Raw genomic sequence first — 47,564 nt, 5'->3', positions numbered from 1 at the left:
GGTACGTTCCGATATATTACTCACCCGTTCGCCACTCGCCACCAGAGCAAGCTCCGTGCTGCCGTTCGACTTGCATGTGTAAGGCATGCCGCCAGCGTTCAATCTGAGCCAGGATCAAACTCTTCAGTTTAATCTCTGTTACTTTGCCCTTTTACAGGCACCGTCATTGCTGACGGGTCGCTCACTCAAAAAACTGACAGGCCACTACTTTCGTAGCGCCTATTTCATTATTTTTTGTGAACATTTGATATTTTAAGTATTACAGCAATCCGAAGATCGCTGCTGCACTTACATCAAATGCCCACACTTATCGACTGTTAATTGTTAAAGAACTGTATTCGGTGCTACTTTCGCGCTATCGACAAAGCGTTGTGTTTGTCAGCTGCGAAGAAGGAAAAGTATGAAGCGTTTCGGCTAATTCGTCAACCTTCTTTTTTACTACCCTCACCGTTTCCAGTGATCCCGTTGTTTCGCAAACCGCTGCGTCTCATTGGGGAGGCGAACTATAGCCAAATCCGTGCTACTAAGCAAGCTTTATCCCGATAAATCGTCGTGCGCAGCGTAAAATGGCTGTTTTCCCCGATTCGCACCCGTCATGACCATCCTGCTCTCCACCCTGAACGCCCGCTATACCCACGCTTCCCTGGGCTTGCGCTATCTGCTGGCCAATATGGGGCCGCTGCAGGCGCAGACGCGGCTGCAGGAATTTGTCATCGGCACCAAGACCACGGAACTGGTCGAACGCATCCTCATCAACAAGCCGCGCATCGTCGGTTTTGGCGTATACATATGGAACGTCGAGGAAACAACGAAACTGGTGGCCATGCTCAAGCGCGTGGCGCCCGAGGTCATCATCGTGCTGGGCGGGCCGGAAGTGTCGCATGAGGCTGGCGAGCAGGAAATCGTCAGGCTGGCCGACTACCTGATCACGGGCTGGGGCGACGTCACCTTCCCCAAGCTGTGCGGCGAAATCCTCAACGGCCCGAAACCGCTGATGAAGATCCATGCGGGCGTGCAGGCGCCGCTGGCGGAACTGCAGCTGCCCTACTCCTTGTATACAGACGACGATATCCGCCACCGCACGATTTACGTGGAAGCGTCGCGCGGCTGCCCGTTCAAGTGCGAATTCTGCCTGTCGGCGCTGGACAAGACGGCCTGGCCCTTTGCCCTGGAGAACTTCCTGGCCGAGATGGAATCCCTGCATGCGCGCGGTGCCCGCCTGTTCAAATTCGTCGACCGCACCTTCAACCTGAACATCAAGACCAGTTTGAAGATCATGCAGTTCTTTCTCGATAAGATCGAAGCCAATCCCAACGATCCCATCTATGCCCACTTCGAGCTGGTGCCCGACCACCTGCCCGACGCCTTGAAAGAAGGCATCAGCAAGTTCCCGCCCGGCGCGCTGCAATTCGAGATCGGCATCCAGAGTTTCAATCCGGACGTGCAATCGCTGGTCAGCCGCAAGCAGGATAATCAAAAGGCGGCCGATAACATCCGCTGGCTTTGCGAAGAATCAAACGCCCACTTGCACGTGGACTTGATCGCCGGCTTGCCGGGCGAGGATGAGGCGAGCTTTGCGGCCGGGTTCAACAAGCTGGTGGCCCTGAAACCGCATGAAATCCAGTTCGGCATCTTGAAGCGGCTGCGCGGCACGCCCATCATCCGCCACACGGAGAATTTCGGCATGGTGTTCGACCCGCACCCGCCGTACACCATCCTGGCCAATAAGCAGCTCGATTTCATGAGCATGCAGCGCCTCGTGCGCTTCGCCCGCTACTGGGACCTGGTGGCCAACTCGGGTCGCTTCGCCAATACGGTGCAATGGATGCTCGGTGACGCGCCGTTTGAAAACTTCATGGACTTTTCGAACTGGCTGTACGCCCACACGGACGCCACCCACCGCATCGCCATGGAACGCCTGGCCAAGCTGGTGGCGCAATGGCTGCAGACGCGCGGCATGAGCGCGCTCGAGGCCAATGCCCTCGTGGCCAGCGACTACGCGGGCGGCGCGCAGGCGGCCGCGCACGTCAAACCGGCCGAAACAAGCAAGGTGCGCCCGGACGTCGCCCTGCCGCAGCGGCAGGCGCGCCACCTGGCGTCCTGAGCGGACGGCGATTGAACATCGGTGGCGGTCTGCGCCATTCTCCCTTAAACTGGCACGATGCCGACTGTACAATCGCCGAAACTGACCCTCTCCCAGACCAGCTCCCAACAGGGAGCCCTGGTCACTGCCAGCGGCACCTGGCAGGTGCACGCGCTGGCGCATGACAATGCCATCAAGGCCATCGACGCCCAGCTCAAGCCCCTGCAGGGCGACGCCAATGCCCACTGGGATCTGTCGCAGATCGACAGCATGGACCATATCGGCGCCCAGCTGTTCTGGAATGCCTGGGGCAAGCGGCGCCCCGCGCAGCTGACCCTGGCGCCGTCGCTGGAAGAGTTTTTCCGGCGCATCGAAGCAACGGGACCGCTGCAAACGCCGCCCTCGCGCGCCAACCGCCTCACGCCCGTGATGAAGCTGGGCATGGCCATTTTGCTGTTTTTCGAACATTTGAAGGGCTTTATTGCCCTTGTCGGCCAGGTGACGCAGGATATCGGCCGCTTCGCGCGCCATCCCATGCGCGGGCCGTGGCGTGAAATTTCCGCCAATATCTTTCATGCGGGCTTCCAGGCGCTGGGCATCACGGCCCTGGTCGGCTTTCTGATCGGCGTCGTGCTGTCTTATCTGTCGGCGCAGCAGCTGCGCGCCTTTGGCGGCGATATTTATCTGGTCAACCTGCTGGGCATGAGCGTCATCCGCGAACTGGGGCCGCTGTTGGCGGCGATCCTCGTGGCCGGCCGCTCCGGCTCGTCCATCACGGCCCAGCTGGGCGTCATGCGCGTCACGGAAGAGCTCGACGCCATGCTGGTGATGGGCATTTCGCACGGTTTCCGCCTGATCATGCCGAAAGTGCTGGCCCTGGCCATCTCCATGCCCCTGCTCGTCATCTGGACGGATACGGCCGCGCTGATCGGCGGCATGGTGGCGGCCAAGGTGGAATTGAATCTGTCGGCGCGCTACTTCATCCAGAAGCTGCCCGACGCCGTGCCGCTGGCCAACTACATGATCGGCCTGGGCAAGGGCGTGATCTTCGGCATGCTGATCGCCCTCGTCTCCTGCCACTTCGGCCTGCGCATCAAGGCCAATACGGAAAGCCTGGGGCGCGGCACCACCACCGCCGTCGTCACGGCCATCACCGTGGTGATCCTGGCCGACGCCGTGTTCGCCATCGTCTTCAATGGAGTGGGATATTGATGCCCGATAACGATACCGCTTGCAAGGCGAGCGAGGGCAAGGAAGGCCAGTTCAACCTGCACGGCAGCGCGCCCGTGGTGGAAATCACCAACTTGTGGACCAAGTTCGGCCGCACCGTCGTGCACCAGGACTTGAACCTGGAAATCGAACGGGGCGAAATCCTCTCCATCGTGGGCGGCTCCGGCACGGGCAAGACGGTGCTGCTGCGCCAGATGCTGGGCCTGGAACATCCGGCGCGCGGCTGCGTCAAAGTCTTTGGCGAAGATATCAACAAGGCAAGTTCCGACCAGCTGCAGCAATTGCGCAACCACTGGGGCATGCTGTTCCAGCAAGGCGCCCTGTATTCGGCGCTGACCGTGTTCGACAACGTGGCCCAGCCCATGCGCGAATTGCGCGTGCTGCCCGAGGCGCTGATCCACGACGCGGTACTACTGAAAATGAATATGGTGGGCCTGGGCCCGGAACATGCGCTGAAGATGCCGTCGGACTTGTCGGGCGGCATGATCAAGCGCGTGGCCCTGGCGCGCGCCCTGGCGCTGGAACCGAAATTATTATTCCTCGACGAACCGACGGCGGGCCTGGACCCGGACCTGTCGGAAAGTTTTGTATCGCTGATCCAGTCACTGCACCGCGAGCTGGGCTTGACCGTCGTCATGGTCACGCATGACCTCGACACCTTGTTCGCCCTGTCCACGCGCATCGCCGTGCTGGCGGAAAAGCATGTGATCGCCATCGGCCCCACGCGCGAGGTGATCGAAGTGGACCACCCGTTCATCAAGCAATTTTTCCTCGGCGACCGCGGCAAGCGCGCACTGGCCGTCCTGGACGAAAAACAGGCGGCAGCCAAGGCCGCACAGCCAGGCGACGACGCCGGCACTGACAAGAAAGCGGAGAAGTAATGGAAAACAGATCACATGCCCTGATGACGGGATTTTTTACACTCACCCTGCTCGTGGCCGCCATCCTGTTCGGCGTCTGGTTCAACCGCGACCGCGTGGAACGCGTTCCCTACCTGCTCGCCACCACCCTGTCCGTGCCGGGCCTGAACCCGCAGGCGACCGTGCGCTACCGGGGCCTGGAAGTGGGCAAGGTCGACGCCATCGATTTCGACACGCAAAAGGCGGGGCAGATCCTCGTGCACATCAGCGTGGCGCCGGATACCCCCGTCACCAACACCACCTTTGCCACCCTCGGCTACCAGGGCGTGACGGGCATCGCCTACATCCAGCTCGACGACGAGCACGTGGGCTCAAAACTGCTGGGCACCAGCAAGGACAAGCCGTCGCTGATCCCCCTGCGCGCCGGCTTGCTGGACCAGCTGGAAAAACGCGGCAAGCGCATCCTCGACCAGGCCGAGCAGATCACCAACAAGGTGAATAATCTGCTGAGTCCGGAAAACCAGGCCGCCATGCTGGGCGCCTTCACTGAAGTGGGCAAGGCAGCCAAGGCCTTTGGCGCCATACCGCAGCAGCTGGAACCGACCCTGACGCAACTGCCGCAACTGACGGAACAGACGCGGCAAACCTTGACGGCCGTCAGTACGGCCAGCAAGAACGTGTCGGACCTGACGGCCACCTGGAAAAAACTCGGCAACGACATCCAGGCGCCAGGCGGCGTGCTCGAGAAGGTCAATGGCACGGTCGACCGGGTCGGCCATTCCGTGGAAACGGTGGCCAATGGCGTGTCGCTGGAAGTCCTGCCCCAGGTAATCGAGCTGAGCGGCGAGGCGCGTTCCTCGATGCGCGCCCTGAAAACCACCATGAGCACGCTCAATGAACAGCCGCAGAGCATCCTGTTCGGCGCCCCAGACATCCCGCCCGGCCCGGGCGAGCCCGGTTTTTCGGCACCCGGCAAATAAGGAGAACACCGCATGCCTATCCCACGCCATCTCAGCGCACTCATCGTGGCCGGCGCCGTCCTGCTGGGCGGCTGCGCCAGCCGCGGCCCCGTGCCCACTTTCTATGATTTCGGCCCGGCCGCGCCGCAGGCGGCCGCACCGGCGACCGCGCCAGCCGTGCCCGTGCTGGTCATCGCCGACGCCAATGGCCCCTCGTGGCTGGACAGCCAGCGCATGTATTACCGCCTGCTGTACGCCGACGCGCAGCAATCGCGGCCCTACGCCTACAACCGCTGGAACACGCCGCCGCTGCAACTATTGAGCCAGCGCCTGAAGACGCGCGTGGCGCAGAGCGGCGTGAAAGTCCTGTCGACCACGGACGCGGCCGCCGGCATCCCGCTGCTGCGCATCGACGTTGATGATTTTTCGCAAGCTTTTGACACGCAGACGCAAAGCAGCGGCCATGTGTCGCTGCGCGCCTCGCTGTTTCGCGGCCACCGCCTGATCGACCAGAAAACCTTCAGCCGCAGCGGCCCGGCCGGCAGCGCCGACGCGCAAGGCGGCGCGCAGGCGCTGGCGGCGGCCTCGGACGCCATCGCCGCCGACCTGCTCACCTGGCTGGGCACGCTGAATATCCCGAAAGAATGACCGACCCCGCCCCCCCAGCCAGCCCGGCGGCGGCGCTGCCGCCCGTCCGTTCCTCGCCCGTGTCGCGCGCGACCCTGCTCGCCTACGTCTTCCTGATCGTGTATGCCAGCTGGTTTCCGTTCACGGGCTGGCACAGCAATGGCCTGTCGCCGCTGACCTTCCTGGAAAACACGCGCATGCCCCGCTACTGGACGGGCTTTGACGTGGGCGTCAACGTCGTCGGCTACATCCCCCTGGGCGCGCTGATCGTGTACTCGCTGTTTCCAAGGATCACTGGTTTCTTTGCCGTTATCGTCGCCAGCCTATGCGGCATGCTGATTTCCGGCAGCATGGAAGCCGTGCAAACCTATCTGCCCAGCCGCGTCTCGTCGAACCTCGATTTTTATACGAATGCGGCCGGCTGCTGCCTCGGCTCCATCATCGGCGCCTTGACGGCGCGCAAACTGCTCGACCACAGCCATTTGTACCGCCTGCGCCAGCGCTGGTTTGCCCAGCACGCGAGCCAGGGCCTGGTGCTGGTGGCGCTGTGGCCGCTGGCGCAAATCTATCCGCAAGGCTATCTGTTCGGCCTGGGCCAGCTGCTGCCCATCCTGTCGGACTGGGCCTCCACCCTGATGGGCATGGACATCGACCTGGCAGCCTACCTGCGACCTGATCTGGTATTGACGGTCGAGCAATACTGGCTATCGGAAACCATCATCACGGCTTGCGGCATGACGGGCGCCGTACTCACCTTGCTGTGCCTGCTGCGGCGCGCCGCGCCCCGCGCCATCCTGATGCTGACCTTGATCGCCGCCGCCCTGGTCGTGCGCTCGATGGCCAGCGCGCTGCTGTTTTCGCCGCAAAACGCCTTCGTCTGGATCACGCCGGGCGCCCAGGGCGGCTTTTTGATCGGCCTGATCATGCTCGGCGGCCTGGCGTTCGCGCCGCACGTGGCGCAGCGCCGCATCGCGGCCGCCACCTTGCTGCTGAGCCTGGTAATGGTGAATACGACGCCGATCAATCCGTATTTCATGTCAACCTTGCAAGGCTGGGTGCAGGGCAAGTTCCTCAACTTTAACGGCGCGGCGCAATTTCTCGCCTTGCTGTGGCCCTTCATGGCCCTGTGGTTCCTGTGCCTGCCCTCGCACCGCCTGAACCGGCAGGACGATGTGCAGCGCCAGCGTCGCGAAGACCACCCATAAGCGCTATCATGGCGCATTGATGAATCAGCAGGAGATCAGTATGAGCGACGCACCGTATTTTGAACGCCACGTTTTTTTCTGCATGAACAAACGTGAAGACGGCCGCAACAGTTGCGGCGACCATGGCGCGGAAGCGGCGCAAAAGCATTGCAAGCGCCGCATCAAGGAACTCGACATGAATGGCGCGGGCAAGATCCGCATCAACCAGGCCGGCTGCATGGACCGCTGCGAAGAAGGCCCGCTGCTGGTCATCTACCCGGAAGCGACCTGGTACACCTATGTCGACACCAGCGATATCGATGAAATCATCGATACCCACCTGGTGGGCGGAAAAATAGTCGAGCGCCTGAAGATTTAATGCCAATTTAAGAGATAGCCACCAGTATGAGCATCATGAACAGAAACTCGGAAAAATTTACCCTCGCCGGCCATGCGGGCAGCATGGAAGGCTTGCTCGATTTCCCGGCAGACACTCCGCGCGGCATCGCCCTCGTTGCCCATCCGCACCCGCTGTACGGCGGCACGATGGACAACAAGGTCACGCAAACCCTGGCGCGCGCCTTTGTCGCCCTCGGCTACGTGGTGGCGCGCATCAACTTCCGCGGCGTGGGCGCTTCCGAAGGCGTGCATGACCATGGCGCGGGCGAGACGGATGACATGCAACTGTTATACGAACACATGGTCGGCCTGTACCCGGGCTTGCCCGTGGCCCTGTCCGGTTTCTCGTTCGGCACCTTCGTGCAATCGAAACTGCAGGAGCGCCTGGCCGCCGCCGGCACGCCCGCCGAGCGCCTGGCGCTGATCGGCAGCGCGGCAGGCAAATGGGCAATGGCCGACATTCCGGCCGACACCATCTTGATCCACGGCGAACTGGACGACACGATTCCCCTGTCCGCCGTTTTCGACTGGGCCCGTCCACAAGACATCCCCGTGATCGTGATCCCCGGCGCCGACCACTTTTTCCACCGCAAGCTCAATCACATCAAGAACCTCGTGATTGCACTGTGGCATGGTGACAAACCCGCAATAGCAGCAGATGATCATTGAAGTGTGGGCTTACTCCTGTCTCCACGGCTATAATTGATCCGTTTTTTCCACGCGGCCACGTACGCAGCAACTGCGTGGCCCTCAGCCTTCATCTTTTTCGCAGACCAGCCTCCATGAAAAAACTTTTAGCGGCACTGGCCTCCAGTGTACTTTTCCTATCCGCCGCCTTCGCCCAGAGCGTTCCAGCCCCGACCATCGCCGCCAAGTCCTGGCTGCTGCTCGACGCCACCAGTGGCCAGATCATTGCATCGCAAGATCCGGACGCCCGCATCGAGCCGGCATCGTTGACCAAGATCATGACGGCCTACCTGACGTTTGCCGCCATCCGCGAAAAGAAACTGGCGCTGGACCAGAAAGTAAACGTGTCCGTGCGCGCATGGAAAGTCGATTCGAGCAGCTCGAAGATGTTCATCGACCCGGCCACGCCCGTCTCGATCGACGACTTGCTGCACGGCCTGATGATTCAGTCGGGTAACGACGCCGCCGTGGCGCTGGCCGAAGCCGTTGCCGGCGATGAAGGCACGTTCGTCGTACTGATGAACCGCGAAGCCCAGCGCATGGGCCTGAAAAACACGCGTTTTGCCAATCCGCATGGCTTGCCCAGCCCCGATAACTATTCCACCGCGCAAGATCTGTCCGTGCTGGCCCAGCGCGTGATCGCCGATTACCCGGAATTCTACAAAATCGATTCCATCAAGAGTTTCACTTATAACAAGATCACCCAGCCTAACCGCAACCGCCTGCTGTGGCTGGACCCGACCGTCGACGGCATGAAGACGGGCCACACGGAAGCGGCCGGCTATTGCATGATCGCCTCGGCCCGCCGTCCGGGCGGCACCGGCGAGCGCCGTTTGATCTCCGTGGTGCTGGGCACCTCGTCCGACCAGGCGCGCACGCAGGAAAGCCAGAAGCTGCTGAACTGGGGCTTCCAGAACTTCGATACGGTCAAGCTGTACTCGAAGGGCCAGGCCGTGGCCACGCCGGAAGTGTGGAAAGGCTCGAAAGGCACCGTGAAAATCGGTTTCGCCCGCGACGTGCTCGTCACTGTGCCAAAAGGCACGGCTGCCAAGATGAAACCTGTGCTGGAACGCAAGGACCCGCTGGTCGCGCCGCTGGCTGAAAACGCACCTGTCGGCAAGCTGAAAATGATGGTCGACGACAAGGTCCTGCTGGAACTGCCTGTCGTGGCGCTGGAACCGATCAACCAGGCAACCATCTTCGGCCGCGCCTGGGATTCGATGCGTCTGTGGATGAAATAAGCAGTCAGCACTCCCCATAAAAAATGCCCGCAGATGCTGCGGGCATTTTTTTCGTCTTGCGCTATGTCAAATTACTTCTGCGGCGCATCCTTCAGGTGCGGCTGGCGCGCCACGGGCGGGAAGGTGCCGTGGCGGCCAGCGGCAAACGTCGCTTCCGTCTGCGACGCCGTCACCGGCACGGCCACCTTGCGCACCTTGGCCACCTGCGCCGCCGTCACGGGCGTGCCGCGGTTGCCCCAGCTGGTCTGGATGAAGGTCACCACCTGCGCGGTCTGCTCATCATTGAAAATATCCGCATACGGCGCCATCGTCAGCGCCGACGGCGCCGTGCGCGTGGCCGGCACGGCGCCGCCCGACAGCACGATGTTGATCGCCGAGGTGGGATCATTCGTCTGCAGCACGGCGTTGCCGGCCAGCGCAGGGAAGGCCTTGTCGTAGCCCTTGCCGTCGGAGCGGTGGCAGCCGGCGCAGCGGTCCAGGTACAGCTGCGCGCCCTGCGAGTTGACGATGCCGCTGAACAATTGCTTGCCCAGTTTCTCGTCCGCCACGAAGGCCGGCGTGCCGGGCTTCGACGGCGGCAGGGACTTCAGGTATTTCGCCATGGCCGCCAGGTCGCCATCCGTCATGTGCTGCATGGAATGGGCCACCACGTCGTTCATGGCGCCGAACGACGCCGTATGGCCGTTGCGGCCCGTCTTCAGGAATTCGACGATATCGTTCGTGCTCCAGCGCGCCAGACCGCCGCCATGCTCATTGCGCAGGGAGGGTACGGACCAGCCGTCGATCACGCCGCCGCCCGCCAGGAAGGTGGTATTACCCGCATCCGTCAGCGATTTTTCCTGCATGCCCACGCCGCGCGCCGTGTGGCAGGCGCCGCAGTGGCCCAGGCCCTGCACCAGGTAGGCGCCGCGCAGCAATTGCGCGTCGCCCGTGGCCGGCGTTTTATACGGCTGCGGCGTGGGGGCAAACGCCCAGCGCCAGATGGTCAGCGGAAAGCGCATCGACAATGGCCACGGAATGTCGGCCGCCTTGTTCGGCGTCGGGTCCGCCTTCACGCCATGCATGAAATAGGCGTACAGCGCCTGCATGTCCGCCTCGCTCAGGCGCGAATACGAGGGATAGGGCATGGCCGGATACACGGTGTAGCCGTGCTTGGTCACGCCGGTGCGCATCAGCTTGTCGAAATCGGCAAAGCTCCAGTCGCCGATGCCGGCCTTTTTATCGGGCGTGATGTTGGTGGAATACACCTTGCCGATCGGCGTTTCCATGCCCAGGCCGCCCGCGAACGGTTTACCCTGCGTGCCGGCCGTGTGGCAGGCGATGCAGTCGCCGGCGCGGGCCAGGTATTCGCCCTGGCGTATCAGCTGGGCATTCGGAGTGGTGGCGGCCGTGGTGGCAGACAGGACGGTGCCGGAGGCGAGCGCCAGCAGCAGCGCGCCCACGGTATGGGTGAATGTGTTGTTCATCTTCTTGTTCTTTATCAAGCGACCAGGGGACGGGGATCTTGCAGGTATTGCTCGCGGATGGCCTTGGCCGACCAGTAGGTCAGCGCGCAGGCCAGGCCCGTCGGGTTGTAGCCTATGCCGACCGGGAACACGCTGGAACCGACGGCAAACACGTTGTGCACGTCCCAGCTTTGCAGGTAGCGGTTGACGACGCTGGTCCTGCGGTCCGCACCCATGGCCGTGCCGCCCGCCCAGTGCGTGGTCTGGTAGTTGCGCAGATCGAGGTGGTCGCCCACGCTCTTGACGGCAACCTTGATCGATTCCGGATTCATGGCCTCGGCCACCTTCATCATCTTGTCGGTGACGAAACGGCTCATCTTGATGTCGTTTTCCTTCCAGTCGAAGGTAAAGCGCAGCAATTGCTGGCCATACTTGTCCGTGTAGGTCGGGTCGAGGTCGACATAGCAGTCACGGTAAGTCATGTTGGCGCCATGGCAATCGAACGACACCGTGTTCAAATAGCTCTTCTTGACGGCCTTCTTCCAGGCCGCGCCCCAGGCGGGCGTGCCGTCCGGCGTGGCGATGCCGGAGATCGGCTTGGAGCCGGCCGGGTTGCACCAGGCGGGCGAACCGCCGACAAAACCCAGCGGGCCATGGTCGAAATTGTCGCCATTCCAGTCATCGAGCGCGACGCCCGTGCCGCCGGCGCCGATGAACGGGTTCGTGTTTGTGTCTTCCTTGAAGAAAGTCTGGATGGTCGACATCATCTGGTAGGCGATATTGCGCCCCACCACGCCCTCGTTGCTGACCGGGTCATACGGCTGGCCGATGCCCGACAGCAGGAACAGGTGCGCATTGTTGTAGGCAAACGCGCTGGCGATGACCAGCTCGGCAGGTTGCTCGACGGCCTTGCCATCCGCATTGATATACGTCACGCCCGTGGCGCGTTTTTTGCTGCCGTCGAGGTTGATGCGCACCACGTTGCAGTTGGCGCGCAATTCGAAATTGGCCACCATGCGCAAGGCCGGCATGATGTTGACGTTGGGCGAAGCCTTGGAATAGTTGTAGCAGGCGTAGCCGGAGCAGAAACCGCAGAAGTTGCACGGGCCCATCTGGCAGCCATACGGATTCGTGTACGGGCCGGACGCGTTCGACGAGGCGTTGACGAAGGGGTGGTAGCCGACGGCCTTGGCGGCGCGGCGGAACAGTTCTGCCGTGTACGGCACTTTTTGCGGCGCCAGCGCGTAATTGTCGGAGCGGTCGCCCTCGAACACATTGCCGTCGCCGACGACGATGCCGTTGACCTTGTACGCCTGGCCCGAGGTGCCGAAGACTTTTTCGACGAAATCGAAGTGCGGCTCCAGCTCGGCGTAAGTCACGCCAAAGTCCTGGATCGTCATGCCTTCGGGAATGAATTTCTTGCCGTAGCGGCGTTCGTAGTGGCTGCGGATCTGCAGTTCTTCCGGCAGGACGCGCCAGTGCATGCCCGACCAGTGCAAGCCCGCGCCGCCCACGCCCGTGCCGGGCTTGAAGGCGCCGATCTGGCGGTAGGGGACGGCCACGCCCGTGATGCTGTGGCGGAAGGTGAACGTGCTCTTCGACATATCCTGGAACAGCTTGCTGCGCTGAATATAGGTCAGCTCGTCGAGGGTCTTCGGATAGGCGCCGTCGGGATAGGTGTCGCGGTACTCGCCGCGTTCCAGCGCGACCACGTTCAGGCCCGCTTCCGTCAATTCCTTGGCCATGATGGCGCCGGTCCAGCCGAAGCCGACAATCACGGCATCGACAGGCTTCATTGTTACATCGGGTTTGATATCACTCATGATGGTTTTTCTTTTTCTTTGATCTGCTACGAATAACTGAAAAGGTTCAGGGCAAGGCGCATTGCCGCAGGCAGTACGCTAGTACGACCAGGCAGTGCAACGCCGCCATGGACGTTTTCAGGCGATGGATACTGGAGGCAACGGGTATTTCTTGCCATACTGTTCCACCCAGTCCATGTAGTCGGCGCGCGCGCCAGGAAAGCCCACCATCTTCCAGGCCAGCATGTCCTTGTTGCCGCCGTGCACGGGGTCGCAAAAATAGCCTTCGCGCGTGTTTTGCAGCAGCTGGTTGAAAAAGACCTTGGCCGGCACTGCGCCGATGTCCAGGGTGCCCTTTTGCAATTGCGTGATGACGGCGTCGCGCTCGGCCGCGGCCAATTGCACGAAAGGCTTGCCAAACTGCCGGTTGACGGCCGTGTTGACGCCGGCCAGGGCGCTCTGGTACAGCTCGCGCGGCGCCATGTGGAACTGGTAGCCGAACTGTTCGATCGACGGCACGAACGGCCCCTGCATGTACCACAGCGCGCCATACGCGTAAGGCGTGTTCATCTGCGCGTCGATGAATTCATGCGCGCCCGCTTCCAGCGCGCCCGGCCCTTCGGCGTCGGCCGGGATCAGCCGGTCGACCAGCGCCGTCAGGGTGGCCCATTCGGTGGCGTCGAAAAAACGCGGTTTGTAGGCCGGCTGGTCCTTGGAGACGGCCATGGCCAGGCCGCCGCCGGCGCCGGCCAGCAAGGCCACGGCAGGCGCAGCGCCGACGGCCTTGCGCAAGAAGTTACGCCGATGGGGCGAAATCCCGATGATTTTCATAGGTTTTCCTCAGGCGGCGCGAGCCGCCACAGTGATGGATGTGGGAGTCAGAAAGAAAATGCGGGCACGCGCCGCGCAGATGGCAGATTTCACGTAGAGATGACTGGGGTATCGCGGCGCGGCACGACAATCTGTTGGTTAATTGACCAACGTGATTGACAAGCGCTAGCTTTGCATTTACGGTGCGCATCGTACCATAATTAAAAGAAACCTTCAGAGACAGGCTAGACGTGATCAAAAAAGAGGCAGTGGCGCGTGGCCGCCCGCGCAAGGCGGGCGTGGAAGATGCGGTACTGGAAGCGATCGTCATGCTGGTGCGCCAGCATGGGCTGGAAGCGGTGACGATACAGATGGTGGCCGACGTGGCCGGCGTGGGGCGCCAGACGATTTACCGGCGCTGGCCGCGGCGCGAAGACATGCTGCTTGACGCGCTCGTCAAGCGCACGGCGGAAAAGCTGCAGCGCGCGCTCGACATGCCGGACGGCCAGGAAATCGAGGCGATCTGCGCGCGCATCTTCGACAACCTGAACGCCGATGGCCGCTTCACCTGCGATTTACTGGTGCTGATCCACGACGATGCGACGGCGCAGCAGCGCTTTCGCGAACAGATCGTCGCGCCGTGGATCGCCCTCGTGGTGCAGCGCCTGACGCAGATCGGCGTGCGCGCCGACCTCGACCTGCGCCTGTTTGCCTTCATGCTGCAATCGGCGCTCGTCTACCAGATGCAGCTGGGCGGCGTGCTCGACGGCGCCCTGCAGGAGCGTTGCTGCCGCTTCATCCGCAGCATGCTGTAGCGTAGCTGGCTATAATCGTGGCGAGTCCTTCCTCTCCACTACCAGAAAGCCAGCCCATGAGCCATGCATCTCCCGCCAGCCTGCAAGCGCCGCGCAGCCGTTTGAGCAGCAACGGCCCCGACCTGTCGCGCATCGTTGCCGGCATGTGGCGCATCGGCGAGTGGAATATGTCGGCGCAGCAGCGCCTGGCCTTCATCGAGCAATGCCTGGCGCTGGGCGTGTCCAGTTTCGACCATGCCGACATCTATGGCGATTACAGCGCCGAAGGCCTGTTCGGCGAAGCGCTGGCCCTGCAGCCGGGCTTGCGCGAGAAGATGGAGCTGGTCAGCAAGTGCGGCATCAAGCTGCTCTCGCCGCACCGCCCTGGCCACGCCATCCAGCATTACGACACGAGCGCGGCGCACATCACCAGTTCCGTGGAGCACACCCTGCGCCAGCTGCACACGGACCGCCTGGACTTGCTGCTGATCCACCGTCCCGATCCGCTGATGGATTTCGACGAAATCGCCGGCGCCTTCACGCAATTGCGGCGCGACGGCAAGGTGCTGCACTTTGGCGTGTCGAACTTCAGCCGCCACCAGTTCGAGTGCCTGCACCGGCGCTTCCCGCTGGTGACGAACCAGGTGGAATTTTCGCCGCTGCATGTGGCGCCCCTGTTCGACGAAACCTTCGACGGCTTGCAGGACGTGGGGGTGGCGCCGATGATCTGGTCGCCGCTGGCGGGCGGCCGCCTGTTCCAGGGCGGCGACGCGAACGTGGAGAATTTGCGCAATGTCATCAAGCAGATCGCCGACCAGCTGCAGCGCCCGTTTGCCAGCGTGGTGTTCGCCTGGATCATGCAACTGCCTTGCCGGCCCCTGCCGCTGACGGGCACGGGCCGCATCGAAGCGGTGGGCGTGGCCGTGGAAGGCACGCAGTTCACGCTCAGCCGCAGCGACTGGTTCGCCATCCTGCGCGCCGCGCGCGGGCATGAGGTGGCTTAACGTTTAATCAATCTCGTCCGGGTCGTTGAATACTTGAGGTAGCGCAATGCCGCGCCAGCCCAGGTGCCACGCCAGGTTCAGGGCCAGGGTGGCGGCGATGTAGACGGCGAAGAAGAGCGCGAAGAAACTGGTCTTCAGCCAGACCAGCAGGGCGACGGCGGCGATCAGCACCAGCAGCGCGGCCAGGCTTTTCTTTTGCTTGGAGCTGGGGAAGCGCAAGGTCGACACCATCAGGCTGCCCACGCCGACGAGCAGCAGCATGATCAGATAGCTGTGCAAGGTTGAATCGATGGGCGCCGGCCAGGCCACCACCACGGCCGCCACGCAGGCGGCGCCGGCCGTGATCGGCATGCCGACAAAATACATGGGGTCGGTATGCCCCACGTTCACATTGAAGCGCGCCAGGCGCATGGCGCCGCAGGCAACAAAGAAGAAGCTGGCCATGCCGCCAAAGCGCAGCAGCAGCGGATCATGCACGCCCATCTGCACGAAGCCATAGCAATACAACAAGACTGCCGGGGCGCAGCCGAAATTCATCACGTCGGCGATGGAATCGAGCTGCACGCCGAACTGCGAGCTGGTGTTCGTCAGCCGGGCCACGTAGCCGTCGAGGGCGTCAAAGACGCCGGCCAGCACCAGCAGCGCGGCGGCCAGCCGGTAGTCGGCCGGGTCGCCGGTACCGGCGTTATCGACGGAAATGACGATGCTGGCAAAACCGCAGGCTATCGACAGCAAAGTCACCATGCTGGGCAAGGCGTATTTGGCGCGCTGCAGGCGCGACTTGGGCAATGTATTCAAATTTATGGGCAATCAAGGTAGCGGGAATAAAACGGCGCAAGAGCAAACGGTGCATTATGCTCATTCTACCCTGCGCGGCCGCGGCGCCGTCGGCGCACGGGCGCGCGACATATCTTTTCATGGATGCTCTACGGCATATAAAAATGCCTTAGAATCGTTTCACGGGGCGGCATGACGTCCCACTCACCAGACAGGAGTCAGCTTGATAGCCTCGTTATCGCGTTGGAAACACAGCCTCCCCGCCTTCCTGGTCGTAGCACTGCTGAGCGCCTGCGGCGGCGGCAGCGGCGACAATCCGTCGGTGGGCACCTCGACGCCGGCAGGACAGCTGACCCAGGAACCGGGCGCGCCCGTCCTCAGCAATAATATCGCCACCGATGGCTTCAACTGGTTCAATTACCGGCGCGGCCAGACGGGCCTGGCACCGCTGGCGCGCAATAGCCTGATCGACAGCGCCGCCCTCGGCCATTCCAACTATCTTAACCTCAACAATGTTGTGGCGCACGAGCAAGTCCTGGGCAAGCCCGGCTTTACCGGCGTCAAGCTGGGCGACCGCCTGGCCAAGGCGGGCTACGTCGTCACCACGCTGCAGGGCGAAGTCATCGCCGGCGCCGCGAATACCTCGGGCTTTTACCTGGCCGAGGAATTGATCACGGCCATCTATCACCGCTTCGTCATTTTCGAGCCCCTGTTCAAGGAAGGCGGCGCGGGCGCCGCCGTCAACAACAGCGGCTATGCGTATTTCACCACGGACCTGGCCGGCAACAGCAGCTACGGCCCCGGACTGACGGCGGGGCAGATCGTCACCTACCCGTTCAGCGGCCAGCAGAAGGTCGCCGTTAGCTTTTCCAGCGATAACGAATCCCCCGATCCCGTGCCGAACCAGGACGTGGTGGGCTACCCGATCAGCGTGCACGCCAACTATGGCGCCGTCGTCAACGTGGCCACGTTCAGCGTGCGCCAGCGGGGCAGCGCCACGGACCTGCCGGTGCGCCTGCTCAGGAGCGACAGCGATGCGCATACGCCCGTTTCGGCCGCCGCCATCATCCCGCTGGCGCCCCTGAACGGGGCCACCACCTATGACGTGAGTTTCATCGGCAAAGTCAATGGCGCCGACCTCACGCGCACCTGGTCCTTCACGACACGCTAGGCGGCAGGCTGGCGTCAAGCGGGCGCAGTGCCGAGTACGACTGGATGTAAAATAGTGCTTCCTGCTTTATTGCCATTGACAAGTTTTGGGGCTCTCTGCACACCGGGCATGATGAAACCACACGCCACTTGCGATGATGAGGCCGCTGTTGCGGCTTCCGACATGGTCCGCGTTCTCGATGTCGAGAACGGACTGGGCCGTATCATGGGCGACCGCCTGCTGTACCTGAAAATCCTGCGCCGCTTCCTGCATGACCACGGCACCACGCCGTGCCAGATCCGCAGCGAATTCGACGCCGGCAATTACGCCGCCGCGCGCCTGAGGGCGCATACCCTGAAGGGCGCGGCCGGCATGATAGGCGCGCGCCAGGTGCACAGCCTGTCGGCAAGCCTGGAGGCGGCCCTGCGCGCGCAGGCGCCGGACCTGGCGCGGCAAATGCTGCAGCTGGAACTTGCGCAAGATCAATTACTAAGAGCCGTCAGCTCCATGCTGGGCACGCCGGAAGCTAGCCATACGGCGGCGCAGGACGTGGCGCCCAACCCGGCCGCGCCGGCCATCCAGCTGCTGCTGGCGCGCCTGGCCAGCCATCTGCGCGAAGGCGACGGCGCCGCCATCGACATCCTGGAAAACTCGGCCAGCCTGCTGGCAGCCAGTCTCGGCGTCAACGTCTACCAGGAAGTGGCGGCCGCCGCGCACGAGTTCGACTTCGACGGCGCCCTGGCGGCGCTGCTGCGGCGCCGCTAGCGCACAGTTCGCTACCGCTCAGCTGTTGTACAGCGCCTCTTCCGCATACGCCACGCCGCAACTCTTGCAACAGAAACGGCGCACGGCGTCGAGCGGCTTGTCGCAATACCAACACGCACCTTTTGGCGGCAGCGCTGCGATCAATTGCGGCAGGGAGGGCAACGGCGCCGCCACCTCTGCCCTGCTTTCCACGACTTCCGGCTGTTCGCTGTCCATGGCGCTTCCTTTCCTAGCGGCACTTCAGGGCCGCTCAGCAAGATTACGTCAGTGCAGTTTGGAGCCTATGACATTTCTCAACGGCGGCCATGCTTGCCGCATCGGCACCTTGAAATTTCCAAACGACAACGTTGTCTCTTAACACTACAATCGGTGTTCCGCTCACTCGCCGCGCGCCCACCATGAAACACATTCCCCTGCTGCTGTCCTGCCTGCTGCTCAGCGCCTGCGCCACGCGCCCGCCCACCGCCTACACGCTCAATTCGGGCGCCGAACGCACGCCGGAACAGCTGGCGGTGGTGTTCGAACACGCCGACCTGACCCTGCGCATCGACCCGGCCAAACGCAGCATTGCCGGCGACGCCCGCCTGACCTTCCTCGCCACGCGGCCAATCACGCGTTTCGCGCTGGACCTCGACCGCAACCTGCCCGTCGACGCCGTCGAAGTCGACGGCAAGGCGCTGCCGCCGCGGGACTATGCCAACCCGGACGGGCGCCTGAGCATGACCCTGCCGGCCACCATCGCGGCAGGCGCGCGCACCACCATCCGCGTCGTCTACCACGGCGTGCCGCACGTCGCCGTGAAAGCGCCGTGGGATGGCGGCATGGTGTGGTCGAGCACGGCCGATGGCGCGCCGTGGATCGCCAGCGCCGTGCAAGGCGAGGGCTGCGACCTGTTCTGGCCCTGCATCGACCACCCGATGGGCAAGGCGCAGCTGATCGACCAGCACATCCAGGTGCCGGCGCCGCTGGTGGCGGCCGGCAACGGCGTCGCGCTCGGCATGGATGAAGCCGACGGCTGGCGCACCTGGCACTGGCGCGCCAAACATCCGAGCACCTACGGCATTGCCCTCAACGTGGCGCCCTACCGCAGCCTGCAGGGCGACTATGCGAGCCGCTACGGCAACCGCATCCCCCTGCAATTCTGGTATTTGCCGGAAAGCGAAGCCAAAGCGGGCGCCCTGTTCGCGGAATTGCCGCCCATGCTGGACTTTTTTGAAAGCGTCATCGGCCCCTACCCGTTTGGCGATGAAAAAGCCGGCATCGCCGAAACCCCGCACAAGGGCATGGAACACCAGACCATCAATGCCTATGGCAACAAATTCGCCAAGACCAGCTATGGCTACGATGAATTGCTGCAGCATGAGTTTGCCCATGAATGGTTCGGCAACCAGCTCACCAACAGCAACTGGGACGACATGTGGCTGCACGAAGGCTTCGGCACATACATGCAAGCGCTGTACATGCAATATCTGCGGGGCGAGCAGGAATATTTTGCTTCATTGCAGCACATGCGCGCCGGCATCGTCAACAAGGCGCCCATGGTCTCGGGCAAGCCGAAAACAGAGGAGGAAGTCTACGACCTGAAGAAGGGCGGACCGGGCGGCGATATTTATGTGAAAGGGGCGCTGGTGCTGCACACCTTGCGCGGCCTGATCGGCGACGACGCCTTCTTCCGCGCCGTGCGCCTGCTCGTCTACGGCACGGAACAGCCGCGGCCGGGCCAGTTCCAGCCCCGCTACGGCAGCACGAAGGAATTCATGGCCATCGTCAATAAAGTCACGGGCAGCAATTACGACTGGTTTTTCCAGGCTTATCTGTACCAGGCGGCGCTGCCGGAGCTGTCCGCCGTGCGTGACGACGGCACCTTGCGCCTGCTATGGAAGACGCCGGCTGACATCGCCTTCCCGATGCCGGTGGAAGTGCGTATCGGCAAGGAAATCCATACGGTTTCCATGTCGCTGGGCATAGGCGAACTGCCCCTGCCGGCTGGCGCCACGTACACGCTCGACCCGCGCTCGCGCGTGCTGCGCCGCGCCGAGCATATCGAGGCATTCCAGAAATTCAGGGAAGACCAGGCGAAGGGGAGGAAGGGGTGACGCGGCAGTGAATTCATCAAACCCGGCATTTGCTTTGGGGGTCGAAGCTGGCAGCATCACGGATGCCTGCCACCTATTTCCGGAAACTGCGCACCGCGTCATTGGCATTGTCAGCAATGACTTTTTGCAGCTTAGGCTGCTTCGCGTATTTCACGCGCAAGCGCTTCAATTGACGCTGCGCGGCACCGCACGACTGCTCGATGGCTTGCGTGATCTCGCGCTGGCGCGCCTTGTCATTCTCATCCCACTCGCCGGCGAAGTGCTCGCACATCTGCGCATTTTCGACGAACCGCGCCACATCCTGCGGCATTTTTTCCTGCGCGCCAGCCAGCAGGGGCAGGCAGGCGAACATGACAGCTAGCACCAGTTTCATCCGCTTCTCCTTATTTGCCGATGCAGAAACGGCTGAAAATCACGCCCAGCAGATCGTCAGGCGAGAATTCTCCCGTGATGCTCGACAGCTGCACCTGCGCCAGGCGCAGCTCTTCGGCGAACAGGTCCAGCGACTGGTCGTCCTGCGCCGCATGCTCGGCGGCGATATGCAAGTGCTTGCCGGCCGACTTGAGCGCGATCAAATGGCGTTCGCGCGCCAGGTACAGCGATTCGCCCGTCTGCTGCCAGCCGGCGATGCGCAGCAGCTCGGCACGCAGCAGGTCGATGCCGATGTGCTCATGGGCCGACAGGTACACATGGGTGGCGTCCGGCATGCTGTCCACGCCGGGCTTGTGGCCAGAGAGATCGATCTTGTTCCACACGCGCACCACGGGCACGCCTTCGGGGAAGGCGGCAACGATGGTTTCATCGGCCAGCGTGGGGCCGTGGTCGGCGTCAAGCAGGTGCAGGATGACGTCGGCCTTGCCGATTTCGCCCCAGGTGCGCTCGATGCCGATGCGCTCGACGGCGTCGATGGTGTCGCCCGCGCTGCGGATGCCGGCCGTGTCGATGATGTTGAGCGGAATGCCCTCGATCTGGATGGTTTCGCTGACCTTGTCGCGCGTGGTGCCGGCGATCGGCGTCACAATTGCCACGTCGGCGCCCGCCAGCGCGTTCAGCAAGGACGATTTGCCCACGTTGGGCTGGCCGGCCAGCACGACATTCAAGCCTTCGCGCAGCAGCGCGCCCTGCGCCGCCTGGGCAAACACTTTATTTAACGCTGCGATGACGGCCTTTAACTGGCCGCGCGCATTCGATTTTTCCAGGAAATCGATTTCTTCCTCCGGGAAGTCCAGCGTTGCCTCGACCAGCATCCTCAAACCCGTCACCTGCTCCACCAGCGCGTGGATGGTGTTGGAGAACGCGCCCGACAGCGATTGCGAGGCGGACTTGGCGGCCGCTTCCGTGGAAGCGTCGATCAGGTCGGCCACGGCTTCGGCTTGCGCCAGATCAAGCTTGTCATTCAAAAACGCGCGGCGCGTGAATTCGCCCGGTTCGGCCAGGCGCAGGCCGCTGTCCTTGCCCGCTTCCAGCACGCGCGCCAGCAGCAGCTGCAGCACGATGGGGCCGCCATGGCCCTGCAATTCCAGCACGTCTTCGCCCGTGTAGGAATGCGGACCCTTGAAGTGGATGGCGATGCCCTGATCGATGATGGCGCCATCGCTTTCCGTGAACGGCAAATAGGTGGCGTGGCGCGGTTTCAGCGTTTGCGCGCCGAACAGGGCCGTCATCAACGGTGCAAGGTTTTTGCCGGAGGCGCGTACCACGCCGATGCCGCCGCGTCCCGGTGCGGTGGCGATGGCGGCGATAGGGGAAGAATCAAGTTTCATGGCGTAATTGTAGTGTATTCGGGGAAGGCTGCAGGGGCCGCGCTATTGTCAGCGACAAAGCGGGCGCACATGAAAAGGGAGGTCTGTGGAAAACCGGCAAAACCCACCTTTTTTGACATCGGACCCACTGGGTCCGATGTCAAAAAAAAGCCCGCGCGAGGCGGGCTTTCTGTTCGCTGGCCGAAATTACTTGGCGGCAGGCGCGTATTTCTTGGTGATCACCCATTGCTGGCCGATCGACAGGACGTTGTTGACGACCCAGTAGAGCACCAGGCCCGACGGGAAGAAGAAGAACATCACCGAGAATGCCAACGGCATGAACAGCATCATCTTCGCCTGCATCGGATCGGCCGGGGCCGGGTTCAGCTTGGTCGTGATATACATCGAGATCGCGTACAGCACGGGCAGGATGCACCATGGGTCATGCTGGGCCAGGTCGGTGATCCAGCCTATCCATGGCGCGCCGCGGATTTCCACGGACGCGTTCAGCACCCAGTACAGGGCGATAAAGACCGGCATCTGGATCAGGATAGGCAGGCAGCCGCCCAGCGGATTGATCTTTTCCGTCTTGTACAGCTCCATCGTGGCCTGGTTCATCTTTTGCGGGTCGCCCTTGTAGCGCTCGCGGATCGCCTGCATCTTCGGCGTGACCAGTTTCATCTTGGCCATGCTGCGGTAGCCGGCGGCCGACAGGGGGAAGAACGCCAGTTTGATCAGGATCGTGAAGGCGATGATGGTCCAGCCCCAGTTGCCCAGCACGCTATGGATGTGTTCCATGACCCAGAAGATCGGCTTGGCGATGATGGTCAGCCAGCCGTAATCCTTGACCAGTTCCAGGCCAGGCGAAACGTTTTCCAGCAGGTGCGCGATTTGCGGACCCGAGTACAGCTTGCTGTCCATGCTGGCCGAGGCGCCGGGCGCCAGAGTAGGCAATGGCAGCACGTTGCCGATGGCGTACAGGTTGGTGTCGAGTTTTTTCGTGAAGATGTCGCGCTTGACGTTCTCGGGCGGCACGAAGGCCGACACGAAGAAGTGTTGCGAAATCGCAAACCAGCCGCCGTTCGCCGATTGCGGATGCAGGCCCTTCATGGCGTTGTCGTTGCCCTTCTTCTCATCTTCCACGGCTGCTTTTTCGATCTTCTCGAACGTCATCTTCTGGTACTTGTCCTGTGGCGTGTACAGGGTAGGGCCGGTGAAGCTGCTGTTGAAGAAGGAGTCGCCGACCGGCTTGTTGCCGTCATGCGTCAGTTGCAGGTACAGCTGCGGCGTGACGGGCGCGGCGCCCACGTTGGACACGTCGTGGCGCACGTCGATGACGTAGTCGCCGCGCTTGAACGTGAACGTCTTGGTCAGCTTGACGCCGCCTTCGACCGCTTCCATGACCAGCTGGATCTGCTTGCCGTCCGCCAGGGTGCGTACGCCAGGCTGTACGGTAAAGCCCGAGTTATGCGTGGGGAACGGACCGCCGACCAGGCCCGACTGCGCCAGGTAGGTGTGGTTGGCGCCGACGTCGAACAGCACTTCGTTTTGCTTGCCTGCGTCAGGCTGGCACCATTTGAACAGGCCGAAGCAGCCGCCGAACCAGCCCGGATTGCCCGCGCCCTTGAATTTCAGCAATTCCAGACGCTTGACCTGGCCGCCCAGGGTGTCGATATCGACCTTGATGACGTCGGTGGTGATGGTAATCACTTCGCGCTTGAACGCGGCGGGATCGGTCGCTTCGCCAGGCACGGCGGTCGCGCCGGCAGCAGCCAGGGCGGCCGTCTTGGCCGGGGTGACAGGCGCCTTGGCGGTTTGTTCCGTGTTCGCGGAGAACATCGACGGCTTGCCGTTCGAGATCATCCATTCGTTCCAGAGAATTACCAGCGAGACGGAAAACACGATCCACAGGATGGTACGTTTATTGATATCCATTAGGGTATTTGTCAGGAGTGGTTGCAACCGCAAGCGGTCGTTGAAGATTGTTTGCAATCGGCCGGCGGCACCGGGTCGACGCCCCCTTCATTCCAGGGGTGGCAACGGCACAGGCGCTTGGCAGCCAGCAGGCTGCCCTTGGCAGTACCGTGCACGCGCAGCGCTTCCATCGCGTAATGCGAACAGCTCGGATAGAAACGGCAATTCTGTCCCAGCATGGGGCTGATCAGCAACTGATAAGCGCGCAGCAGGAACAGCAGCAGGGTTTTCATGGCGCGGATGGTGGTGGCGCAGCAACAGAACGGGCCTGGGCGGCGATTTGCGCCGCGAACAGGCGGCCCAATTCCTCACGCAGCTCGGCTTTGAGCCTGGTCGTGGTGGCCGGGCCATCCTTGCTGTTGACGGCGCGCGACAGACGCACCACGCAGTCGACCGGCGGCATCGCGCTGTTGCGAAACAGCTCGCGCGTGACGCGCTTGATCGTGTTGCGGGTCGCCGCGCGCGGCGCGAAACGCTTGGCCACAACGACGCCCAGCCGCGCATGCGGCAATTGATTGTGTCGGGTGTACAGCACAAAATGCGCTGTTTTTTGCGAAGGGCGCAAACGAAAAACGGATGAAAATTCATCCGTTTTAACGATACGCCGAAAGCGCGCGAAGTCGTGTGAACCTTCGCGTTGATTGCCGACTGGAGTACAGCTAGCCACGCGATCAGCTGTCAACGACAAGCCTAGACGGCCAGACGTTTGCGGCCTTTTGCGCGACGTGCGTTGAGCACATCACGGCCACCACGGGTAGCCATACGAGCGCGGAAGCCGTGCGTACGCTTGCGGCGAACGACGGAAGGTTGGTAAGTACGTTTCATGTTGGTCTCGCTAAAAACAAAAAAAATGCAAAATCGGGTCTGACGTCCCGTCAGTTTTTGGTGCCAATGACAATCGCGCACTTATGCCAAGGCACAAGCTGGCCAATCTCATCGCCCGCTGGAACGCGCACCAAATCGACTACGCGGAGCGATTTGCGGCCTCCGGTGCTCACTGTGCCTTCGCACAGTTGCGCGCCTCAGCCACAACTCATCACCGCTCGCTACGATTTGGCACTGCGTCGTTAATCCACGCTTAGTCCATATTGTCGTTCCAAATGAATAAACACGGAATACGGGCGGGGAACCCTGAATTATTCAGCATATGCCCCCCTCTTGTCAAGGATTGCCGTGATCGCCAGGAAATTTGCGCGCCGCTCCCCATCTGCCGCCAAGCCCGCACCAGCACTGCCTGAGACGGGATAACCGGGGGATAAGTCTGCTCTTATGCACACGGCGCCCCACCCTGCCGCAGAAAAATAACAGTCGTGCCTGTGGATAACTTTGTCAGTCGGGAGTAGAATAGCGCATTACGTGTGGCGAGCCCTCGCGCGACGCCGGCCTTGCAACACGGTGACCGCAGGGCAGAATCGATACGCCCTCCCACACCTTTTCACATAGACATACATGGATAATTTCTGGCAGGCCTGTTCCGCGCAGTTGGAACTGGAGCTGACACCGCAACAATTCAGTGCGTGGATCAAACCGCTTATCCCTCTCGACTACGAGGAGGGCAAGCTGCGCATTGCTGCGCCCAATCGCTTCAAGCTCGACTGGGTCAAGACCCAGTTCGCCAGCCGCATCACGGCGCTGGCCATACAATACTTCGAAGCGCCGACGGAAGTGCAGTTCGTGCTCGACCCGCGCCTGGCCCTGCCGAAGAAGCCCGTTGCCGCCAGCACCCCGGCCAGCGATCCGAATGGCGGCGCCCCCAGCGCGCGCGCCGCGGAGCCGCAGCCGAGCGTGCCGGAACTGAGCATCGGCGCCGCGCCGCGCCGCGAGCAGAGCCGCATCAACACCGACCTGACCTTCGACAGTTTTGTGACCGGCAAGGCCAACCAGCTGGCGCGCGCCGCCGCCATCCAGGTGGCGAACAATCCGGGCGTGTCGTATAACCCGCTGTTCTTCTACGGCGGCGTCGGCCTGGGTAAAACCCACTTGATCCACGCCATCGGCAACCAGGTGATGGCTGACAATCCGGGCGCGAAAATCCGCTACATCCACGCAGAACAGTACGTTCGCGACGTAGTGACCGCTTACCAGCGCAAGGGTTTCGACGATTTCAAGCATTACTATCACTCGCTCGACATGCTGCTGATCGATGATATTCAATTCTTTGGCGGCAAGAGCCGCACGCAGGAAGAGTTTTTCTATGCGTTCGAGGCATTAATTGCCGCAAAGAAACAGATCATCATCACTTCGGATACCTATCCGAAGGAAATCACGGGCATGGACGACCGTTTGATCTCGCGCTTCGACTCGGGCCTGACGGTGGCCATCGAACCGCCGGAACTGGAAATGCGCGTGGCGATTTTGCTGAAGAAAGCCAAGCAGGAAGGCGTGACCTTCTCCGACGACGTGGCTTTCTTTGTCGCCAAGCACTTGCGCTCGAACGTGCGCGAGCTCGAAGGCGCGCTGCGCAAAATTCTGGCGTACTCGCGTTTTCATGGCAAAGATATAACGATTGATATCGTCAAGGAAGCCCTGAAGGACTTGCTGTCGGTGCAGAACCGCCAGATTTCCGTGGAAAACATCCAGAAAACGGTGGCGGACTTCTTCAATATCAAGGTGGCCGACATGTATTCGAAGCGCCGTCCCGCGAATATCGCCCGGCCGCGGCAGATCGCCATGTACCTGGCCAAGGAATTGACGCAGAAGAGCCTGCCGGAAATCGGCGAGCTGTTCGGCGGCCGCGACCACACCACGGTGCTGCATGCCGTGCGCAAGATCGCGCTGGACCGCACCAAGAACCCGGAATGCAACCATGAACTGCATGTGCTGGAGCAAACATTGAAAGGCTAAGAACGCCTGACCAAACCTGCTGCGCGTCGCGATTCGCGGCCTGCGATGCTCACTGTGCCAAAGCACGGCTCCGCGTCTCGGCCACGACTCACTGCCGCTCGCTACGGTTTGCTCAGGCGTTGCAAGCACGACTTGGCAAGGCTGGCTCAAAACGTGCTTTACCCTTATTATCTGGGAGGGCGCCGCAGCCGGTCTGTCGGGGCTCCCCATGGCAAGAATTGTTAAATTAATACGTTAAACGTCGTACTGTTCAACCTATACATTGAGGATAAATATGCAATTGGTCAAAACCACCCGAGATACCCTTCTCCGGCCACTGCAGATCGTGAGCGGTATTGTCGAGCGTCGGCACACTATGCCGATTCTGGCCAATATCCTCATCCGCAAAGACGGTGAAAATGTCTCCTTCCTGTCGACCGACACCGAAGTGCAGATCACCACGCACGCGGAAATCGGTTCCGGCGCGGACGTCACCGGCACCACCGTGGCCGCGCGCAAGCTGCTGGACATCCTGCGCGCGCTGCCCGAATCGGGCGACGTCACGATGACCCTGCTCAACAAGCGCCTGACCGTGCAAACGGGCAAGTCGCGCTTCGCGCTGCAAACCCTGGCGGCGGAAGAGTTTCCTACTGTGCAACAGGCGGAAAGCTACAACGCCTCCGTCACCCTGCCGCAGAAAACGCTGAAGCACCTGTTCAACATGGTGCATTTCTCGATGGCGCAGCAGGACATCCGCTATTACCTGAACGGCTTGCTGCTGGTTCTGGATGGCAATCATGTCATCGCCGTGGCCACCGACGGGCACCGCCTGGCGTTTTGCCAGGTGGCCACCGAGCAGACGTTCGCGCGCCAGGAAGTCATTATTCCGCGCAAGACCATCATCGAACTGCAGCGCCTGCTGGAAGAGAACGACGAGCCGGTGCAGCTGGACATCGCCGCCAACCAGGTGAAACTGACCTTTGCCGACATCGAACTGATCTCGAAGCTGGTGGAAGGCAAGTTCCCCGACTACACGCGCGTGATTCCTAAAGGCTACAAAAACGACTTCACCATCGGCCGCGATGAGCTGCTGCGCTCGCTGCAACGCGCCGCCATCATGACCAGCGACAAGTTCAAGGGCGTGCGCTGCATCATCACCCCGGGCAGCATGAAGATCAGCTCGACCAATGCGGACCAGGAAGAAGCCGTCGAAGAGCTGGAAATCGACTACGGCGGCGACTCCGTCGACATCGGCTTCAACGTGACCTACCTGCTGGACGTGCTGAACAACCTGAAGTGCGAATACGTCAATATCGCGCTGGGCGACTCGAACTCGTCCGCACTCATCTCCATCCCTGACAATGCGGACTTCAAGTACGTTGTCATGCCGATGCGCATTTAAGCGTAACCCAATGCAAAACTGGGGCCAGGCCTACAAGGCCCGGCCCCGCAATCAGCAATCGTTATTTGAGAAAGCAGTCCATGTCCGAGAATCCACAAGACACCCCGATCCAGGCCAAAACGGAAGAATACGGCGCCGCCTCCATCCAGATCCTGGAAGGCCTGGAAGCCGTACGCAAACGCCCGGGCATGTACATTGGCGACACCTCGGACGGCACCGGCTTGCACCATCTGGTATTCGAAGTGCTGGACAACTCCATCGATGAGTCGCTGGCAGGCCATTGCACGGAAATCCACGTCACCATCCACAGCGACAATTCGATCTCGATCACCGACAATGGCCGCGGCGTGCCGACCGGCCTGAAAATGGACGACAAGCATGATCCGAAGCGTTCGGCGGCGGAAATCGTCATGACCGAGCTGCACGCGGGCGGCAAGTTCGACCAGAACTCGTATAAAGTATCGGGCGGTTTGCACGGCGTGGGTGTGTCCTGCGTCAATGGTTTGTCGAAATTGCTGAAACTGACCATCCGCCGCGACGGCAAGGTCCATTACATGGAATTCGTGCGCGGCGTGCCGCAAGACCGCCAGATCGTCATGGCCAGCGACGTCGCGACGTCGCCGATCAAGGTCATCGGCGAGACGGACAAGCGCGGCACGGAAGTGCACTTCTGGGCCGACGAAGAGATTTTCACGCACGTGGAATTCCACTACGAAATCCTGGCCAAGCGCATCCGTGAACTGTCCTTCCTGAACAACGGCGTCAACATCAAGCTGTCGGACCAGCGCACGGGCAAGGAAGAAGTCTTCGCCTTCGAAGGCGGCACGCGCGGCTTCGTCGAATACATCAACAAGGCCAAGTCGGTCTTGCACCCGACCATTTTCCAGGCCACGGGCGAGCGCCTGTCGGACCAGGGCACCAACATCACGGTCGACGTGTCGATGCAGTGGAACGATGCCTACAATGAACAGGTGCTGTGCTTTACGAATAACATCCCGCAACGCGACGGCGGCACCCACCTGACGGGCTTGCGCGCGGCCATGACGCGCGTGATCAACAAGTACATCGACGAGCAGGAATTCGCCAAGAAGGCGAAAGTGGAAATCAACGGCGACGACATGCGCGAAGGCCTGACCTGCGTGCTGTCGGTGAAAGTGCCGGAACCGAAATTCTCGTCGCAGACGAAGGACAAGCTGGTGTCGTCGGAAGTGCGCGGCCCCGTCGAGGAAATCGTCGCCAAGACCCTGGCCGATTACCTGCAGGAAAAACCAAACGACGCCAAGATCATTTGCGGCAAGATCGTCGAAGCGGCGCGCGCCCGCGAAGCGGCCCGCAAGGCCCGCGACCTGACGCGCCGCAAAGGCATCATGGACGGCCTGGGCCTGTCGGCCAAGCTGGCCGACTGCCAGGAAAAAGACCCCGCCCTGTGCGAACTGTACATCGTCGAGGGTGACTCGGCAGGCGGCTCGGCAAAACAGGGGCGCGACCGCAAGTTCCAGGCCATTTTGCCGCTGCGCGGTAAAGTCCTGAACGTGGAAAAAGCCCGTTTCGAGAAAATGCTGTCGTCCGAGCAGATCACCACCCTGATCGCCACCCTGGGCACCTCGATCGGACCGGACGAATTCAACGTCGAGAAACTGCGCTACCACCGCATCATCATCATGACCGATGCGGACGTCGACGGCGCCCACATCCGCACCCTGCTGCTGACCCTGTTCTACCGCCAGATGCCGCAGCTGGTCGAGCGCGGCCACATCTACATCGCGCAACCGCCGCTGTACAAGGTCAAAGCGGGCCGCGACGAGCGCTATCTGAAAGATGACGCCGAAGAAGCGAGCTACATGATGACGGTGGCGCTGAACACGGCCGTGCTGGTGCCGCGCGAAGGCGCGGAAGGCATTTCCGGCGAGACCCTGGCCGAGCTGGTGCGCAAGTTCAACCTGTCGAACACCATCATGACGCGTTTGACCCGCGTCATCGACCGCGCCGCCCTGACGGCCATCATGACGGGCACGCAGCTGGACCTGTCGACCCTGGAACAGGCGGAAAAATCCGCGCTGGCCCTGCAGACGGCCATCAACGATACCGCCGTGCAAGTACACGTGCGCTCCGATGACTTGTCGGAAAAACACATGCTGCGCATCGAGCGCATGCACCACGGCAACGTCAAGGTCAGCGCCATCGACGCCGACTTCGTGCAAGGTCCGGACTACGCCGTGCTGAGCAACGGCGCCGCCACCTTCGAAGGCTTGATCGGCGAAGGCGCGTTCGTGCGCCGCGGCGAAGGCGAGCGCGTCAAGGAAATCGCCGTCGTCGACTTCCACCAGGCCATGCAATGGCTGCGCGACGAAGCCGAACGCACCGTCTCGAAACAGCGCTACAAAGGTCTGGGCGAAATGAACCCGGATCAATTGTGGGAAACGACGATGGACCCGACCGTGCGCCGCCTGTTGAAAGTGCAGATCGAAGACGCCATTGCGGCGGACCAGATCTTCACGACCTTGATGGGCGACGACGTGGAACCACGCCGCGCCTTCATCGAAAACAATGCGCTGCGCGCGGGGAATATTGACGTGTAAGCCAGCTGTTCCGGTTTGCGTTACAGCCAAGGCGGCCCTTCCGGGGGCCGCTTTTTTATGTCCGCAAAAATCTCAGCCTGCATTGACATACTTGCCAAAAGCAATCAATAATCTGCCATAAGCAAGTAAATGGAGGCTGCACATGCATACGGATCAACTCAGCGAACGCACGGAGATCGTGCGCCGGTTTAACCGTTTCTATACGCGCCAGATTGGCGTGCTGCATGAACACCTGCTGGACAGCGCGTTTTCGCTGACGGAGGTGCGCATCCTGTACGAATTGGCGCATCGGGAGCAATTGACCAGTGCGGACCTGTGCCGCGAACTGGGCTTGAACGCGGGCTACCTGAGCCGTGTCATTGCCGGGTTCGAAAAGCAGGGGCTGATCGCCAAGACGCGTTCGCCCACGGATGCGCGCGCCACGCAATTGCAGCTGACCGAACAGGGACAGCGCACCCTCGCACCCTTGGTCGAGGCGTCGCGGCGCGACGTGGCGGCCATGCTGGAACGCTTGCCGCCGACGGCGCAGCAGGATCTGGTCGCGGCCATGGAGCAAATCCAGGGATTGCTGGGGGAGCCATCGCCCAGCTATATCCTGCGCAATCCGCAGCCGGGCGACATGGGCTGGATCATCCACCGGCAAGCCGTGCTGTATGCGCAGGAATATGGCTGGAACAGCGAGTACGAGGCGCTCGTTGCCGAGATTCTTGCCAAGTTCGTGCGCGAATTCAACCCGGCCCGCGAGCGCTGCTGGATCGCCGAGAGGGACGGCAAGGTAATCGGTTCCGTCTTCATCGTCCGCCAGGACGACACGACGGCCAAGCTGCGCCTGCTGTATGTTGATCCCTGTGCGCGCGGCCTGGGCATCGGCAGCCGCCTGGTCGATGAATGCCTGCGCTTCAGCCGCCAGGTCGGCTATACGAAAATGGTGTTGTGGACCAACAGCATCCTCACCGATGCCCGGCGCATCTACGACAAGGCAGGCTTCCATCTGGTCGAGGAAGAGGCGCATCACAGCTTTGGCAAGGACTTGCTCGGCCAGGTGCTGGCGCGCGACCTGTGCCGCCCCGTGCCGCCGCATGTCACTGTGGCGGCGACAGGACAGTAGCCGCCGTTTTCCTGGCCCATCTCCCCACTGTCCCCAAGAAACCAGTACACTAGTTCCTGAGCGCAACTAATTTTGTACGCGCGCCATGCCGCCTGCCGTTGCCGGGAGACGGCCCTGCCGCAAGGCCTGTTGTCCGCCTGGACGAATGCAATGTTCACTTCGCGCAGCCTGTCGCCTGCCTTCTATTACCTGTTCTTTTCAGGAGAACGGGAGCAGCAGCAGCGCTTTTTCAAGGAACTGCGTTTCATTTCGATAGCCATCCTGACGTTTGGCCTGGCTTGCTGGCTGGTCACGTTCAGCCTGACCTTGCCGCGCGCCTCGCTCGATCATGCGCAGGCGGCGCTGGGCGTGGCGGGCATGCTGGCCGGGCTGCTGCTGACCGTGTATGCAAGGTCGCTGCAGGCGATTATCGCCAGCGGCACGATCAGCGTGCTGTTCATCGCTTTCAGCTTTCGCGTGCTGATGCTGGGCACGGAAGATCCCGCTTTCTGGGTGTTGCCGCTGGGCGTGATGATCACGCTGACGACGGCGCCCATCTTCAGCGGCATCGCGTATTACCTGGGCGTGTCGCTGTGCGTGTGGGCCATCCTGGGGCTGGGGCAGTTTCCCGTGCATGCGGGCCAGGCCGACCAGCATTGGCCCGTGCTGGCCGTCATCATCAGCGTGATCATCGGCCTGGCGCTGAACATCTATTTTCTCGTCTTGCGCATTCACAACTACCGCGCCCAGCGCGAGCTGGCGACGATGGCCTACAAGGATGGCTTGACCGGGCTCAACAATCGCCGCATGTTCACGCAAGGCGCGCGCGCGCTGCAGCGCACGGCGCGCACGCCCGCCTATTTCCTGATGATCGACATCGACGACTTCAAGCAGATCAACGACGTGCATGGCCATGACGTGGGCGATGAAGTGCTGAAAAAGACGGCCGAAGTGATCGCCGGGCTGTCGGGCGAGCACCTGTGCGGCAGGCTGGGCGGCGAGGAATTTGCCGTCATCTACGTGGGCGAAAAGAACGCGGCCTGCGCCTTTGCCGCGCAGCTGGTCGATGCCGTCGAGGCGGCGTTCGTGCCGGAACGCAAGGTGTCCGTCAGCATCGGCGTCGCGGAACTGATCAAGGAAGCGGACCTGTCGCACAGCTACCGGCGCGCCGATGAATCCTTGTACCAGGCCAAGAAAAGCGGCAAGAACCGCTACGTGCTCAACGCCGCCTGAACGCCGCCGTCCGGGTGGGCATCGAGCAGCGCCAGCAAGGCTTGCGGCGCAATCTTCCACGGCTCGCGCTGCTCGGGGTCCACCTCACTCCAGCTGTCCTGCGCGCCGATCTTGAGAATGGTCAAGGGAATGTCCTTGCTCTCAAAGAAGGCCAGCATGCGGCGGATCAAACGGCTCACCTTGGCGTGGTCTTCCTGGTACAAAGAACAGGTATAGAAGCAGCCCTTCTCTCCCATGCGCAATTTCCTGGCCGCGCCGTCACGCGACTGGAACACGTACTTGTGCAGGAACTCGGTCACGACCTCATCGTCAACAGGAATACGGCAGGAAATGGTGATCTTGGCCATGGCAAGGGGGACAGTGATTCAATAGACTAGCTTAGCAGAAAGCGTTTCATTCCTGAAATGTTAAGATCGCCCCGCGCGCATGCCGGCGCCCGGACCGGCATGGCGTCTCGACCAGGATTGCCATTGAACCTACGCCTCATCTATCCCCTGCTGTCGCTGTGCGCGGCCCTGGGCACGTCACCGTTTGTGCTGGCGCAAACGCCAGCGACTGAAGACGCCGCCTTCGTGGCCGCCACCGTGCCCGTCAGCGTGCCGTCGCCGCCGCTCAGCCTGAACGAGCATCCGCAAATCCGCGCCAGCGTTTTCAAGCTGCTCGGTTATGCGCGTGGCGACTATACGCAGGGCGATACCCTGATTGCGCTGCAGGTACTCGACAGCATGCGTTCGCTGGAACACATCCAGCGCACCATGCTGCCCGACGGGCGTTCCGTGCTGGCGTCCATCAACCCCGGCACGCACGGCGCGCAGCGCGCCGCCATGCTGTTCGATCCGCAACGCAAGCTGTTGGCGCTGGCCCTCGTCAACGGCCATTGCCAACACGACATTGGCGACGCCGTGCCCGCCTGCCTGCCGTCCACGCACGCCGTGCTGACGGTGTTTTTACCGCCGGACGCGGACGACGAGATGGCCGCGCCGCTGCTCGTGTGGGCGCGGCAGCTGCCGCCCATGCTGGCGCAGGCGGCGCCGGTACAACGGCAAAGCATTGCTGCGGTGGAATACATCACCACGCGCCCCGGCCAGCCCGGCTGGGAGCCGCGCGACGTGCCGCCCGGCTTTCCTGCCAGTCTGATGCATTTGCTGCTGCCGGCCGCCGAGTTGACGGGCCGCGCCAGCGGCGGCAGGGTCATCGCAGCGGCCGGCCCGGCCGGCACGCCCGCGGAAGCGGCCGAGGCCGGCGACGCGCCCCTGCCCGACACCAGCATCACCCTGCGCAGCTATGCCGATTTCCACTGGGTGCTCAATACCTATGCCAGGCTGGCCAAGGGCGCGCAAGTGAAGGGACATGACGACAAGGTCGTCTTCACCGGCAACGACGCGAGCGGCCGCTACACGGTGACCCTGCGCGAGCCGGGCACGAAAGATAGCGTACTCATCACCGTAGCCAGCTGGCGCACAAAATAAGGAAGGCGAACAGGGAAAGCATTGCCATTACGCATAAGAACATGGCATTTTGGCATTTTGCGGTATGATTTCCGGCCGTGCGGCGTGGCCTCATCCCTGCCTCGCCCACCCAGCCCTTCAAGCCAGCCACGCTTGCGTAGCATCCTGTCCTAAGGAGTCATATGTTCGGTTTTAACCTGCGCGTCGCCAAGATGGTGTGGACGGCTTTTCTCGTCGCTTTTTTGTTATTTCTCACCTACAAGGTCTCGTCGACCCTGATCGTCGTGGTGTTTGCCGTGTTCTTCAGCTACCTCGTGTATCCGCTGATCGGGTTGCTGGAACGCCATGGCCCGAAGCGCTTGCCGCGCACGGCCAATATCGGCATCGTCTTCCTCGTGGTGATCTTGCTGGTGGCGGTGCTGGGCTCCATCTTCGGGGCGCGCATCGAGGAAGAGGCGATCAAGCTCAGTGATCAGTTGCCGACCCTGCTCAAGGGCAATAACTTTGCCGAACGCATCCCTTTGCCGGAATTCATGGAACCGTTGCGCGCGCGCCTGCTGTCCTTCATGCAGACGCAACTGAGCAGCGGTACGGGACAAGCCATGCCGCTGGCGAAGGAACTGGGCTTGACCGTCATGCATGCGGCCAGCAACCTGATCTATCTGGTGCTGGTGCCCGTGCTGAGCTTTTTGCTGATCAAGGAAGGCCCGGACATGCGCGACGGCTTGCTGTCCCTGCTGAACCGCCCGAACAAGAAACTCTGGGGCGCCATCATCGATGACCTCGACATCCTGCTGTCGCGCTATGTGCGCGCCCTGCTGCTGTTGTCGATCGCCACGTTTGTCTCCTACAGCATCGCGTTTTCCCTGATGGGCGTACCGTACAGCCTGCTGCTGGCCGGTGCCGCCGCCTTGCTGGAATTCATCCCGTTTGCCGGCCCGCTGGCGGCCGCCGTCATCGCCGTGGTCGTGGCCGGTTTCAGCGGCTTCGAGCACGTATTCTGGCTGATCGGCTTTATCGCCGCCTACCGTCTGTTCCAGGATTACGTGGTCAACCCATATCTGATGAGCGAAGGCGTGGAAGTGAGCCCGCTGATGGTGATCGTCGGCTTGCTGGCAGGGGATCAGCTCGGGGGCGTGGTGGGCATCTTCCTGTCCGTGCCCGTGATGGCGGCCATCAAGATCGTCTTCGTCCGTGCCCGGGCGGCCTTGCAGGCGCGCCACGATGCACTGGAGAAAGCCGAACAGGCGGCGGAAGAAGCGCGCGCCCAGGCCCTGGCCGAGGCGGCGCGATTGCAGGAACAGGGCAGCAAGGTGGCCCTGGAACCTCGCTAGCTTAGAACTCTTCCCATTCGCCGCTGTTGTCCGCGGCGGGCTTGGCAGCACGCGGCTGGGCCGGAGCGCCTGCCGAGGCGCTGCGGCCAGGCGCCAGGCGCAGGGCCGGGCGTTTCAAGGCCGTGCCGGCGGCAGCCACGACAGGCTTGCGCAAGGCGGGCTTGGCCGCTGCCGGGCCGCTGTGGGCGGCGTCGAGCTTGAAGATGCTGACCATCTCGGCCAGCGCCGCCGCCTGTTCCTGCATCGATTCCGACGCGGCCGCCGCTTCTTCCACCAGCGCCGCATTTTGTTGCGTCACGGTATCCATTTCCGCCACGGCCTGGTTGATCTGGCCGATGCCCAATTCCTGCTCGCGGCCGGCGGCGCTGATTTCACCCATGATGTCCGTCACGCGGCGGATGCTGGAAACGATCTCATCCATCGTCGTGCCCGTCTGGCTGACCAGCGCGCTGCCGGCGCCCACGTTCTGCACCGATGCTTCGATCAGCATTTTGATGTCCTTGGCGGCGGAAGCCGAGCGGTGCGCCAGGTTGCGCACTTCCGTGGCGACGACGGCAAAGCCGCGTCCCTGCTCGCCCGCGCGGGCCGCTTCCACGGCCGCATTCAGGGCCAAAATATTCGTCTGGAAGGCGATGCCGTCGATCACGCCGATGATGTCGGCAATCTTTTTCGACGATTCGCTGATGGTGCCCATGGTATCGACCACTTGCGCCACCAGCGCGCCGCCTTTCACCGCCACGTCCGAGGCGGAGACGGCCAGCTGGTTGGCCTGGCGCGCATTGTCGGAGTTCTGCTTGACGGTCGAGGTCAGCTCTTCCAGCGACGAGGCCGTTTCTTCCAGGCTCGACGCCTGCTGCTCCGTGCGGCTCGACAGATCCAGGTTGCCCGACGCGATTTCATTGCTGGCCGTGGCGATGGCGCCGCTGCCGTCGCGCACGCCGCGCACGGTGGTCGACAGGCGCTCCTGCATCTGTTTCAGGCCGCCCAGCAGGGCGCCCATTTCGTCGTTGCGCGTGATGACGATGTCGTTGGCCAGGTTGCCGTCGGAAATGGCGCCAAAATGGCGCAAGGCCTGGTCCAGCGGGCCGAAGATGGCGCGCAGCAGCAGGAAGCTGGAAATAATCGTCAGCAAGGCGCCCACCACCATGCCGGCGATGGCCATGGCCACCTGGCTGTGGTAGCTGGACTGGCTGTCCGCATACATCCTGGCGGCCGAGGTAACCTGGTATTGCGTCAAGGTTTCAGCGGCCTGGTCCAGGGTGCGGTACAGCGGTGACAGACCCGTCATCATCAGCTTGTCCGCCTGCTCGATATTGTTTTCGCGCAAAGCCTTGCCCATGGCCAGCACGCCATTATTGATATAGTCGCTGCGCTTCTTGTCCATGTCGTCGGACAGGCGCTTTTCGTCCGTGCTTTGCGGCAAGGCCAGGTACACCTTCCAGGACTTGTTCGACGCTTCCAGGAATTGTTCCGAGCGCGCCAGGGTATCCTTGGCATCAGGCGCATCGGGGTGCACCATCACGCGATCCATCGTAAACCGGGCGCGGCCCAGGGCGATTTGCGATTCGCCGATGGCCTGCGTCGACGCCAGCTGATTGCTGTAGACCTCGTTGAGGCTGTTGTTGGCCGATTTCAGGCTGATGATACTCATCACGCCCAGCAAGGCGATCAGCACGCCCAGCACGCTCATGGTAGCGATCAGGCGCATTTTTATTGTTATATTCGACAGCATGCAGTTTTCCTTGGTAAGGGCGCGACCGTGCCACCGCCTGCCAAGTAGGGTAGCGGCAAACGCCAGACGGGCGGGTCACGTGAATTGTTCAGGACAGGTCGATACGGCGTGTGCGGCGGCAGGGGGGAAGGCGGCCCGCGCATATCGTCAGGAGTGCAAGACAGGGCAACGAGGTCGAGGTTTCCTGTACTTTTAATTTCCTGACTGCAAGATACAGGGAAAGATTACTAGTAGCAATATCCGTCTGGAATTTTCACGCTTTGTAACAAGCGGATGATGTTTTTTGCGCAGAACTGGCACTCCGCTGACGTGCGCGGTCGCGTGGGAATGCCATTTATGCTAGTCAACCAGTTAATACTCGGTTTCTTCGATCAGCTGGCCATCGTCGCGGAAATACTGAAACCGGCCCGTTTTCTTGCCCATGTCATAACTGCCAATCTGCTTCGGTTTTCCGTTCTGGAAATTCTCGATGTTGACGCCATGCAGCACGCCCTTGTTCCAGTTGCGGTGAAACTGCGGCAGTTCGCCGTCCGGATAAAACAGGGTTTCCGCGCCATCGCGCTTGCCGTCGGCAAAGCTGCCCTGGTAACGCCGCTTGCCATCCGGATAAAAACTGTCCATCGTGCCATTGAGCACGCCCAGGCGGTAGTGCTCGACCAGTTCCAGCCGGCCATCGGCCGCATACTGCTCCAGCTTGCCGTCAGGCTTGCCATCGACCATCGTCAACGCTTGCCTGCCGCCGTCGGGCGTCGCCCTCTTCCATGGCCCTTGCTTGATGTCATCGACATAGTTGCCGCCACCGCCAGGTTCCACCCACTGGCCCTGCCTCTTGCCATTTTTGTAATTTCCCTGCCATTGCACCACGCCACCGGCGCGGCGCTCGCTGGGACCGTCCAGGCGGTCTTTCACAAAATGGTCGTAACCGGTGAAACTGTGCATGTCCGCTGCGCGCCATTCGGCCACGCCCGGACTCACTTCCCAGCGGCCCGTGCGCTGGCCACGCTGCATCTGGCCCGTCGTCGTTTCGTCGCCGCTTGCATACGTCCATGGTCCCTCGGCCTTGTCGTCGACAAAGGCGCCGGACGAGCGGATGGTGTTCGGCTCTTCGTAATGCCATACTCCGGTACGCTTGCCCTGCGCATACAGGCCGCGGGCAAACACGTTGCCCACGCAGCAATTGACGTCATACTCGATGAATAGCCCGTCCTGGCTGGCGGCAAAGCGCTGCGGCTGCGTTTCCCAGGTGATCCACTTGACGTGGTAGCTGGGCGCGCGGCCGCCTTCCCAGCCCTTGCCCAGCAGATAGGTCACCGTGAGGAAGTGGCCATCCTTTTCCTGGAACGTTTTTTTATAGGCAAACGCCGGGGCATCGGGCGGCTTGCCTGGCAGTAACTCACCGTCGATATTGAAATAGCCGGCCAGGGTGCCGTGCGCATGCTCGATGGCGTCGAACTCGGCCACGCCCGTGGGCGCATAAGCGATGCTGTAGTCGATCAGTTGCAAGGAGGCCAGCGCCGCGCGCACCCGCGCCTCGTCCATGGCCCTGGCGCCGCGCACGATGGCGTCCAGCGCAGGCTGCCAGGCCGCCACCTTGACCATCTTGCCGCCGCTGCGCTCGTAGCGGTAGGCATGCAGGCCGTAGGCTGCGCCACTGTCGGCACTGCGGCTGAGCACGAACGTGGTTTCGCCTTCGCTGTCGAGATCCAGCTGGAACACGGCCTCGATGCTGGCCTGGCCGTACCTGTCCAGGTTCATGCGTTTGTCGCTATCCCCATTGCACTGGCAGTAGTAGCCGTTGACTTCGCCGTTTTCCCGCAGGAAAGCCAGCACCACGCCGCCGTCGCGGCGCTCGACGGCGCTGGCGTAAGCCATGGACGCGCCCGCATAAAAACGCGGCGCGGCCTGTGCCGGCGCCAGGGTGCCCCAGGCCAGCGCCATGGCCATCGTGCTCATCCAAAATGTTTGCCGCATGTCAACCCCACTGCCGAAAAACCGCCATTATGCATGGCCGTTCAGGCAAGACCCGACACCCCAGGACGCTGGCGCCACAGCGGCCGCTGCACCGTCTGCGCCAGCAGCACGCCCAGCAGCGAGATGCCGCCGCCGACCAGGTGATACCCATGCATGCTTTCGTGCAGCCAGACGATGGCCAGCAAAGCCGTCAGCAGGGGCAGCAGGTTGACGTAGATGCTGCAGCGGTTCGGCCCCAGCAGTTTGACGCCCTCGATCCACAGGTAGGACAGCACGATGGACGAGCCGATGCCCGCATAGCCGATCAGCGGCAAGGTAGTGGCGTCGAGCCTGGCGCTGCCGGGCGGCAGCAGCAGGAACAGCGGCAGCATGCAGGCCAGGGCCGCCAGCGCCTGGCAATAAATGGCTTGCCAGGCGGGAATCGTCAAACGCCAGCGGCGCAGCAGCACGCCGTACAAAGCGAAGATCAGGCAGGCCAGCAGCATCAGCGCATCGCCCGCATGCACGCCCTGCCGCAGCAAGGCCAGCACGTCGCCGCGCCCCACCAGGTACAGCAGGCCGCCGAACGACAGCACGCCGCCGGCCGCCATGCCCACCGTCAGGCGCTCGCCCAGCAGCAGCACGCTGAGCAGGGCCGTCATCAAGGGTGCCAGCGCCGTGACGATGGCCATGTTCGTCGCCGTGGTGCTTTCCGCGGCGCGGTAGGACAGGCTCTGGAACAGCGCCATTGACATCAGGCCGCACAGGGCCAGCTGCCACCACTGGCGGCGCAGCGCATGGCGGTTGCGCCACAGGGGGCGGGCGATAAACGGCGTCATCACCAGCAAGACCAGCACCAGGCGATAAAAGGTGATGGCCGTCGGCGCGATGCTGGACGCGGCCAGCTTCGAGACGACGACGTTGCCGGCCCACAGCAGCATGGCCAGAAACGGATACAGATAGGCGCGCACAGGCATGTATAGCTCCAGGAATAGTTGCGGGGAACCATCATGCCGCAGGTGCGCCGCGCCTTCTCGCGCTAAGATGTCCCTACCTGTCGCAAAACTGACCATATTGATGGATTGTACCTCCCCCGCCTTTCAGGAATTGCTGCCCGTCACGGCGCGCGCCATGGCGCTGGCCGTCGACTATGCGCATGGCCACGTGATTTCCGTGCACCGCCACACGCATGCGCAATTGCTGTACGCCATCGAGGGCGTGATGACCATCGAGGCGCAGGGCGGGCGCTGGGTGGTGCCGCCCACGCGCGGCGTGTGGCTGCAGCCCGGCATCGCGCACCAGGTGCGCATGAGCGGCGCCGTGAAAATGCGCACGGTCTTCATCGATTGCGCCAGCTCGCCATTGCTGCCGCGCCACAGCTGCGTGCTCGACATCAGCCCCCTGCTGCGGCAATTGATCGTCGCCGCCGTCGACATCGCGCCCGATTTCGCGGAAGGCGGCCGCGACTGGCATCTGCTGCAATTGCTGTTGCACGAACTGGGCAGCCTGCCCGTGCTGCCCCTGTATCTGCCCTTGCCCGTGGATGCGCGGCTGCGCGGCATCTGCGCGCGGCTGATGGCGCAGCCGGGCGAGCAGCTGACGGTGGCGCACTGGGCGCGGGAACTGGCGATCACCGAGCGCAGCCTGCACCGCTTGTTCCAGAAGCAGACGGGCATGCGCTTCGGCCAGTGGCGCCAGCAGGCGCGGCTGCTGCGGGCGCTGGAACAACTGGCGCGCGGCGGCAAGGTCATCGACGTGGCCATGGACAACGGCTACATGAGCCAGAGCGCGTTTACGGCCATGTTCAAAAAGCATTTCGGCACTACGCCGACGGCGTTTTACCAGGCAAAAGTCATCGCCGCGTAAAAAAAATGCTGCTATGCATCAATAATCATGGGCGATAAGCGCCGCTCTTGTTATCATCGCAAGCCTTATCGCACCGCGCCCATCCTGGCAGCGGGGTTGACCTCAATCACACCACCATGACACAGAATTTCTTCCAGACATTTATCCTGCTCTTGCTCGTCACCGATCCGTTCGGCAACGTTTCCCTGTTCGTCAATGCCCTGAAACGGGTACCGATCGAGCGGCGCTGGAAAGTCGTGGTGCGCGAATGCCTGATCGCCTTCGGCATCTTGCTGCTGTTTATGTTCTTCGGCCGCCATTTCCTGAACGCCTTGCAATTGTCGGAAGTGGCGCTGCGCATCGGCGGCGGCGTGATTCTGTTCCTGATCGCCATGCGCATGGTGTTTCCGCAACCAAATGCGGGCAATAGCGACCACGAAATGGGCGGCGAGCCGTTCATCGTGCCGCTGGCCATCCCCGCACTGGCCGGCCCGTCGGCCCTGGCCACCGTGCTGCTGTTTTCCTCGCATGAAGTCAATGAAGTGATCGCCCACGTGGCGGGCTTGACGGCCGTGGCCGTCGTCTGGCTGGCCGTCTTCCTGTGCGCCGAACGCCTGCAGCGGGCGCTCGGTCCAAGGGTCATGACGGCGTTCGAACGCCTGATGGGCTTGATCCTCACGGCGATGGCCATTGAAATGCTGCTGGCCGGCATACGCGCGTTCCTGAAGTCCGTTTAATATTGTCATTCATCCACTGAAGGAGTCCAGCATGAGCCGTTGCGCCCACATATGCCTGATGGCCGATTACAACCAGTGGATGAATGCCAAGGTCTACGCGGCGGCGGCCAGCCTGCCGCCCGGCGAGCTGCAGCGCGAACGGGGCGCCTTTTTCGGCTCCCTGCTGGCCACCCTGAACCACGTGATGGTGGGCGACACCTTGTGGCTGCAACGCTACGCGCAACATCCGGCCGGCTTTCCCCTGCTCGCCCCCATCCGCGCCATCACGCCGCCCGTGTCGCTCACGCAGCCGCTGTTCGCGGCCGACGATTTTGCCGCCATGCATGCGCACCGGCAATGGCTGGACCAGATCATCGTCGACTGGGCCGCTTCCCTCCGCGAAGAAGACCTCGACCATTTGCTCGACTACCGCAACAGCAAGGGGCCGAACCGGCGCGAGTTCTTCAGCCTGCTCATGCATTTCTTCAATCACCAGACGCACCACCGGGGCCAGGCCAGCACCCTGCTGTCGCAGGCGGGCGTAAATATCGGCGACACGGATTTACTGTTTCGCATCCCCAACCATATCGAGGACTGAGGGCAGGCGGTAGCGCCACGCCTTGATCCCGATCAAGGCCAGCGCCAGCGCCCCCAGCAGCGCGCCGCAAGCCAGCGCGCCCTGCATGCCGTAGGACTCGATGGCCATGCCGCCGGCCAGCGCGCCCAGCGTCACGCCCAGGTTGATGGCGGCGATATACACGCCGATGGCGAACGCGGGCGCCTCGCGCGCTTCGCTGCTGAGCCACACTTGCGTGACGATCAGCCCGCTCGTATGCGCCGCGCCCCAGAACAGCAGCAAGACGGCCAGCGCCGCCCAGCCGATGCCGCCGCCCGCATATTCATACAGCAGCCAGTACGCCAGCCCCAGCAGCAGGGGCTGCAGCAAGACCGTGCGCAGCACGTGCGTGCCCAGCTGGCGCCCCGCGAACAGATTGCCCGCCACGCCGCCCACGCCAAACACCACCAGCGCCAGCCCCGTCTGGCGCGCCGACAAGCCCGCCTCCTGCTGCAGATAGGCGGCCGCATACGCATACACGGCAAACATGGCGGCAAACACCAGCACGGCGGCGGCGATCGTGAGCCACAGGGCCGGTTTGCGCAGCACGGCCAATTGACGGCCATACGCCAGCGGCGCCTCCTGCGGCGCGTCGGGCAGGAACACATATAAGCCCAGCGCGGCCAGCGCATTGACGAGGGCGCAGGCGAGGAACGACGCCTCGTAGCCATACTGGGCGGCGATCCACGTGGTCATCGGGATGCCCAGCACCATGCCCATGCTGGTGCCCGTGAACGCATGCGCGCCGGCCCGCGCCGCCTGCTGCGGCGGATACAGGGCGGCGGCCGCCACCATGGCCAGCGAGAAATACACGGGGTGGAACAGGGCCGGCACCACGCGCAGCGCCAGCAGCAGGCCGAAGCGCGGTGCATACGCCGAGGCCACGCTGGCCAGCGCAAACACCAGCAGGGAGACGATCAGCACGCGCTTGCGGCGCCAGCGCGTGGCCAGCAGCACGAGCAAGGGACCGCCCACGGCGATCACCAGGGCGAACAGGCTCACCAATGAACCCGCCTGCGCCGCCGTCACGCCATGGCGCTGCATGATCATCGGCAAGATGCCCACCACGCCAAACTCGATGCAATACACGCCGAACAGGCCCAGCGCGAGGAAGACGATGGGATGCGGACGCGTCATGACATGTCCTTGGCGCCATACACTGCCTGGCACAGTTGCGTCACGAACGGCCCCGCCATGCCCTCCAGCGCCGTATTCGTGAACGCCACCACGGAGAGTTCTTGCGCAGGATCAACAAACCACGAGTGGCCATACGTGCCGCCCATGCGCCAGCTGCCCGCCGCTTCCGGCGTGGCGGCGGCAAGCGGGTCCGTCAATACCGTAAACCCCAGGCCGAAGCCCCGTCCCGGCCAGAATGGCAGCGCGAAGCCGCCCGTCTGGCTTTCAGCCATCTGGCGCGCCAGCGCCGGCGGCAGCAGCGGCGCGCCGCCCAGGCGCAAGGTTTCCAGCAGGCGCATGAAGTCGGGCGCGGAGCCGAGCATGCCGGCGCCGCCGGACGGGTACGCCTGCGCGTCGAGCGCGCGCGCCGGAGATAACACAAACCCTGCCATGCCGTCGAGAAACGGCAGATGGTCGTCCCCCGCATCCAGCAAACGGCGCGGCCGGGCTTCTCCTGCTGCGCGGTCCGCATAGGCGACGGCCAGGCGCGCCGCGTCCGTGCTGATAAAACCCGTGTCGCGCATGGCCAGCGGCGCCGTCACCAGCTGTGCCACGGCCTGCGCCAGCGGCAGACCCATCACCGCTTCGATCACGGCGCCCAGCACGTCGGTGGCGATCGAATACGCCCAACGTTCGCCCGGCGCAGACGCGAGCGGCACCGTGGCCAGGCGGCGCAGGTTGTCTTCCAGGGAAATACGGGACGCATCCATGCCGTCGGACACCCCCGCCCGCGCATACGCGCCGCCCGGCGGCTGGAAAAAACCGTAGTCGAGTCCCGCCGTATGCGTGAGCAAGTGGCGCACGGTCATCGCCGCCACGGCGCCGTCCGGCTGGCGCGGCGCGAAATACGGCAGCCAGCGCGCCACCAGGTCGTCCAGGCCCAGGCGCTGCTGCCCCACCAGCGCGAGCGCGGCCGTCGAAACGATGGGTTTGCTGACGGATGCCAGGCGAAAGACGGCGTCTTCCACCATGGGCGTGCCCGCTTCGCGGTCCAGGTGGCCGGCGGCGCGGCGGTACACGTCCTGGCCGCGCCGGCGCACCAGCACCACGGCGCCCGCCAGGCGCTGCTGCTGCAGCACGGCGTCGAGCAGGGGATCGATACGGGCGGACACGGCCGCGGGAGAGAAGTTGTACATCATGGCGTAGCCTTTCAAATGATCAGGCTGCCAAGGTAAGCCAGGCGCAATCAAAGAAAAACAGGCTATAGTTTCAGTCTGTGCGGACGTTGACATCCGCAATCAAAAGGAAAACCATGGACAACCTGGCGGGATTCACGGCCTTCGTGCAGGCGGCGGAGCTGCGCAGTTTCGTCGCGGCGGGCCGGGTGCTGGGCATTTCCGCCTCGGCCGTGGGCAAGAGCATCGCGCGGCTGGAAGAGCGGCTCGGCGTGCGCCTGTTTCACCGCAGCACGCGCAGCATCGCGCTCACCAGCGAGGGCACGGTGTTTCTCGAACGCTGCCGGCGCATCCTGGGCGAGATCGAGGCGGCCGAACTGGAGTTATCCAGCAGCAAGAGTGCGCCCCAGGGCCGGCTGCGCGTCAGCCTGCCGCAGGTGGGCAGCCTGCTCAACCCCGTGCTGGCCGCGTTCGCGCGCGCCTATCCGCAAGTGGAGCTCGACCTCGATTTCAGCGACCGCCGGGTCGACGTCATCGAAGAAGGCTATGACGCCGTCGTGCGCGCGGGCGAAAGCGCCGACAGCCGTTTGATGAGCCGCCAGCTGGGCCAGTTCCAGCTGCAACTGGTGGCCGCGCCCGCCTACCTGGCGCGGCACGGCACGCCCGTGCTGCCCGCCGACCTGGCCCGTCACACTTGTCTGCTGTACAAATTTCCCAGCAGCGGCAAGGTGGAAGCGTGGCCCCTGCCCGATTGGAACTCCCTGCACGCGGCGGGCTTGCCGACTGTGCTCAACTGCAACAATGTCGAGACCCTGCTGCATTTTGCCGAAAGCGGCCTGGGCATCGCCGCCCTGCCCGACTTCGCCGCGCGCGCCGCACTGGCGGCGGGCCGCTTGCAGCCGGTGCTGGACGCGCACCGCCGGCACGACGGCGCCTTGCGCATCCTGTGGCCCAGCAGCCGCCACCTAACGCCGAAACTGCGCGCCTTCATCGACTTCCTGGCCGCGCACGTGTTTCCGCAAAACTAAGCCCGCATCCGGCGCCGCGCTCGTTGTTTCCACACGACAACTTATTTAATTTGCTACCATTTTTTAAACTTTTCGCGGACTTGATACAAGTTTTTGTATTGCAGTGCGGAATTTTGAGGAACAATTACAGGCTGGTCGCCCTTACGTATAAACCCGTAGCCCCGGCCTGTCGACGTTTCCTCACCACACCGCAATACGAAAGCAATCATGTCACTCACACAATACAAAATCGGCACCCGGCTCGGGATCGGGTTTGCTGTCGTCCTCGGCCTGCTGGTGGCCGTCTTGCTCGTCGGCCTGTACTCGATGGGGCAGCTGAGCGCGCGCACGCACGACATCGTGGCCGACAAGAACGTCAAGATGGCGGCGGCCAATACCATGAGCGACAACGTGCGCAACATTACCCTGGCGATCACCAGCATTGTGGTGGCGCCGACGGAAGCGCTGGTGCAGGCGGAACTGGCAAAGATCGGCGAAGCGCGCAAGAAATACGGCGCCGCCAAGGAAACCCTGCAAAAGAAGATCTCGACGGACAAGGAAACGGCCTTGATGGCCGAACTGGACGCGGCCCTGAAATCGGGCGCGCCGCTGAACAACAAGGTCATCGAGCTGCGCAACGCGGGCCAGACGGAAGAAGCGATCGCCTTTTTGACGCAGCAGGCGGCGCCGAGCCTGAAGATCGTGCTCGGCGCGCTCGACAGCCTGGTCGCGTATGAAGCGCAGCAGGCGGCGCAGGCGGCGACGGACGCCGAGACCCTGAGCACGAGCGCGCGCGCCTACATGATCATCCTGGGCAGCGTGGCCGTGCTGCTGGGCGCCTTCGTGGCCTGGATCATCACGCGCTCGATCACCCGCCCCATCAATGCTGCCGTGGGCGTGGCCGAAACCGTGGCCTCGGGCGATTTGTCCTCGCACATCGTCGTCGATTCCAGCGATGAAACGGGGCGCCTGCTGGGCGCCCTGAAAGCCATGAACACCAGCCTGCTGGGCGTGGTGGCGCAAGTGCGCCACGGCACGGATGCCATCTCCACGGCATCGAGCGAAATTGCCGCCGGCAACCTCGACCTGTCATCCCGCACGGAAGAGCAGGCCAGTTCGCTGGAAGAAACGGCCTCGGCCATGGAAGAACTGACCTCGACCGTGAAACAGAACGCGGACAATGCGCGCCAGGCGAACCAGCTGGCGAAAAGCGCGTCCGAAGTGGCCGTGCGCGGCGGCAGCATCGTCTCGCAAGTGGTCGACACCATGGGCACCATCAACGAGTCGTCGAAGAAAATCGTCGACATCATCGGCGTCATCGACGGCATCGCCTTCCAGACCAACATTTTGGCCCTGAACGCGGCCGTGGAAGCGGCCCGCGCGGGCGAACAGGGACGCGGCTTCGCCGTCGTCGCCACCGAGGTACGCAACCTGGCGCACCGCTCGGCCTCGGCCGCCAAGGAAATCAAGGAACTGATTGCCGCCTCCGTCGCCAACGTGGACACGGGTTCGCGCCTCGTCAATGAAGCGGGCCAGACCATGGGTGACATCGTCGACAGCATCGTGCGCGTGACCGACATCATGGGCGAAATCACTTCCGCCACGCACGAGCAGACCATCGGCATCGAACAGATCAACATGGCCATCGCCCAGATGGATGAAGTGACGCAGCAAAACGCGGCCCTGGTGGAAGAAGCGGCAGCGGCCTCGCAAAGCATGCAGGAGCAGGCGGGCGAGCTGGCGCACGTGGTGGGATTCTTTAAAACCGGCAACCATGTCGCCAGCGCCCCCAAGCCGGGCCCGGTGCGCGCAGCAGCGGCAGCGCCAGCCATCGCGCGTCCCGCCGCCCGGCCCGCCCCCGCGCGCAAGGCC

43 protein-coding genes and 1 rRNA gene are annotated in these 47,564 nt (G+C 62.8%); 26 read left to right on the top strand and 18 right to left on the bottom strand.

Annotated features, from left to right (window positions below; all coding sequences use genetic code 11):
* Positions 1-130 (bottom strand): 16S ribosomal RNA (locus CBW50_RS20940); the annotation flags it as partial.
* 465 nt (positions 131-595) lie between these two features.
* Between CBW50_RS20940 and CBW50_RS20935 the strand changes: the two genes are divergently transcribed.
* From CBW50_RS20935 to CBW50_RS20895, 9 genes are all read left to right on the top strand, one after another.
* Entirely contained in the window at positions 596-2,104 is a 1,509-nt protein-coding gene (locus CBW50_RS20935; protein ID WP_086147335.1) for a B12-binding domain-containing radical SAM protein, read from the top strand.
* Positions 2,105-2,161: 57 nt separating this feature from the next.
* Positions 2,162-3,295, top strand: coding sequence for an ABC transporter permease (locus CBW50_RS20930; RefSeq protein WP_086147334.1), 1,134 nt, complete (start codon positions 2,162-2,164; stop codon positions 3,293-3,295).
* Positions 3,295-4,194: an ABC transporter ATP-binding protein gene (locus CBW50_RS20925; protein WP_099375517.1), complete on the top strand. Its 900-nt coding sequence runs from the start codon at positions 3,295-3,297 to the stop codon at positions 4,192-4,194. Before CBW50_RS20930 ends, CBW50_RS20925 begins: the two co-directional genes overlap by 1 nt.
* Positions 4,194-5,153 (top strand): MlaD family protein, encoded by a 960-nt coding sequence (locus CBW50_RS20920; protein ID WP_086147333.1) that lies wholly within the window; start codon positions 4,194-4,196, stop codon positions 5,151-5,153. The genes CBW50_RS20925 and CBW50_RS20920 overlap by 1 nt, the downstream gene beginning before the upstream one ends.
* Before the next feature lie 12 nt (positions 5,154-5,165).
* Positions 5,166-5,780, top strand: coding sequence for an ABC-type transport auxiliary lipoprotein family protein (locus CBW50_RS20915; RefSeq protein WP_086147332.1), 615 nt, complete (start codon positions 5,166-5,168; stop codon positions 5,778-5,780).
* A complete protein-coding gene (locus CBW50_RS20910; protein ID WP_086147331.1) occupies positions 5,777-6,964 on the top strand; it encodes a VanZ family protein in 1,188 nt (395 codons plus the stop codon). The genes CBW50_RS20915 and CBW50_RS20910 overlap by 4 nt, the downstream gene beginning before the upstream one ends.
* A gap of 40 nt (positions 6,965-7,004) precedes the next feature.
* Positions 7,005-7,322, top strand: coding sequence for a ferredoxin (locus CBW50_RS20905; protein ID WP_034781335.1), 318 nt, complete (start codon positions 7,005-7,007; stop codon positions 7,320-7,322).
* 35 nt (positions 7,323-7,357) lie between these two features.
* Positions 7,358-8,011, top strand: coding sequence for an alpha/beta hydrolase (locus tag CBW50_RS20900; RefSeq protein WP_070291993.1), 654 nt, complete (start codon positions 7,358-7,360; stop codon positions 8,009-8,011).
* Between the two features lie 113 nt (positions 8,012-8,124).
* Positions 8,125-9,270, top strand: coding sequence for a D-alanyl-D-alanine carboxypeptidase family protein (locus CBW50_RS20895; RefSeq protein WP_086147330.1), 1,146 nt, complete (start codon positions 8,125-8,127; stop codon positions 9,268-9,270).
* A 71-nt stretch (positions 9,271-9,341) separates the two neighbouring features.
* Here CBW50_RS20895 and CBW50_RS20890 read toward each other — a convergent pair whose 3' ends face one another.
* The 3 genes from CBW50_RS20890 to CBW50_RS20880 form a co-directional block, all read right to left on the bottom strand.
* Complete coding sequence (locus CBW50_RS20890; protein WP_086147329.1) at positions 9,342-10,736, bottom strand: cytochrome c; 1,395 nt, start codon at positions 10,734-10,736, stop codon at positions 9,342-9,344.
* Between the two features lie 14 nt (positions 10,737-10,750).
* A complete protein-coding gene (locus tag CBW50_RS20885; protein ID WP_086147328.1) occupies positions 10,751-12,511 on the bottom strand; it encodes a GMC family oxidoreductase in 1,761 nt (586 codons plus the stop codon).
* A gap of 144 nt (positions 12,512-12,655) precedes the next feature.
* Positions 12,656-13,348 carry a gluconate 2-dehydrogenase subunit 3 family protein gene (locus CBW50_RS20880; protein WP_086147327.1) on the bottom strand — a complete coding sequence of 231 codons (693 nt, stop codon included), beginning with the start codon at positions 13,346-13,348 and terminating at the stop codon, positions 12,656-12,658.
* A gap of 230 nt (positions 13,349-13,578) precedes the next feature.
* Here CBW50_RS20880 and CBW50_RS20875 point away from each other — a divergent pair, with 230 nt between their 5' ends.
* On the top strand, positions 13,579-14,142 hold the full coding sequence (locus CBW50_RS20875) for a TetR/AcrR family transcriptional regulator (RefSeq protein ID WP_099375512.1): 564 nt from the start codon (positions 13,579-13,581) through the stop codon (positions 14,140-14,142).
* Positions 14,143-14,198: 56 nt separating this feature from the next.
* Positions 14,199-15,125 carry an aldo/keto reductase family oxidoreductase gene (locus CBW50_RS20870; protein WP_099375511.1) on the top strand — a complete coding sequence of 309 codons (927 nt, stop codon included), beginning with the start codon at positions 14,199-14,201 and terminating at the stop codon, positions 15,123-15,125.
* Positions 15,126-15,128: 3 nt separating this feature from the next.
* Here CBW50_RS20870 and pssA read toward each other — a convergent pair whose 3' ends face one another.
* Positions 15,129-15,869, bottom strand: coding sequence for a CDP-diacylglycerol--serine O-phosphatidyltransferase (gene pssA, locus CBW50_RS20865; protein WP_226936388.1), 741 nt, complete (start codon positions 15,867-15,869; stop codon positions 15,129-15,131).
* A 256-nt stretch (positions 15,870-16,125) separates the two neighbouring features.
* Between pssA and CBW50_RS20860 the strand changes: the two genes are divergently transcribed.
* Both CBW50_RS20860 and CBW50_RS20855 read left to right on the top strand, forming a co-directional pair.
* A complete protein-coding gene (locus CBW50_RS20860; RefSeq protein WP_226936370.1) occupies positions 16,126-17,073 on the top strand; it encodes a CAP domain-containing protein in 948 nt (315 codons plus the stop codon).
* Between the two features lie 162 nt (positions 17,074-17,235).
* On the top strand, positions 17,236-17,817 hold the full coding sequence (locus tag CBW50_RS20855; RefSeq protein WP_226936368.1) for an Hpt domain-containing protein: 582 nt from the start codon (positions 17,236-17,238) through the stop codon (positions 17,815-17,817).
* Between the two features lie 18 nt (positions 17,818-17,835).
* On the opposite strand, the gene CBW50_RS20850 is transcribed toward CBW50_RS20855, so the two are convergent.
* Positions 17,836-18,033, bottom strand: a complete 198-nt coding sequence (locus tag CBW50_RS20850) for a hypothetical protein (RefSeq protein ID WP_086147324.1) — start codon at positions 18,031-18,033, stop codon at positions 17,836-17,838.
* Positions 18,034-18,215: 182 nt separating this feature from the next.
* On the opposite strand from CBW50_RS20850, the gene CBW50_RS20845 reads away from it, so the two are divergent.
* On the top strand, positions 18,216-19,913 hold the full coding sequence (locus tag CBW50_RS20845; protein WP_086147323.1) for a M1 family metallopeptidase: 1,698 nt from the start codon (positions 18,216-18,218) through the stop codon (positions 19,911-19,913).
* 73 nt (positions 19,914-19,986) lie between these two features.
* Here CBW50_RS20845 and CBW50_RS20840 read toward each other — a convergent pair whose 3' ends face one another.
* The 6 genes from CBW50_RS20840 to rpmH form a co-directional block, all read right to left on the bottom strand.
* Positions 19,987-20,286 (bottom strand): hypothetical protein, encoded by a 300-nt coding sequence (locus CBW50_RS20840; RefSeq protein ID WP_139842587.1) that lies wholly within the window; start codon positions 20,284-20,286, stop codon positions 19,987-19,989.
* A 10-nt stretch (positions 20,287-20,296) separates the two neighbouring features.
* Complete coding sequence (gene mnmE, locus CBW50_RS20835) at positions 20,297-21,676, bottom strand: tRNA uridine-5-carboxymethylaminomethyl(34) synthesis GTPase MnmE (protein WP_086147321.1); 1,380 nt, start codon at positions 21,674-21,676, stop codon at positions 20,297-20,299.
* Positions 21,677-21,862: 186 nt separating this feature from the next.
* Entirely contained in the window at positions 21,863-23,590 is a 1,728-nt protein-coding gene (yidC, locus tag CBW50_RS20830) for a membrane protein insertase YidC (RefSeq protein ID WP_086147320.1), read from the bottom strand.
* An 11-nt stretch (positions 23,591-23,601) separates the two neighbouring features.
* A complete protein-coding gene (gene yidD / locus CBW50_RS20825; RefSeq protein WP_010401993.1) occupies positions 23,602-23,862 on the bottom strand; it encodes a membrane protein insertion efficiency factor YidD in 261 nt (86 codons plus the stop codon).
* On the bottom strand, positions 23,859-24,296 hold the full coding sequence (gene rnpA, locus CBW50_RS20820) for a ribonuclease P protein component (protein ID WP_086147319.1): 438 nt from the start codon (positions 24,294-24,296) through the stop codon (positions 23,859-23,861). Before rnpA ends, yidD begins: the two co-directional genes overlap by 4 nt.
* A 23-nt stretch (positions 24,297-24,319) precedes the next feature.
* Positions 24,320-24,454: a 50S ribosomal protein L34 gene (rpmH, locus tag CBW50_RS20815; protein ID WP_010401996.1), complete on the bottom strand. Its 135-nt coding sequence runs from the start codon at positions 24,452-24,454 to the stop codon at positions 24,320-24,322.
* A gap of 624 nt (positions 24,455-25,078) precedes the next feature.
* Between rpmH and dnaA the strand changes: the two genes are divergently transcribed.
* From dnaA to CBW50_RS20790, 5 genes are all read left to right on the top strand, one after another.
* Complete coding sequence (dnaA, locus tag CBW50_RS20810; RefSeq protein ID WP_034754339.1) at positions 25,079-26,473, top strand: chromosomal replication initiator protein DnaA; 1,395 nt, start codon at positions 25,079-25,081, stop codon at positions 26,471-26,473.
* Positions 26,474-26,747: 274 nt separating this feature from the next.
* A complete protein-coding gene (gene dnaN / locus CBW50_RS20805) occupies positions 26,748-27,854 on the top strand; it encodes a DNA polymerase III subunit beta (RefSeq protein WP_086147318.1) in 1,107 nt (368 codons plus the stop codon).
* A gap of 80 nt (positions 27,855-27,934) precedes the next feature.
* Complete coding sequence (gene gyrB / locus CBW50_RS20800; RefSeq protein WP_086147317.1) at positions 27,935-30,433, top strand: DNA topoisomerase (ATP-hydrolyzing) subunit B; 2,499 nt, start codon at positions 27,935-27,937, stop codon at positions 30,431-30,433.
* 142 nt (positions 30,434-30,575) lie between these two features.
* Positions 30,576-31,541: a bifunctional helix-turn-helix transcriptional regulator/GNAT family N-acetyltransferase gene (locus CBW50_RS20795; RefSeq protein WP_086147316.1), complete on the top strand. Its 966-nt coding sequence runs from the start codon at positions 30,576-30,578 to the stop codon at positions 31,539-31,541.
* Between the two features lie 150 nt (positions 31,542-31,691).
* Positions 31,692-32,753 (top strand): GGDEF domain-containing protein, encoded by a 1,062-nt coding sequence (locus CBW50_RS20790; RefSeq protein ID WP_099375506.1) that lies wholly within the window; start codon positions 31,692-31,694, stop codon positions 32,751-32,753.
* On the opposite strand, the gene CBW50_RS20785 is transcribed toward CBW50_RS20790, so the two are convergent.
* A complete protein-coding gene (locus CBW50_RS20785) occupies positions 32,732-33,100 on the bottom strand; it encodes a hypothetical protein (protein WP_086147314.1) in 369 nt (122 codons plus the stop codon). The two genes, CBW50_RS20790 and CBW50_RS20785, sit on opposite strands and share 22 nt — an antisense overlap.
* Before the next feature lie 123 nt (positions 33,101-33,223).
* Here CBW50_RS20785 and CBW50_RS20780 point away from each other — a divergent pair, with 123 nt between their 5' ends.
* Positions 33,224-34,222 carry a hypothetical protein gene (locus CBW50_RS20780; protein ID WP_086147313.1) on the top strand — a complete coding sequence of 333 codons (999 nt, stop codon included), beginning with the start codon at positions 33,224-33,226 and terminating at the stop codon, positions 34,220-34,222.
* Positions 34,223-34,383: 161 nt separating this feature from the next.
* Positions 34,384-35,535, top strand: coding sequence for an AI-2E family transporter (locus tag CBW50_RS20775; RefSeq protein WP_086147312.1), 1,152 nt, complete (start codon positions 34,384-34,386; stop codon positions 35,533-35,535).
* A gap of 1 nt (position 35,536) precedes the next feature.
* On the opposite strand, the gene CBW50_RS20770 is transcribed toward CBW50_RS20775, so the two are convergent.
* The 3 genes from CBW50_RS20770 to CBW50_RS20760 all read right to left on the bottom strand — a co-directional run bounded on the left by CBW50_RS20770 (position 35,537) and on the right by CBW50_RS20760 (position 40,194).
* Positions 35,537-37,267, bottom strand: a complete 1,731-nt coding sequence (locus CBW50_RS20770) for a methyl-accepting chemotaxis protein (RefSeq protein ID WP_086147311.1) — start codon at positions 37,265-37,267, stop codon at positions 35,537-35,539.
* A gap of 351 nt (positions 37,268-37,618) precedes the next feature.
* Complete coding sequence (locus tag CBW50_RS20765) at positions 37,619-39,238, bottom strand: toxin-antitoxin system YwqK family antitoxin (protein ID WP_139842586.1); 1,620 nt, start codon at positions 39,236-39,238, stop codon at positions 37,619-37,621.
* Between the two features lie 41 nt (positions 39,239-39,279).
* Positions 39,280-40,194 carry a DMT family transporter gene (locus CBW50_RS20760; protein WP_086147309.1) on the bottom strand — a complete coding sequence of 305 codons (915 nt, stop codon included), beginning with the start codon at positions 40,192-40,194 and terminating at the stop codon, positions 39,280-39,282.
* Positions 40,195-40,294: 100 nt separating this feature from the next.
* Here CBW50_RS20760 and CBW50_RS20755 point away from each other — a divergent pair, with 100 nt between their 5' ends.
* The 3 genes from CBW50_RS20755 (at position 40,295) to CBW50_RS20745 (ending at position 42,376) form a co-directional block, all read left to right on the top strand.
* Positions 40,295-41,083: a helix-turn-helix transcriptional regulator gene (locus CBW50_RS20755; protein ID WP_086147308.1), complete on the top strand. Its 789-nt coding sequence runs from the start codon at positions 40,295-40,297 to the stop codon at positions 41,081-41,083.
* Positions 41,084-41,199: 116 nt separating this feature from the next.
* A complete protein-coding gene (locus CBW50_RS20750) occupies positions 41,200-41,799 on the top strand; it encodes a MarC family protein (RefSeq protein WP_070224777.1) in 600 nt (199 codons plus the stop codon).
* A 31-nt stretch (positions 41,800-41,830) separates the two neighbouring features.
* Positions 41,831-42,376: a DinB family protein gene (locus CBW50_RS20745; protein WP_086147307.1), complete on the top strand. Its 546-nt coding sequence runs from the start codon at positions 41,831-41,833 to the stop codon at positions 42,374-42,376.
* Here the strand turns inward: CBW50_RS20745 and CBW50_RS20740 are convergent.
* A complete protein-coding gene (locus tag CBW50_RS20740; RefSeq protein ID WP_086147306.1) occupies positions 42,341-43,531 on the bottom strand; it encodes an MFS transporter in 1,191 nt (396 codons plus the stop codon). The genes CBW50_RS20745 and CBW50_RS20740 overlap by 36 nt on opposite strands.
* Complete coding sequence (locus CBW50_RS20735; RefSeq protein ID WP_216356386.1) at positions 43,528-44,709, bottom strand: serine hydrolase; 1,182 nt, start codon at positions 44,707-44,709, stop codon at positions 43,528-43,530. The genes CBW50_RS20740 and CBW50_RS20735 overlap by 4 nt, the downstream gene beginning before the upstream one ends.
* A 113-nt stretch (positions 44,710-44,822) precedes the next feature.
* Here CBW50_RS20735 and CBW50_RS20730 point away from each other — a divergent pair, with 113 nt between their 5' ends.
* Positions 44,823-45,713, top strand: coding sequence for a LysR family transcriptional regulator (locus CBW50_RS20730; RefSeq protein WP_086147305.1), 891 nt, complete (start codon positions 44,823-44,825; stop codon positions 45,711-45,713).
* A gap of 207 nt (positions 45,714-45,920) precedes the next feature.
* Positions 45,921-47,564: methyl-accepting chemotaxis protein (locus CBW50_RS20725; protein WP_139842585.1), on the top strand; the 1,644-nt coding region annotated here is incomplete at its 3' end.

This window comes from Janthinobacterium sp. GW458P (assembly GCF_002127585.1).
Classification (GTDB): domain Bacteria; phylum Pseudomonadota; class Gammaproteobacteria; order Burkholderiales; family Burkholderiaceae_D; genus Janthinobacterium.
This window is presented reverse-complemented; position numbering and strand designations above follow the sequence as displayed.

Coding starts and splice junctions, on each gene's coding strand:
- dnaN (WP_086147318.1), top strand. CDS start 26,748: ATGCAATTGGTCAAAACCACCCGAGATACCCTTCTCCGGCCACTGCAG.
- CBW50_RS20730 (WP_086147305.1), top strand. CDS start 44,823: ATGGACAACCTGGCGGGATTCACGGCCTTCGTGCAGGCGGCGGAGCTG.
- CBW50_RS20845 (WP_086147323.1), top strand. CDS start 18,216: ATGAAACACATTCCCCTGCTGCTGTCCTGCCTGCTGCTCAGCGCCTGC.
- CBW50_RS20895 (WP_086147330.1), top strand. CDS start 8,125: ATGAAAAAACTTTTAGCGGCACTGGCCTCCAGTGTACTTTTCCTATCC.
- gyrB (WP_086147317.1), top strand. CDS start 27,935: ATGTCCGAGAATCCACAAGACACCCCGATCCAGGCCAAAACGGAAGAA.
- CBW50_RS20900 (WP_070291993.1), top strand. CDS start 7,358: ATGAACAGAAACTCGGAAAAATTTACCCTCGCCGGCCATGCGGGCAGC.
- CBW50_RS20925 (WP_099375517.1), top strand. CDS start 3,295: ATGCCCGATAACGATACCGCTTGCAAGGCGAGCGAGGGCAAGGAAGGC.
- CBW50_RS20770 (WP_086147311.1), bottom strand. CDS start 37,267: ATGCTGTCGAATATAACAATAAAAATGCGCCTGATCGCTACCATGAGC.
- CBW50_RS20920 (WP_086147333.1), top strand. CDS start 4,194: ATGGAAAACAGATCACATGCCCTGATGACGGGATTTTTTACACTCACC.
- CBW50_RS20905 (WP_034781335.1), top strand. CDS start 7,005: ATGAGCGACGCACCGTATTTTGAACGCCACGTTTTTTTCTGCATGAAC.
- CBW50_RS20760 (WP_086147309.1), bottom strand. CDS start 40,194: ATGCCTGTGCGCGCCTATCTGTATCCGTTTCTGGCCATGCTGCTGTGG.
- CBW50_RS20840 (WP_139842587.1), bottom strand. CDS start 20,286: ATGAAACTGGTGCTAGCTGTCATGTTCGCCTGCCTGCCCCTGCTGGCT.
- mnmE (WP_086147321.1), bottom strand. CDS start 21,676: ATGAAACTTGATTCTTCCCCTATCGCCGCCATCGCCACCGCACCGGGA.
- CBW50_RS20745 (WP_086147307.1), top strand. CDS start 41,831: ATGAGCCGTTGCGCCCACATATGCCTGATGGCCGATTACAACCAGTGG.
- CBW50_RS20890 (WP_086147329.1), bottom strand. CDS start 10,736: ATGAACAACACATTCACCCATACCGTGGGCGCGCTGCTGCTGGCGCTC.
- CBW50_RS20910 (WP_086147331.1), top strand. CDS start 5,777: ATGACCGACCCCGCCCCCCCAGCCAGCCCGGCGGCGGCGCTGCCGCCC.
- CBW50_RS20855 (WP_226936368.1), top strand. CDS start 17,236: ATGGTCCGCGTTCTCGATGTCGAGAACGGACTGGGCCGTATCATGGGC.
- CBW50_RS20795 (WP_086147316.1), top strand. CDS start 30,576: ATGCATACGGATCAACTCAGCGAACGCACGGAGATCGTGCGCCGGTTT.
- rpmH (WP_010401996.1), bottom strand. CDS start 24,454: ATGAAACGTACTTACCAACCTTCCGTCGTTCGCCGCAAGCGTACGCAC.
- CBW50_RS20850 (WP_086147324.1), bottom strand. CDS start 18,033: ATGGACAGCGAACAGCCGGAAGTCGTGGAAAGCAGGGCAGAGGTGGCG.
- CBW50_RS20765 (WP_139842586.1), bottom strand. CDS start 39,238: ATGCGGCAAACATTTTGGATGAGCACGATGGCCATGGCGCTGGCCTGG.
- CBW50_RS20930 (WP_086147334.1), top strand. CDS start 2,162: ATGCCGACTGTACAATCGCCGAAACTGACCCTCTCCCAGACCAGCTCC.
- dnaA (WP_034754339.1), top strand. CDS start 25,079: ATGGATAATTTCTGGCAGGCCTGTTCCGCGCAGTTGGAACTGGAGCTG.
- CBW50_RS20790 (WP_099375506.1), top strand. CDS start 31,692: ATGTTCACTTCGCGCAGCCTGTCGCCTGCCTTCTATTACCTGTTCTTT.
- CBW50_RS20885 (WP_086147328.1), bottom strand. CDS start 12,511: ATGAAGCCTGTCGATGCCGTGATTGTCGGCTTCGGCTGGACCGGCGCC.
- yidD (WP_010401993.1), bottom strand. CDS start 23,862: ATGAAAACCCTGCTGCTGTTCCTGCTGCGCGCTTATCAGTTGCTGATC.
- CBW50_RS20915 (WP_086147332.1), top strand. CDS start 5,166: ATGCCTATCCCACGCCATCTCAGCGCACTCATCGTGGCCGGCGCCGTC.
- CBW50_RS20735 (WP_216356386.1), bottom strand. CDS start 44,709: ATGATGTACAACTTCTCTCCCGCGGCCGTGTCCGCCCGTATCGATCCC.
- yidC (WP_086147320.1), bottom strand. CDS start 23,590: ATGGATATCAATAAACGTACCATCCTGTGGATCGTGTTTTCCGTCTCG.
- CBW50_RS20755 (WP_086147308.1), top strand. CDS start 40,295: ATGGATTGTACCTCCCCCGCCTTTCAGGAATTGCTGCCCGTCACGGCG.
- CBW50_RS20740 (WP_086147306.1), bottom strand. CDS start 43,531: ATGACGCGTCCGCATCCCATCGTCTTCCTCGCGCTGGGCCTGTTCGGC.
- CBW50_RS20750 (WP_070224777.1), top strand. CDS start 41,200: ATGACACAGAATTTCTTCCAGACATTTATCCTGCTCTTGCTCGTCACC.
- CBW50_RS20935 (WP_086147335.1), top strand. CDS start 596: ATGACCATCCTGCTCTCCACCCTGAACGCCCGCTATACCCACGCTTCC.
- pssA (WP_226936388.1), bottom strand. CDS start 15,869: ATGGTGACTTTGCTGTCGATAGCCTGCGGTTTTGCCAGCATCGTCATT.
- CBW50_RS20880 (WP_086147327.1), bottom strand. CDS start 13,348: ATGAAAATCATCGGGATTTCGCCCCATCGGCGTAACTTCTTGCGCAAG.
- CBW50_RS20870 (WP_099375511.1), top strand. CDS start 14,199: ATGAGCCATGCATCTCCCGCCAGCCTGCAAGCGCCGCGCAGCCGTTTG.
- CBW50_RS20785 (WP_086147314.1), bottom strand. CDS start 33,100: ATGGCCAAGATCACCATTTCCTGCCGTATTCCTGTTGACGATGAGGTC.
- CBW50_RS20775 (WP_086147312.1), top strand. CDS start 34,384: ATGTTCGGTTTTAACCTGCGCGTCGCCAAGATGGTGTGGACGGCTTTT.